Annotated in this window: 23 protein-coding genes (1 of these 23 running past the window's edge); 17 read left to right on the top strand and 6 right to left on the bottom strand. The window is 45.5% G+C overall.

Translation table 11 applies throughout. From position 1 onward, the window contains the following. Nucleotides 1–1,691, bottom strand: the 5' portion of a protein-coding gene (locus NDI42_RS01510; RefSeq protein WP_190455780.1) for a TonB-dependent receptor domain-containing protein. The gene continues 1,129 nt to the left of window position 1, outside the view; 1,691 of the gene's 2,820 nt are visible here — the first part of the coding sequence; it begins with the start codon at nt 1,689–1,691; the stop codon falls past the left edge of the window. A gap of 939 nt (nt 1,692–2,630) precedes the next feature. On the opposite strand from NDI42_RS01510, the gene NDI42_RS01505 reads away from it, so the two are divergent. From NDI42_RS01505 to NDI42_RS01445, 13 genes are all read left to right on the top strand, one after another. Beyond that, the gene (locus tag NDI42_RS01505; protein WP_190455777.1) at nt 2,631–10,286 is read left to right on the top strand and encodes a non-ribosomal peptide synthetase; all 7,656 of its coding nucleotides are present in this window, start codon (nt 2,631–2,633) and stop codon (nt 10,284–10,286) included. After that, nucleotides 10,276–13,425, top strand: coding sequence for a non-ribosomal peptide synthetase (locus NDI42_RS01500; RefSeq protein ID WP_190455774.1), 3,150 nt, complete (start codon nt 10,276–10,278; stop codon nt 13,423–13,425). The genes NDI42_RS01505 and NDI42_RS01500 overlap by 11 nt, the downstream gene beginning before the upstream one ends. A 163-nt stretch (nt 13,426–13,588) precedes the next feature. Further along, a complete protein-coding gene (locus NDI42_RS01495; protein ID WP_242017661.1) occupies nt 13,589–15,025 on the top strand; it encodes a condensation domain-containing protein in 1,437 nt (478 codons plus the stop codon). 133 nt (nt 15,026–15,158) lie between these two features. Further along, nucleotides 15,159–16,409 carry a diaminobutyrate--2-oxoglutarate transaminase gene (gene ectB, locus NDI42_RS01490; protein ID WP_190455768.1) on the top strand — a complete coding sequence of 417 codons (1,251 nt, stop codon included), beginning with the start codon at nt 15,159–15,161 and terminating at the stop codon, nt 16,407–16,409. Nucleotides 16,410–16,590: 181 nt separating this feature from the next. Next, the gene (locus NDI42_RS01485) at nt 16,591–22,116 is read left to right on the top strand and encodes a non-ribosomal peptide synthetase (protein WP_190455766.1); all 5,526 of its coding nucleotides are present in this window, start codon (nt 16,591–16,593) and stop codon (nt 22,114–22,116) included. Next, complete coding sequence (locus NDI42_RS01480) at nt 22,116–23,162, top strand: TauD/TfdA family dioxygenase (protein WP_199311176.1); 1,047 nt, start codon at nt 22,116–22,118, stop codon at nt 23,160–23,162. The genes NDI42_RS01485 and NDI42_RS01480 overlap by 1 nt, the downstream gene beginning before the upstream one ends. Before the next feature lie 4 nt (nt 23,163–23,166). Beyond that, nucleotides 23,167–27,738 carry a non-ribosomal peptide synthetase gene (locus NDI42_RS01475; RefSeq protein ID WP_190455763.1) on the top strand — a complete coding sequence of 1,524 codons (4,572 nt, stop codon included), beginning with the start codon at nt 23,167–23,169 and terminating at the stop codon, nt 27,736–27,738. After that, a complete protein-coding gene (locus NDI42_RS01470) occupies nt 27,735–31,037 on the top strand; it encodes a non-ribosomal peptide synthetase (protein WP_190455758.1) in 3,303 nt (1,100 codons plus the stop codon). Before NDI42_RS01475 ends, NDI42_RS01470 begins: the two co-directional genes overlap by 4 nt. Before the next feature lie 143 nt (nt 31,038–31,180). Beyond that, nucleotides 31,181–32,857: a pyridoxal-dependent aspartate 1-decarboxylase PanP gene (gene panP, locus NDI42_RS01465; RefSeq protein WP_190455755.1), complete on the top strand. Its 1,677-nt coding sequence runs from the start codon at nt 31,181–31,183 to the stop codon at nt 32,855–32,857. Beyond that, nucleotides 32,820–37,589 carry a non-ribosomal peptide synthetase gene (locus tag NDI42_RS01460; RefSeq protein WP_190455753.1) on the top strand — a complete coding sequence of 1,590 codons (4,770 nt, stop codon included), beginning with the start codon at nt 32,820–32,822 and terminating at the stop codon, nt 37,587–37,589. Before panP ends, NDI42_RS01460 begins: the two co-directional genes overlap by 38 nt. Nucleotides 37,590–37,613: 24 nt before the next feature. Further along, complete coding sequence (locus NDI42_RS01455; RefSeq protein WP_190455750.1) at nt 37,614–38,660, top strand: TauD/TfdA family dioxygenase; 1,047 nt, start codon at nt 37,614–37,616, stop codon at nt 38,658–38,660. A gap of 23 nt (nt 38,661–38,683) precedes the next feature. Then, entirely contained in the window at nt 38,684–44,422 is a 5,739-nt protein-coding gene (locus NDI42_RS01450) for a non-ribosomal peptide synthetase (RefSeq protein ID WP_190455745.1), read from the top strand. Nucleotides 44,423–44,786: 364 nt separating this feature from the next. Beyond that, nucleotides 44,787–46,193 carry an aspartate aminotransferase family protein gene (locus NDI42_RS01445; protein ID WP_190455742.1) on the top strand — a complete coding sequence of 469 codons (1,407 nt, stop codon included), beginning with the start codon at nt 44,787–44,789 and terminating at the stop codon, nt 46,191–46,193. A gap of 76 nt (nt 46,194–46,269) precedes the next feature. Here NDI42_RS01445 and NDI42_RS01440 read toward each other — a convergent pair whose 3' ends face one another. Together NDI42_RS01440 and NDI42_RS01435 are read right to left on the bottom strand one after the other, a co-directional pair. After that, on the bottom strand, nt 46,270–48,303 hold the full coding sequence (locus NDI42_RS01440) for an acylase (protein ID WP_242017660.1): 2,034 nt from the start codon (nt 48,301–48,303) through the stop codon (nt 46,270–46,272). A 765-nt stretch (nt 48,304–49,068) separates the two neighbouring features. Beyond that, nucleotides 49,069–50,460, bottom strand: a complete 1,392-nt coding sequence (locus tag NDI42_RS01435; RefSeq protein ID WP_190455737.1) for a carotenoid oxygenase family protein — start codon at nt 50,458–50,460, stop codon at nt 49,069–49,071. 101 nt (nt 50,461–50,561) lie between these two features. On the opposite strand from NDI42_RS01435, the gene NDI42_RS01430 reads away from it, so the two are divergent. The 3 genes from NDI42_RS01430 to NDI42_RS01420 all read left to right on the top strand — a co-directional run bounded on the left by NDI42_RS01430 (nt 50,562) and on the right by NDI42_RS01420 (nt 53,437). Beyond that, nucleotides 50,562–50,693 carry a hypothetical protein gene (locus tag NDI42_RS01430; RefSeq protein ID WP_277876839.1) on the top strand — a complete coding sequence of 44 codons (132 nt, stop codon included), beginning with the start codon at nt 50,562–50,564 and terminating at the stop codon, nt 50,691–50,693. A gap of 230 nt (nt 50,694–50,923) precedes the next feature. Continuing rightward, a complete protein-coding gene (locus tag NDI42_RS01425; RefSeq protein ID WP_190455735.1) occupies nt 50,924–52,678 on the top strand; it encodes a GmrSD restriction endonuclease domain-containing protein in 1,755 nt (584 codons plus the stop codon). 300 nt (nt 52,679–52,978) lie between these two features. Continuing rightward, nucleotides 52,979–53,437, top strand: coding sequence for a YbhB/YbcL family Raf kinase inhibitor-like protein (locus tag NDI42_RS01420; protein WP_190455732.1), 459 nt, complete (start codon nt 52,979–52,981; stop codon nt 53,435–53,437). Between the two features lie 196 nt (nt 53,438–53,633). Here the strand turns inward: NDI42_RS01420 and NDI42_RS01415 are convergent, their stop codons facing one another. Both NDI42_RS01415 and NDI42_RS01410 read right to left on the bottom strand, forming a co-directional pair. Next, nucleotides 53,634–54,263, bottom strand: coding sequence for a hypothetical protein (locus tag NDI42_RS01415; RefSeq protein WP_190455730.1), 630 nt, complete (start codon nt 54,261–54,263; stop codon nt 53,634–53,636). Nucleotides 54,264–54,593: 330 nt separating this feature from the next. After that, a complete protein-coding gene (locus NDI42_RS01410) occupies nt 54,594–54,737 on the bottom strand; it encodes a hypothetical protein (RefSeq protein ID WP_348231356.1) in 144 nt (47 codons plus the stop codon). Nucleotides 54,738–54,977: 240 nt separating this feature from the next. Here NDI42_RS01410 and NDI42_RS01405 point away from each other — a divergent pair, with 240 nt between their 5' ends. Beyond that, nucleotides 54,978–56,084, top strand: a complete 1,107-nt coding sequence (locus tag NDI42_RS01405) for a tetratricopeptide repeat protein (RefSeq protein ID WP_190455727.1) — start codon at nt 54,978–54,980, stop codon at nt 56,082–56,084. A 324-nt stretch (nt 56,085–56,408) separates the two neighbouring features. Here the strand turns inward: NDI42_RS01405 and mnmH are convergent, their stop codons facing one another. Continuing rightward, nucleotides 56,409–57,524, bottom strand: a complete 1,116-nt coding sequence (mnmH, locus tag NDI42_RS01400; protein ID WP_190455724.1) for a tRNA 2-selenouridine(34) synthase MnmH — start codon at nt 57,522–57,524, stop codon at nt 56,409–56,411. Nucleotides 57,525–57,671 lie beyond the last annotated feature (147 nt).

Genomic DNA, 57,671 nt, shown 5'->3' with positions numbered 1-57,671 from the left:
CAAGTATTTTCTCTTCTCGGAAATTGAGTAATGGCATCAAAGAAGCCGTCATCTCGATAATCAAAAGCAATACTAATCTCTGTATTATCTCGATAATATGCTTGAGCCTGAACGTTACTACCTAAAAGATTTTCATTGGTGTAACCCAAGCTAATCACTGTACCTCGTTGTGCCGGATCGTCTGTGCCGATATAATCTTGTTCCCCAACAAAAATGGCGCGGGGTTTTTGCAAGCCGGGGATACTTTCAATGGTTGTGTCTGGGATGTAACTGACTTCTCGGCGATCGCGGGTGTGATTGATCGTAAATTGCAGGCGTTGATTTTCATCAAAGTTCAAACCAACCTTACCCAAGATGCCATAGGTAGTGGTGTCGTCTAGAGTCCCATTATCAGTGGGGATGCGATCGCCTTGAGCATCATAAAAGCCACCTGTCCAATTTCCTGAGACGGAAAGCAGATAATCAAAAATCCCTTCTGTACCAGAAAGTGAGTGTTGGAGATTATAGCCAAAACTATCTTCTTCCAAATTCCCCAAAGCAGCTGACACACCAAATTGAGTTGTAGAAGTTAGCCTTTCTTCGCTTGGTCTTCTGGTAATAATGTTAATCGTGCCACCTGTCGCTTGGCTTCCATAGGTTGCACTCGGCCCGCGAACAACTTCGATGCGTTCAATAGCATCAGGAGCAATGTTTCTGAACTGAACAAGTGTAGAGTTATTGTTTTGCTGGGGAACACCATCAATCAAAATGGAAGCGTTACGACCCCGCAAAGTTTGACCATTTGAACGGTTTTGTTGATTGGGAGGGCCAAATCCGGGAACTAACTTGGCAATAGTCTCCCCTAAGTCCCTCGTCAAGGCTGTCTGGCGCTGGATCTGCTCGCTGGTGATTACGGTGACAGAACGCGGTACATCTTCTAGGGCTTCTTCTGTGCGCGTTACCGTTACGATTAGCCTGTCCGGCAATATTTCGTTACTTCCCGATGTCCCCCCTGGTCGAGAAGCATCCGGTACAGTTCCAGCAGGTGGCGGCGTTCCCGGTTCAGTTACTGGAGTCTCCGTTGAAGGTGTTGTCGGAGTTCCAGTTGTTGGTGCTGTCGGGGTCTCGGTTGAAGGTATTGTCGGAATTCCGGTTGAAGGTGTTGTCGGAGTTCCAGTTGAAGGTGTTGTTGGAGTTCTAGTTGAAGGTGTTGAAGGTGTTGTCGGAGTTCCAGTTGAAGGTGTTGTTGGTGCTGTTGGAGTTCTGGTTGCAGGTGCTGTCCTTCGCGGAGGCACAACAGCTGTCCCTGATGGTGGCGTTAAATTGAAAACTAAATTTTGGTTGCTTTGAGTTAGTTGTGCTGTAGGTATACCATCTGTACCGATAACTTTAATCCGAATACTATTAGCATCTAGTTGCTGTACTGTCACCGATGCAACATCTTCTGTGGGGTTACTGGCACTAAAGCTTTGTCCTGTGGGTAACTTTAGTCGAGTGTTGATGACATCAGTAAAGAACGTGTTGCCATAGCGGCCAGTAAAGCTTTGCGCTTCATTGCCATTGTTAGTTTTGAGGATGACTTGCAAACCATTCGCCGTTTGCTTGAGTTGCACGCCTGTTACTTGTACTGTTTGCGCGATCGCAGAAGTGGCCGCTAACAGGGTAGCGGAGCCTGTCAGCAACAGGCTAGAGAGTAATTTATGTAGTTTCAATCCGGTTTCCTCAACACCAATCGATATAGTCAGGCCATAGTGGATGACCCGGCTACTTATTGAAAGTTATTTGCACTAACTTAGTAAAAATAAAATGACTCTACTACCAATGTCAATGGTTATACAGATTTATTTTATTGAGAATTACTATCAGGCTGAGCTGGGGAACCTGCTCACCTCACCCTCTAGCAGCTTTGAACTACTAAAAGAGCTAAGACTGGTGGACTGGCACTTTTAACGTTCCAATTGTGGGGAGCCAAACAGATAATTTCGCCAAAAAGAAGCCGAAATGAAGCATTAAGGAAGTTTTTCGAGTCTCTCTTTTAAAGACAGTTGGTTAAGAAGTGTTAACTAATCAGATGCGATCGCTCAAATCCGAAAAATGGCTGGGTAACTTTTCCCTGAAGAAGCCGACACCCCCAAAGCGATTGTGGCGCGGCGAATAGAGCCGCGTTTGCCACGAAGGTAAAGAAAATTTATTTACTCTTAAAGTTACTATCTAGCATCTATCAAAAGAAGTAGAACATTTAGAATAGTCAAACTCGATTATATTGAATACAAATGATAAAGATTATCTATTGCTAGTTGCCAAAAGTGGATAAAGTTGTTTACTGTAATTGAGACTTATCGAAAATGAGTCGCAATAAGAGCAAAGAATTCACGGTAAAAAACTATCAAAGACTAGGATTGGCTATGACAGCAGCATCGCGAATCCCTGCGATGCTCACTAGCAAGCTTTCATCGATACAGGGCTACAAAAAACCTAGCGACGCAGTAGCGTCTCCAAAGGAGAATTGCTCCAACAGCGCAATTGTTCAAAAAACGTGAAGCGTCAAGCTAAGCGCTTCACATAAAAAGAGATTTTCTAGGCTTTGAAGAGATTTGGTTTGACTACAGTCGCTGCATCCGGTCAGGGTTGCATAGAGTACCAACAGCAATATGGCTCAAGCTTTTAATAACTTTCCCAGAATCCCCCGCAGCTGTTCAACTTTAGTAGAGTTACTGCGCTACAGAAGTGCTACACAGCCGGAGCAAATAGCTTTTACCTTCCTCCAAGAAGGCGAAACCCAGGAAATTAGCCTAACTTATCGAGACTTGGACGGAAAAGCACGAGCGATCGCATCCCAACTTCAGACTTTGGGTTTAACCGGCGAAAGAGCCTTACTGCTTTACCCACCAGGTTTAGATTATATTGCTGCGTTTTTAGGTTGTTTGTACGCAGGAGTAATTGCTGTTCCCGCTTACCCACCGCGCAACCAACGCAACACCCCCAGAATTTTGTCGGTGTTGACAGATGCTCAAGCCGCGATCGCACTGACGACAACAGCCATCCTCTCCAAAGTACAATCCCTAATTATCAAAACTAACCCAGTCCTCAAGTGGCTCGCTACCGATAACCTAACCCCCGAAATGGAAACCACTTGGCAAGAGCCTTTGATTGAAGGGGATACCTTAGCGTTTTTACAATACACTTCCGGTTCTACTGGAACGCCAAAAGGCGTAATGGTAAGTCATAGCAACTTGCTACACAACGCCACCATGACTTACCAATTCATGGGAAATTCGCCCAGCAGTATATATGTCTCCTGGCTACCTGTTTACCACGACATGGGACTGATCGGCTGCGTACTGCAAGCCCTGTATGGCGGTTTCCCCTGCATTATGATGTCGCCAGCCTCATTCCTCCAGTCTCCTTACCGCTGGCTACAGGTAATTTCCCATTATCGGGCAACCACCAGCGGCGCTCCTAACTTTGCCTACGAACTGTGCATTCAGAAAATTACCCCCGAACAACGGTCAACCCTAGACTTGTCCAGTTGGAGTGTTGCTTTTAACGGTGCTGAACCAATTCGTCAGGAAACTTTAGAGCGTTTTGCTCTCACCTTTGCTGAGTGCGGTTTTCGTCCAGAGTCCTTTTATCCGTGTTACGGAATGGCAGAGGCAACTCTGATGGTTTCTGGTGGTGCTAAGGCGGCGTTACCGATAACGAAAACTGTTCAAAAAACTGCTTTTTTAAGCAACCGTATAATTGACGCTCAACCTGATGACCAGAATTCCCAGCGTCTAGTTAGTTGCGGTCAAACTTTACCAGAACAGCAGATTATTATTGCCAATCCGGAAACCTTAACCAGTTGTTCTGAGGATGAAATTGGCGAAATTTGGGTTTCTGGTCCTAGTATTTGTCACGGCTATTGGAATCGCCCTTTTGAGACAGAGCAAACATTTCGCGCTTATCTTTCAGATACAGGTAAAGGGCCGTTTTTGCGGACTGGGGACTTAGGCTTTTTGCAAAATGGCGAACTATTTGTTACAGGTCGAGCCAAAGATTTAATTATTATCCGGGGTCGCAACCTCTACCCGCAAGACATTGAACTGACAGCAGAACGCAGCCATCCAGCGTTGCGTTTGGGTAGTGGTGCCGCCTTTTCAGTGGAAGGAAAGGGCGAAGAACAGCTGGTAGTCGTCCAAGAGCTGGAGTTTCGCGCTAAACCGAATGTTGAAGAAGTTATTGCCGCAATTCGTCAGGCAATAACTGAAGAACATCAGGTGCAAGTTTATGCAGTAATTTTAATTAAAGCGGGCAGTATTCCCAAAACTTCTAGCGGTAAAATTCAACGTCGCGCCACTCGTGCAGCGTTTTTGGCAGACACCTTGGAGGTTGCAGGAAGCAGCATTTTAAACAGTACCAATCTAGGGGAGGAAATTAGGCTGACCCGTGAAGCTTTAATTGCGATCGCGTCCGAAGAACAAGCATCAACTCTGACAACTTATCTTCAAGAAGTAGTCGCCCAAGTCTTGGGAGTTCCCCCATCCCAAGTCAATCCTCAACAGCCTCTTAGTAGTTTAGGACTCGACTCTTTAAGAGTTTTTGCGCTCAAAAATCGGATTGAGAGCGACCTGGAAGTTATTGTATCTGTATCAGACATCTTTGAAGGTTGCATTACTCAACTGGTAGCGCATATCCTCAGTCAACTGACAGGGGAAGCTTCTCGTGCGTCGCTGCTTTTTCCCATTGAAAAGTCTGCTTCAGGACATCCACTTTCCTTTTCTCAACAACAACTGTGGTTAGTCCATCAGTTGGAACCGAATAACCTCGCTTATAACATTCCTATAGCCATTCACCTCAAAGGTGAGCTGGATGTAACAGCATTAGAACAAAGTTTAAACGAAATTATCCATCGCCACGAAATCTTGCGGACAAATATTAGAGTTGTGGACGGTCAACCCGTGCAAGCGATCGCGCCCACACTTAGCTTAAACTTGCCCAAGATAGACTTGCAATCGCTATCTCAGACTGAACGGGAAACTGAAGCACAACGCCTCAGCCTTGAAGCAGCTAAAATTCCCTTCGACTTGTCACGCGATCGCCTGTTTTCCGCTAAACTTCTGCACCTTACCGAAACAGAATACATCCTAATTCTCACCTTGCACCACATTGTCTCCGACGGTTGGTCAATGGGAGTATTACTCAAAGAACTGATAGAACTTTATACAGCTTTTGCCACTGGAAAAACCTCCCCACTCCCCGAACTTCCGATTCAGTATGTAGATTTTGCTTATTGGCAGCGACAGTCTCTACAAGATGAAATTTTAGCGTCTGGGCTAAACTACTGGACGCAACAATTAGCCGGAAACCTTCCCGTTCTGAATTTGCCCACCGACCGACCCCGACCAGCTATTCAAACCTTCAAAGGCGCACGACAAAAGTTTATCTTGCCCCTTGCCCTTACCGAGGCAATTAAGCTACTAAGTCAGAAGGAAAATGTCACCTTATTTATGACTTTGTTGGCAGCTTTTAAAACGTTGCTACATCGATATACAGGGCAGGAAGATATTATTATAGGTTCGCCGATTGCCAACCGGAATCGGGTTGAGTTTGAACAATTGATTGGCTTTTTTGTCAATACCTTGGTGCTGCGTACTGACCTCGCTGGAAATCCCAGTTTTCGGGAGCTTCTGCGGCGGGTGCGCGAAGTAGCACTGGGCGCTTATGCCCATCAAGATTTATCCTTCGAGCAACTGGTGGAGTCTCTGCACCTAGAGCGGAACCTGAGCCATAATTCTCTGTTTCAGGTAATGTTTATTCTTCAACCTGCTCTAAAGTTAACCGCAGAAATTTCGGGGTTAACTTTGGATATTGAAGAGATTGATAATGAAACAGCAAAATTTGATTTGACCCTATCAATGGAGGAATCGGCATCAGGATTAACCGGGTTTGTAGAGTACAACACTGATTTGTTTGATGTCACTACAATTAGCCGAATGTTAGGGCATTTCCAAACTTTGTTAGAAGGGATAGTTGCAAATCCTGACCAACATCTCTCGGACTTGCCTTTACTAAAGGTAGTTGAACGAGATCAACTGCTAGTGGAGTGGAATCGTACTCAAACTGATTACCCTAAACAATGTATCCACGAACTATTTGAGGCTCAAGTAGAGCGATCGCCTGACACGGTTGCCGTCGTTTGTCAAGACCAGCAATTGACCTATCGAGAGCTAAACCAACGCGCTAATCAACTAGCACACCATTTGCAAAGTTTGGGCGTTAGTACGGAAGTGCAGGTAGGGATATATGTAGAGCGATCGCTTTCTATGGTCGTAGGGCTTTTGGGTATCCTCAAAGCGGGTGGAGCCTATGTACCGCTAGACCCTGCCTATCCACAGGAACGCTTAAATTTCATCTTGCAGGATTGTCAAGTGTCAGTGTTACTGACAACTCAGCATCTAGTCGAACGGCTTCCGCAACATGAGATGCAGGTAGTCTGCATAGACGCATGGGATTACAGCCAACACAGTAAGGAGAATCCAGTCAGCAAGACTACAGCTGACAACTTAGCTTATGTTATCTATACCTCTGGCTCTACCGGAATGCCCAAGGGAGTCCTGGGTTTGCATCGAGGTGCTGTTAATCGCTTTCATTGGATGTGGGAAACCTATCCCTTTATGCCGGGAGAGGTTTGTTGCCAGAAGACATCTTTAAGCTTTGTAGACTCAGTGTGGGAAATTTTCGGCCCCTTACTACAAGGCGTGCGGACGGTGATTATTCCCGACCGAGTTATCAAAGATCCGCAACAATTTATCGAAACCCTGGAACGCGATCGCATTACGCGGATTGTCCTCGTACCCTCCTTGCTGCGTGTGCTATTAGATACCGACAGCAACATTCAATGCTTGCCCAAATTGAAGTTTTGGGTAGTCAGTGGAGAAGCGTTAACTGTCGATTTATGGCAGCGCTTTCGAGAAAATCTGCCAGAGAGCATTCTCTTAAACCTTTACGGCTCCTCAGAAGTGTCTGCTGACGTTACTTGCTGCACAAATCAACAAAGCAGCCTTTCTATTGGTCGCCCCATCGCTAATACACAGGTTTATTTACTAGACACTCATTTACAACCTGTGCCTATTGGAGTTCCCGGCGAACTCTACATCGGCGGTGCCGGATTAGCTAGAGGATACCTGAACCGTCCCGATTTAACAGCTGAAAAATTCATCCTGCATTCCTTCACTGATGAACCCAACACTCGACTGTACAAGACTGGCGATATCGCCCGCTACTTGCCTAATGGTGATATTGAATACATCGGGCGAAGTGACCATCAAGTAAAAATTCGCGGCTTCCGCATCGAGTTGGGAGAAATTGAGGTAGCTCTCAGACAACACCCAATGGTTAAAGAAGCTGTAGTTCTAGTAAAAGAAGATACGGCGGGCGATAAGTACCTGGTAGCTTGTGTTGTCCCGACAGAGGAGACACCGACAATTAGTTGCCTGCGTCGCTTCTTGAAATTGCCAGAATATATGATTCCAGCAACGTTTGCGATGCTGCCGGAACTACCGAGGACACCCAACGGTAAGGTTGATCGTCAGGCGTTGCAAGCACTGGAGACAAGACGGCAACACTCAGATTTTGTCGCTCCGCGCACCTACTTAGAAGAAATAGTCGCCGGAATTTGGGCAAAGATTCTGGGACTGGAACAAGTAGGTATCTATGACAACTTCTTTGAATTAGGCGGACACTCCTTACTAGCTACTCAGGTGGTTTCTCAGTTGCGGCAAGTCTTGGAGATAGAACTACCTGTGCGCTGTTTGTTTGAGTCGCCGACAGTCAGCGAACTCTCCCATCGCATCGAGACGACGATGAAGCTGGGGCAAAAACTGGAGATGCCTATTGAGCGCGTTTCACGGACAATCAATTTGCCCCTATCCTTTGCTCAAGCTAGATTGTGGTTTCTGGAGCAATTGCAGCCTGGTACTGCTGTGCATAACATTCCCGCCGCCGTGCGACTAAGTGGTTCGCTGAATGTAGCGGCGTTGGAGCAGAGTTTTAACGAAATCATCAAGCGTCACGAAGCCTTGCGAACGGTTTTTGTAACGGTGGATGGACAACCATTTCAAGCGATCGCTCCCAGCTTAACCTTAACCCTACCTGTGGTAGACCTGCGGTGGTTGCCAACAATAGAGCAGGACACAGAAGTTCAGCGACTAGCCACCCAAGAGGCGCAGCGCCCCTTTGACCTAACACAGGGAATGTTACTGCGTGGCACTTTATTGCAACTCGATGAGACAGAATATGTGCTGCTATTGACGATGCACCATATTATCTTTGATGCTTGGTCGATTGGAGTGCTGATTCGAGAGTTAGCAGCGTTATACAAAGCTTTCTGTGCAGGCGTTCCCTCACCACTCCCCGACCTGTCAATTCAGTATGCAGACTTTGCCGTTTGGCAGCAGGAGCGATCGCATCTTGAAGTCTTAGAATCTCAGCTTGCTTACTGGAAACAGCAGCTAGCGGGATTGCCCGTGTTGGAGTTACCTAACACGAAGCGACCAGCTTCATTAACTAATCAGGGTGCCACTCATTCCTTCCTGGTCTCCCCTGACCGATCACAAGCGCTCAAGACACTTTCGCGCCAGGAAGGTGTCACCCTATTTATGACCTTGCTGGCAGCATTTGAGGTACTGTTACAGCGTTACACGGGTCTAGAAGATATCGTTGTAGGCACTGATGTTGCTAACCGTAACCGAGCTGAAACAGAACCACTAATTGGTTTTTTTGTCAACTTGCTAGTCTTGCGGACTAATCTAGCTGGCAACCCAAGTTTTCGAGAATTGCTAGGGCGAGTGCGGGAGGTAGCGCTACAAGCATACGCCCATCAGGATCTACCCTTCGCAAAGCTGGTAGAGGCACTGCGACCGGAGCGCAAAGGAAACCACACACCCCTATTTCAAGTATTGTTTGTTCTGCAAAATGCCCCGATGCCAGCCTTAGAGCTTCCAGGCTTAAGCTTGAAACTGTTGGATATCGACAGCGGCACGGCGAAGTTTGATTTGGCTTTGTTTGTGAGCGAAACCGAGCAGGGAATTGTTGGCACTTGGAACTATAGAACCGACCTTTTCGAGAAAAGCGCTATCGCTCGAATGTCAGGTCATTTAGAAACGCTACTAGAGTCCATTGTGGCTCAACCAGATGCCCGAATAAACACCTTAGAAATGCTTAACGTAGTGGAAAGAACTCAACAAGCTGCTTCAAAAAAAGAGCGCAAAGAATCCAAGCTCAAGCAGTTGATGAACATCCAGCCCAAGGCTGTCAGTTTCTTACCGGAGAAATTGATCCAAACAGAGTTTTTAGGTACTGAAGAAACCCTCCCTCTAGTGATCAAGCCAAACGTTGACGATATCGATCTCATCGACTGGGCTAAGAGCAACCGGGAATTCCTAGAAACAAAATTGCTGCATCACGGTGCGATTCTTTTCCGCAACTTCCGCGTCGCTTCTGTGCTTGAATTTGAAAGTTTTGCTCAGGCAATTGCCACATTGTTCGCTGAGTATGGAGACTTACCGCGTGTGGAAGTCAGCGGCAAAGTTTACGGCTCAACACCTTATCCGCCGGAACAAGCTATTTTGTTCCATAACGAAAGTTCCCATCTGCATTACTGGCCCTTGAAAATCTGGTTCTTCTGCGTGCAACCAGCGCAGCAGGGGGGCGAAACGCCAATCGTGGACTGTCGAAAAGTTTACCAGTTGCTTGACCCCAGGCTGCGAGAAAAATTTCAACAAAAGCAACTAATGTATGTTCGCAACTATACCGAGAACTTTGACGTAAGCTGGCAAGAATTCTTTCACACCAACGATAAAGCTGTAGTAGAGGAATATTGCCATCAAGCGGGCATCGCTTTTGAGTGGCTTTCGGGCAATGGTTTGAGAACTCGCCTGGTTCGTCCAGCAGTCGCTAAGCATCCGAAGACGAATGAGTTGGTGTTTTTTAATCAGTTGCAGTTGCACCATGCCTCATGCCTAGATCCAGCAGTCCGGGAATCCTTATTATCCCTGTTCGGAGAAGACCAGTTGCCGCGTCACGTTTATTACGGAGATGGTTCGCCCATTGAAGACTCTGTAATAACAGAAATTCGAGCGGTTTATCAAGAAGCCGCGATCGCTTTCCCTTGGCAACAAGGAGACGTATTGATGCTAGACAATATGCTCGCCGCACACAGTCGCAACCCTTATGTAGGTTCCCGCAAGATTGTAGTGGCATTGGGGGAATTAATGCGTAGCGCAGAAATTAAATACAAAGGAATGGTGAAAGCAAATGCACAGTAAAACCCTCGGCGGCTTTCGGCTTTCTCCTCAACAGAAGCGTCTTTGGTTGTTACAACAAGATAGCGCTGCTTACTGCGCCCTTCTTCTAGAAGGAAATCTGAAAGTAGATGTCTTAAAAACAGCTTTAGAGCAAGTCCTCAATCAACATGAGATTCTGCGGACAACCTTCCACCGCCTACCTGGGATGAAGATTCCAGTTATGGTTGTAGCGGATAGCAGCGTTCCCTTGTGGCGAGAAATTGATTTAAGCGATCAGGAACCCCAGCAGCAGGAAGCCAAAATTACGGCACTTTTTCAAGAAGCGAAACGGGCAAATTTTGACTTAGAGCAAGTTTCATTACACTTGTCTTTATTAAAGCTATCAGCAGACAAGTATATTTTGCTGATCAGTTTGCCTGCACTGTGCGCGGATAGCTGGACGCTTCAGAAGTTGGTTGAGAAAATCAGCTTGGCTTATGCTGGGGATTTTTCAACTGAGGAAGTGCAATATGTCCAATTTTCAGAATGGCAGCATCAATTATTAGAAGAAGAGGATGCGACAGGTAAGGAATATTGGGAACACCAGGATATTTCTAATTTAGACAGGATTAAACTACCTTTTGAGCGCAATCTGAAAAAATCAGAATTTGAAATCGATTGTGTTAGTTTAACACTTGATTCTAAAGCGGTTGCTAAGCTGGAAAAATCTGATATTGCTCTCGATATCTGGTTGCTAGCATCTTGGCAAGTTCTGCTGTGGCGGCTCACCGGAGAGGAAATTATTGTTGGCGCATCGGTGGATGGTAGAGAATTTGAAACACTGCATTCGGTTTTGGGACTATGTACGAAATGGTTGCCAATTAAGAGCTGTTTAGAGGCAGATTTGCGCTTTAAAGAAGTTTTGGAACTGGTAAGCCAAGCAATGCGAGAGGCTTCTGAATGGCAGGAGTATTTTGTCTGGGAACCTTTTGATGGGGTGACTAGCAAGGCGCAATTTGCGGTTGGTTTCGAGTTTGAGCAAAGCGTTTTAAAACGCTTTGGCGCAGGGGTGTCATTTTCGCTGTTGAATTTCTACAGCTGCATTGAGCGGTTCAAAATAAAACTGGTTTGCACTCGCGAAAAGGCAGATTTTTACTATGATTCCAACTTGTTCTCAGCCGAGACAATTCAACGGTTGGTGAAGCAATTTCAGACATTGTTTGCCAGTGCTACGGAGAATCCGGAAGTTGCAATTAGTCAGTTAGAGATTCTACAGCCTAGCGATCGCGCTCAACTTTTAGCCCATAACAACACTCAAACCGATTACCCCGAACAGCAATGTATTCACCAACTGTTTGAAGCCCAAGCCGCACAAACGCCGGATAATATTGCCGTTGTTTTTGAAGATCAACAACTTACCTACCGCGAACTCAATGCTCGTGCCAATAAAATTGCCCATCACCTACAGATGTTGGGAGTGAAACCAGAAGTGGTGGTGGGGCTTTGTTTGGAGCGATCGCTAGATATGGTGGTGGGAATGTTGGGCATCCTCAAAGCAGGCGGAGCCTATCTTCCCCTCGACCCGACTTTACCCCAAGAGCGTCTGGATTTCATGTCGCAAGTCGCTCAGGTTTTATTGACAAAAAGGCAATTTTGTGGTAATAGTTATGAGGGAAAAACAACGGTATGTTTAGATGAAGACTGGGAAGCGGCTCAACAGAGCAATGCCAATCCCACCAGCGAGGCGAACAGTAAAAATTTAGTTTATGTGCTGTTTACCTCTGGCTCGACAGGAAAACCCAAGCCAGTTGCCATCGAACATCAGCAACTCCTCAATTACCTGAGAGGGATTCTAGACAAGCTGAATTTACCGACTGGTGCCAGCTTCGCACTTGTATCGACCTTCGCAGCAGACTTAGGTAACACCGTTATATTTCCCGCCTTGTGTACGGGAGGGTGCCTGCATATAGTGTCCGCAGAACGCGCTACCGACTCAGCCGCGCTAGCAGACTACTTTGGCCGCTATCCAATTGACTGTCTGAAAATTGTTCCTTCCCACCTAGCCGCGCTTTTGGCATCTTCGCACTCAGCGCAAATTTTGCCACAGCGTTTAGTTTTGGGTGGTGAGGCGGTGAGTTGGCAACTAATCGATCAAATTCAGCAACACAAACCTGAGTGCCAGATTCTCAATCACTACGGCCCTACAGAGGCTACTGTCGGCGTACTGACTTATCAGGTAGACAAAGGCGATCGCCATGATTCTGAGACTGTTCCCCTCGGTCGTCCTCTAGCTAACACCCAGGTCTATGTGCTAGATCGGCATCTCCAGCTAGTGCCAGTCGGCGTTTCCGGCGAATTATACATCGGCGGTGCGGGGTTAGCACGGGGTTATCTCAACCGAGAAGATTTGACCGCAGAACGGTTCATATCAAATCCCTTTAGCGACACCGAGGCGCGGCTTTACAAAACTGGCGACCTGGTTCGCTACTTACCGAATGGCAATTTGGAGTTTCTTGGTCGGACTGACGACCAAGTGAAAATTCGAGGCTTCCGCATTGAGTTGGGAGAAATTGAGACACTGCTGAGTCAACACCCATCTGTTCGCCAAGTTGTCATTTTGGCGCGGGAGGATGAACCGGGTGATCGGCGGTTGGTAGCCTATGTAGTTCCGCATCCGGGACAAGTTACCAATACCAATGATTTACGCCACTTCCTGCAACAGAAGCTGCCAGAGTATATGGTGCCATCTGTCGTAATATTGAAGGCTTTGCCACTGACAGCTAATGGCAAAGTAGACCGTGGAGCTTTGCCAGTCCCAGACCAGATCCGGCCTGAGTTGGGATTTGTTGCTCCTGGTACTTCCACAGAGCAAGCGATCGCTAAAATCTGGGCGGAAGTCCTGGGTATCGAACAGGTGGGTATCCACGATAACTTCTTTGAGTTGGGCGGACACTCTCTACTTGCTACCTTAGTTATTTCTAAGTTGCGCCAAGCGTTCCAAGTAGAACTACCTCTGCGCGACTTTTTTGAAATGCCAACTATTGCTGGAGTCGCCAAGAAAATTGAGCAGGCGAAGGACAAAGGTGCCTACCTTAATGAACCAGAAATCGTAGCAGTTTCGCGAACGGCGCACCGGGTGAAGCTTTCTTCTTTGAAAGATGGTGATCCTCTCACCTTGTGACTTACGCACTCAACGCTGGGAAATCAATTTCCCAGCGCAAAGCTCAAGTCAGTGGAAACTGACTGAAAACGCAAAAACAACCCATTTCAATGGGTTTTAGCTTTCAGCCGGAACTTTAGTTCACGGGAAGACAGCTTCAAAGCTCAAGTCAGGTATGGTGACGATGAAAGTAGATTTTTCCTCCGATGTTAATACTTCCGAAGAAGATGTCTTTGTATTTCCGGCCTCTTTTGCCCAGCAGCGGTTGTGGTTTTTCGATCGGTTGGAGCCAGGTAGCCTTCAATACATTAGCCCTGTCGCCATACAACTGACGGGTGCGCTTGACGTGCCAGCGTTAGAGGAAAGTTTAAACGAAATTGTGCGCCGTCATGAAGCCTTGCGAACTACGTTTGTGATGGTTGATGGGCAACCTGTTCAGGTGATTGCGCCAAGTTTGAGGTGGAAACTTCCGGTGGTGTTTGTGCGATCGCGATCGCACAGCGATCGCGATGTTCAGGTGCAAAACGCGATCGCGCAAGAAACCCAACAACCCTTTGACTTGTCCCAAGGGCCTTTACTGCGGACAAAGTTGCTACAGCTGGATGAAGAACAGCACGTATTGCTGCTAACGATACACCACATCATTAGCGATGGTTGGTCTAAGGGTGTGCTGGTTCGCGAAGTAGCAGCACTCTATGAAGCCTTTTCTCAAGGTCGTCCTTCACCGCTTCCCGAACTGCCCATCCAGTACGCTGATTACGCTATCTGGCAGCGGCAAAGGTTGCAGGGACAAGTGCTAGAAGCTCAGATGTCCTACTGGAAGCAACAGTTAAGTGGCAACTTATCCGTACTAGAGTTACCTAGTGATCGCCCGCGACCGACAGTTCAAACTGGTCAAGGTGCCACCCAATCTTTCGGATTACCTACTAACCTCTCTGAGCAACTCAAGACACTTTCGCAGCGAGAAAATGTCACCCTGTTCATGACAATGCTTGCTGCATTCAAAACCTTACTTTACCGTTACACTAGGCAAGATGATATCCTTATCGGCTCCTCGATTGCTAACCGTAACCGAGCTGAATTTGAGGGACTTATTGGATTTTTTGTCAATACTTTGGTGATGCGGACTGACCTATCAGGCAACCCAAGTTTCCGAGAACTTTTGCATCGAGTCCGCAAAGTAGCTTTAGAAGCATACGATCATCAAGATTTGCCTTTTGAGCAATTGGTAGAAAAACTTCAGCCTACACGTAACCTGAGCTATCATCCGCTGTTTCAAGTGTGGTTTTCGTTGAATAATGCCCCGACGCCAGCCTTGCAGCTTTCAGGTCTAAGCGTGAGTTTGTTAGACGTTAAAAGTAATACAGCGCAGTTCGATTTGAGCTTCGACATAATGGAGACGCCACAAGGACTTATCGGGACGGTGGAGTACAGCACTGACCTGTTTGTTCCCGCTACAATTAGCAGCATGTTGGGACATTTTCAAACTTTATTAGAAGGCATTGTTGCCAATCCTAATCAGCGCCTATCAGATTTACCCTTGCTAACAAAATCTGAGCAGCATATTACTTTCATGCTGGAAAAAGAAGCAACTTTTAACTTCGATTTTGCTCTTAACTAATTGTAGGTTGGGTTGAGGAAGGAAACCCAATAATAATCAGTAATTGTACTAACGAAACCCAACATTAACCAGCCTAATTAAGCTTTTGTTATTCCCTCTCACAGCGACCCAATTGCCCAAGGAGAAGAATTATATGAATATCTTTGAAGAACGCGAGTCAAATGTCAGAACTTATTGTAGAAATTTTCCCGATGTTTTCCATAAAGCTGTAGGTTCTACCGTTTATTCGGAATCAGGCGTAGAGTTTATCGACTTTCTTGCTGGTGCTGGCGCTCTTAATTATGGACACAACAATCAATACATAAAACAAAAAGTTATTTCATATTTAGAATCGGATGCGATCGCTCATGGTCTAGACTTACATACAATGGCTAAAAGAGACTTTTTAGAAAAGTTTTCTGAAGCTGTTTTAATACCTAAAGACCTCGATTACAAGATTCAATTTTGTGGCTCTACCGGAACAAATGCTGTTGAAGCCGCTTTAAAACTGGCAAGAAAAGTCAAGCAAAGAACTGGTATATTCTCATTTATGGGAGGATATCACGGCATGACTTTAGGCAGCTTAGCTATTAGTAGCAATAACGGTATTCGCTTAGGGGCAGGAGTAACATCAAACCATGTAACTTTTATGCCGTTCCCCTATGGTTATATGGAAAACTTCGACACCATAGAGTATATGGAAACGGTACTGACTGATGTTAATTCTGGGGTGGAAAAACCAGCAGCAATTATATTTGAAACGGTACAAGCTGAAGGTGGTGTTGTTGTAGCACCAATCGAGTGGATGCAAAGGCTCAGAAATTTGTGCGATCGCCATGATATTTTATTAATTTGTGATGATATTCAAGTCGGCTGCGGTCGCACAGGCCCATTCTTTTCTTTTGAAAGAGCCAATATTGTTCCTGACATAGTAGCTATCTCAAAATCTATCAGTGGTTACGGGTTTCCCATGTCTTTGTTATTGATTAAGCCAGAGTTTGACATTTGGGAACCAGGCGAACATACAGGCACTTTTAGAGGAAATCAATTGGCATTTGTGGGAGCATCGGCGGCTATAGAGTACAGAGAAAGTATTAATCTTGAATACGAGGTCAAACTTAAAGAATCTTTTTTGAATACTTTCCTTAATGAGGAGATAGCTTGCTTAAGTGAAAAAATAGTTATTCGCGGGATCGGCATGATTTGGGGAATCGATCTGTCGGATAGAGGCGCAAGTTTTGCGAAAGCGATCGCGCAGCGTTGCTATGAACTAGGGTTAATCGTTGAAAGGGTGGGAAGAGATGATACGGTAATTAAAATTTTGCCCCCTTTGAATATTGAAATGCCTGTTTTAAGAAAGGGTTGTTCAATTATTAAGCAAGCTTTTTTCGACTGTATTAATTAGCAATCTGATTTTATTGCTGCCTTTTTTAAATAATCCCCTTGGCGTACAGCTAAGCGAAGAAACAATAAAAAATCAAGATGATTTAGGAGGGCTATTTAATGTAATTGGTAGTTGACAAACCTGAGAGAGAATTTCGTAAGGTATCAAGCTGAAAGTTTAATACAGGATATAGACGTAAACAATGACTAAAAATATTAGAAATAGTCCTCTTTCTGAAGACTTGTTTACTCAGAAAATATATTGGTTACACAAGTTATCCGGAGAATTACCGGAAACAACTTTGATTGCGGATTATCTAAGACCAGTACCTTATGGCAAGAAAAACCAATCTATCAGTTTCGAGTTGTCAGAAAATTTATCGGAGGCAATTTTTAAGTTAACTAATCGTTCCTATTTGTCTATCTATTTAGTTCTTTTATCAGCGCTGAAGATATTGCTAAACAGATATACTGGCAATGATGATGTAGTTGTCGGTTCACCTGTTTATAGAATAGGAGATAATGAGGATTTAAATACTTTTGTTACGCTGCGATCGCAGGTAGCAGATAGCCTGACCTTTAAAGATTTTCTTTTACAAGTAAAAGATACTGTTATTGGTGCTTATAGCCATCAAAACTATCCTTTTGATGAATTAGTAGGCTTGTTAAAGCTGCCACGAAGTGAGAATCGATGTTCAATATTTGACATCATCATGTTGCTAGAGAACATTCACAATCAGCCTAGCTTGGAGGAAACGAAAAACGATATTACATTTTCTTTTGTAGTTACTGAGAATCTCTTAAAAGGAAAAATTGAGTATAGTTCGCTTCTTTTCAAAGAGGAAACTATCAATCAAGCGATCGCGCACTATATCAATATTCTTGAAATCGCTCTTGGTGACATAAACATTCCTCTAGCGCAGCTTGATTTTTTGACAGCAGCCGACAAAAAGCAATTATTAGAAGAATTTAATGATAATGCCAAATCTTATCCAGTCACTAAAACAATTCACGCTTTATTTGAAGAACAAGTAGAAAAAACACCGGATCGGATTGCGGTAGTTTTTGAAAACACTCAATTAAAATACTGCGAACTGAACGATCAGGCAAATCAGCTTGCTTTATTTTTGCGTAAACTGGGAATCACAAATGGTAGCTTTGTTGGAATTTTAAAGGAACGAAATCCAAATTATTTAATAGCAATACTCGCTATCTTAAAAGCTGGCGCAGCTTACGTACCCATTGATGTAACTTATCCAGCCGATAGAATCAGATATATGCTATTGAATAGCGAAGTTCAGGTTCTATTAACAGAGGGTTTATCTCTGAATATATTGCCGGAAGTTATATCTGAATGTTCTTGCTTACAATCAATTATTTGCCTAGATGCCATTTCCGATGAGAGCAACCAAAAAATAACCGGAGTAAATTTATATCAGCAAGGCGATTTCCAGCATTTACCGACTGCGATAGATGCTATTAATCGGGGAATCGATGCTGCTTACATGATATATACTTCCGGTTCAACGGGATTTCCTAAAGGTGCAATTATCAGACATGGCGGCGCTATTAATCATATTTATGCCCAATATGATGCTTTAAATCTTACGGAAAACCTTATATTCCTGCAAAGCGCCCCGGCTTCATCGGACATTTCTGTATGGCAATTCTTAGCGCCAATCTTAATTGGTGGGACGACAGTTATTGTAGACACGCAAACAGTCTGCAATCCTGAGAAATTGTTTCATGATATCAAAGATAAAAAAGTTACTATTATTGAAATTGTCCCAGTTGTTTTAAGAAGCTTATTAGAATATATTTCCCAACTGTCAAACGACCAAAGACTGTTACCAGATTTGAAGTGGATGATGGTGACGGGAGAATCTGTTTCGGTAGAGATGGTAAATCAGTGGCTTAGTCTGTATCCCTCAATTAAAGTTGTCAATGCTTACGGCCCTACTGAAGCGGCTGATGATATAACTCAGTTGATAATAGACAAGCCTTTAGAGGAACGAACAGTTTCAATTGGTAAACCCTTAGCTAACTTAAATATCTATATTCTTGACCGCAAAATGCAGTTGTTACCCGTTGGGGTTCCTGGGGAGATTTGCGTATCGGGATTTGGTGTTGGTGTGGGGTATTGGAAAAATGAAAAAAGTACCCAGTTAAGCTTTGTTCCTAATCCTTTTCCAAATACGGCAAAATGTTTGCCTGGTACTAATAAAGATTTAATTTATAAAACAGGAGATTTAGGAAGGTGGCTTCCCGATGGAAATATTGAATTTTTGGGACGTATTGACCACCAAGTAAAGATTCGTGGCTTCCGGATTGAACTTGGAGAAATTGAGGCTCTACTGAGTCAACACCCATCTGTACGAGAAACTGCGATCGCATTCAGGGAAGATGTATCAAACCAAAAGCGTTTGGTAGCTTATGTTGTTCCGAGTCCGGATAACCAAGTGCAAAGCGATCTAGTATCGCAGCTTCGGAGCTTTCTGAAACAGAAGCTACCTGAGTATATGGTGCCATCTGCGTTCGTGCTGTTAGAGACTCTACCGCTGACACCCAGCGGCAAAGTAGACCGTCGAGCTTTGCCAGCACCAGATCAAACGCGGTTAGCACCCCAAGAAACGTTTATGCCTCGCACTCCCGTTGAGGAAATCTTAACTCAGGTTTGGGAGCAGGTTTTGGGTATCGAGCGGGTAGGCATCCATGACAACTTTTTTGAATTAGGCGGCGATTCTCTTCTCAGCATTCAGGTGATTGCCAAAGCTCATCAAGCAGGAGTTCAGCTGACCCCGAAGCAAATGTTTCAGCACCAGACAATTGCAGATTTGGCAACGGTCGCTGACACAACTGGAGCAATTCAGGCAGAACAAGGTTTAGTTGTGGGTTCGCTACCACTTACACCCATTCAACACTGCTTCTTTGAGCAAAATTTACTTGACCCGCACCACTGGAATCAATCTCTGTTGCTAGAAGTGCAGCCAGATGTTGACCCGAAACTCTTAGAACGGGCTGTGCAGCAGTTGTCAATCCATCACGATGCTCTCCGCCTGCGGTTTATACAAACTGAGTCTGGTTGGCAACAAATTAATGCCAATTCTGATGATTTGGTGCCTTTCTCCTATGTGGATTTGTCAGACTTGCCAGCAGAAAAGCAAAAATTCACTCTGGAGGCAGCCGCCACTGAACTACAGAGCAGCTTAAACCTATCGCAAGGGCCTCTGATACGAGCAGCTTTCTTTAAGCTGGGTGAAAAAACAAGTCGCCTGCTGTTAATAATTCACCACCTGGCGGTAGATGGCGTTTCTTGGCGAATTTTAGTTGAGGATTTGCAGACAATCTATCAGCACCACACACAAGCGAATGCCAACGACACAGGAACGCTTGCCTTACCATTGAAAACAACCTCCTTCAAGCAATGGTCGCAACAGTTGCTTGAGTATGCTCGCAGTAAGGCTTTGCTGGAACTGGATTATTGGTTAGCGAAAAAGAGCAAATCGTCACGTCTACCAGTGGACTTTCCTGGGGGGTCTAATACAGTAGGTTCCGCCCGGATTTTATCAGTTTCCCTGAGTGTTGCAGAAACCAAAGCTTTGTTGCAAAAGGTGCCTGCTGCCTATCGCACCCAGATTAATGATGTGTTGTTAACGGCGCTGGTGCAAGCATTTGCAAAGTGGACGGGAGAACAATCGCTACTTGTTAACTTGGAAGGTCACGGACGGGAGGAAATTTTTGACAATGTAGACTTGTCCCGTACTGTGGGCTGGTTTACATCAGTTTTTCCAGTGTTGCTGTTGGGAGATTCTGATCCTGGGGAAGCGTTAAAAGCTATCAAAGAGCAGTTGCGGAGCATTCCCCATCGAGGGATAGACTATGGGATTCTGCGCTATTTGAGCAATGATCCTTTTATAGTCGAATCGCTGCGATCGCTTCCTCAAGCCCAGGTGTGTTTCAATTACTTGGGTCAGTTTGACCAGACGCTTTCATCACCTCTATTTAACTGGTCTTCAGAACCTCGTGGGATAGAACGCAGTTTGCGAGACAATCGCAGCGAACTCTTAGAAATCAACGGTTTTGTGGTTGGCGGTCAGTTGCAACTAGATTGGACTTACAGCCAGAGTGTTCATCACCAATCCACAATTGAGGCTTTGGCGCAAGGGTTTATCGAGGCATTGCGATCGCTTATCGCCCATTGCCAATCTCCGGAAGCTGGAGGCTATACTCCATCTGACTTCCCATTAGCAAAACTGGATCAGCAAACACTTGATGAGTTGTTTGTCCAATCGCAGATAGAGGATATTTACCCTCTTTCGCCTATACAACAGGGGATGCTCTTTCATACCCTTTACGATCCCGACTCTGGAATCTATTGCGAACAGTTTAGCTGCACCCTCAAGGGAAACTTAAATATCTCAGCCTTCAAGCAAGCCTGGGAGCGAGTTGTAGACTTATACCCAGTTCTGCGAACCTCTTTTTACGGAGAAATTGATACACCGCTTCAAGTCGTCCATCGACAAGTGGAATTACCTTGGGAACAGCAAGATTGGCGGGGATCTCTAACCGACCAGGAACGGCTGGAAGCTGTTCTAAAGCGCGATCGTCAAGGCTTCGATTTGTCGCAAGCACCCCTGATGCGCCTAATTTTAATCCAGCTGACCGACAACACCAATCTATTCATCTGGAGCCATCATCACCTATTGCTAGATGGGTGGTCTATGCCCATCGTTTTCAAAGACGCGATCGCATTTTACCAAGCATTCTCTCAGGGACAAGACTTAAATCCCAAACGCCCCCGTCCTTATCGGGACTACATTGCATGGTTACAGCAGCAGGATCTATCCAAAGCTGAGGTATTTTGGCAGCAAATGCTTAAAGGTTTCACAACACCAACTCCCCTAGAAATCAATCCGGTTTCCCAAAAATTGCCCAACTTAGAACAAAGCGAAAATAAACAGCAAATCCAGCTTTCAGAAGCCACCGCCGCCGCCTTACTACTGTTTACCAAACAGCATCAATTAACTCTAAATACCTTAATTCAAGGAACTTGGGCGTTGCTGCTGAACCACTATAGCGGTGCCGAAGATGTAGTTTTTGGTAGCACCGTTTCCGGCCGTCCGCCCAACCTCGCTGGTTCGGAATCAATTGTCGGGGTTTTTATTAATACTCTGCCAGTGCGAGTACAACTGATTCCTGAAGATTCTTTTGTCTCGTTGCTCAAGAAAATTCAGTCCCAGCAAGTTGAAGCCCGTCAATACGAACACACTCCTTTAGTGCAGTTGCACAAATCGAGCGATATGCCAAGGGACTTGCCTCTATTTGAAAGTATTGTTGTCTTCCAAAACTATCCAGTAGATCCATCCTTACGTGAAGGGTTCCGAGAATTTGAATTTGGCAATATTCGCTCTTCCTCCAAAAATAATTATCCTCTGACTGTCAGAGTTCTGTTACCGGACTTGTCGCTGCAAATTTTATACGATTCTTGCCGTTTTGCACCGGACGCCATCGCTCAAATTTTAGAACATTTCCAATTTATGCTACACCGGGTTCTGGAACAACCTGATGCTAATATCTGCGCCCTTAAAGAAGCACTGATAGAAGGCGACAAACAACAACAAATTCTGAAACAAAAAGATTTCCAAGCGGTTCGTCGTCAAAAAATAGGAAATGTCAGGCGCAAGACGATTAGCGTTGCAACTGAACAATTAGAACGGGATAACCACTGATGAAAGAATCTACAAATCTCAACACGATGAAGCCAAGCAATGTCAGGCGAAAAACCCTCAGCATCTCCCCAGAAAAATTAATTCAGATAGAGTGCTTTCAGCCTGAAAATCCTCTACCCTTGGTAATTAAACCAGCGGTAGATGGGTTGAATTTGATTACGTGGGCAACAAATAATCGCTCATGGATCGAGACACAGTTATTAAAACATGGTGGCTTACTGTTTCGGAACTTTGATCTTAAAGAATTACCCGAATTTGAGCAATTTATCCAAGCAATTTCCGGAGAATTACTTGAATATTCCTATCGGTCAACACCCCGAACTCAAGTAAGTGGCAACATATATACGTCAACTGAATATCCTGCCACCCAAGTTATTCCTTTACATAATGAGATGGCTTATTCCCTAGAATGGCCGTTAAAAATTTGGTTCTTCTGCGTCAAATCTGCCGAAGAGAAAGGAGAGACCCCGATTGCCGATAGTCGTAAGGTTTTTGAACGCATTGATAATAAAATTAAAAATAAATTTATTCAGAGAAAAGTGATGTATGTCCGCAATTATGGTGATAAACTAGACCTTGACTGGCAAAATGTTTTTCAAACAACAAATAAAACTGAAGTTGAAAATTATTGCCGGAGTAAGGGAATTGAGTTTGATTGGAAGGGAAATCAGCTAAGAACTCGTCAGGTTTGCCAAGCTGTCGCCACCCATCCCAAAACGGGCGAACTGGTGTGGTTCAATCAAGCTCATTTGTTTCACGTCTCAAGCCTGAATCCAGAAGTTTATCAATCCCTGTTGGCAACATTTAAAGAGGAAGATTTACCTCGTAATGCTTATTACGGTGATGGCTCTCCGATTGAAACTTCTGTTTTAGATGAAATTCGGGAAATTTATCAGCAGGAAACAGTTATATTTCCTTGGCAAGAAGGAGATATATTGATGCTGGATAATATGCTAACGGCTCATGGACGTATGCCGTTTGTTGGCTCCCGAAAAGTAGTAGTAGGGATGGCAGAACCTTTTACTAATCAAAACAGCGGAGCTTAAGGATATGCAAGAATTATCTATAGAGGGGTTTGAGCTTTCCCCGCAGCAAAAAAATTTGTGGTTGTTACAGCAAAACCAGAGTCAGCCTTATCGGGTTCATTGTGCTGTTTTAATAGAAGGAAATCTTAAGATAAAAGTCCTAGAGGCAGCTTTACAAAAGGTTGTAGAAAGACATGAAATACTGCGAACAAGTTTTTGCTGCCTAAGCGGGATGTCAATTGCTTTACAAGTAATAAGCGATCGCAATTTACCCGAAGTTAACAAGTGCGATCTAAAGCAGTTAGAATTTGAGGAACAAGAAGCAAAACTAGAGGTACTTTTTCAAGAAGCAAAAAAGCATCCTTTCGATTTATCTCATGGCTCAAATTTGCAAGTATCTTTAGCAATTCTTTCCCCGGAAAAGCATATCTTACTACTTGGCTTACCAGCTCTTTGTGCAGATAGGATAGCAATTAATAATTTAGTAGGTGAAATTAGCCAATCTTACGCAGCTTGTATCCAGAATAGTCCTTTGGGTGACGAACCTTTGCAATATGCAGATATTGCGGCATGGCAAAATGAGCTGTTTGAAGCTGAAGAGGCAGAAACGGGAAAAGAGTATTGGCGCAATTTGGATTTAAACTTTATCCAAAGTACGCTTCCTAATGAAAAGCCGTTGATATCAGTATTTAAACCAGAGTCTATTTCCTTAAAATTAAATACTGAGATAAAGACAAAAATTGCAGCTTTAGCGAATAAAGAGATATATACTGTTTCTAGCTTTTTACAGGCTTGCTGGCAGATATTACTGTGGCGGATTACGGGTAAATCTGAGATAGGAATTGCTTGTGCTGGCAGAAACCATGAAGAGTTAGAACCTGCAATAGGCTTGCTGGCAAAATATTTGCCAATCCAGGGCTGTTTGCAGGGAGAACTTAAATTTTATGAAGTGTGGCAGCAGCTTAACAAGATAACCTGCGATGCTTTGAAATGGCAAGAATCCTTTAATTGGGAATATCTTGTTAAAAGTAACACCCAAAATAAAGAAACACCGTTTTTCCCCTTTTGCTTTGAATTTGAATCCCAGCCGCCTCAATATTCTGCGGCAGACCTATTATTCTCCATTTACAAGTCTTACACCTGCATCGACCGATTCAAAGTAAAACTCTCTTGCAAAGAGCAGAATGATTCTCTGACAGCAGAATTGCACTATGACGCTAACTTATTCGAGACAGAAGAAATTGAGCGGTTAGCGGCACAATTTCAAACCTTGCTAACCCATGCCATTGAGAATCCAGAAGTAGCGATCGCGCAATTAGAAATCCTCAACAGCAGCCAACGACAGCAACTATTAGTCGAATTTAACAACAACAAAACCGCTCCTTCCCCCTATTCCTGTCTTCACCACTGGTTTGAAGCACAGGCACAGCTTACACCCAACAACATTGCCCTGGTGTTTGAAGATCGGCAACTCACCTATGCCGAACTCAACATTAAAGCCAATCAACTTGCTCATTACCTACAGCGACTCGGAGTTAAACCCGAAATCATCGTCGCCCTGCACCTGGAAAGATCCCCAGAACTGATCATCGGTTTGCTGGGAATTCTCAAAGCAGGCGGAGCATATTTACCTTTAGATCCGGCATTACCCAAAGAAGCCTTAGCCTTGCGAATGCAAGAAGCACAGGCAACCATCCTGTTAACACAACAACACCTTATTGAACTTCAACCGCAAGCGCAAGTAGTATGTCTGGATTGGGATGCGATCGCTAAAGAAGACCACTCCGACCCCATCAGCCATACCACCGCCCAAAACTTAGCCTACGTCATATACACCTCCGGCTCCACTGGCAAGCCCAAAGGAGTTGCTATTGAGCATCGGCAACTCCTCAATTATCTCAACGCCATCCTAGAAAAATTGGTACTGCCAAGTGGTGCCAGCTTCGCCACCGTTTCCACCATCGCCGCCGACCTCGGCAACACAGCCATCTTCCCAGCCCTCTGTACCGGGGGATGCCTGCATATCATCTCTCAGGAACGAGCTACCGACCCAGTAGCACTAGCCCAATACTGCCGCCGCCATCCTATTGACTGTCTCAAGATAGTCCCAACCCACCTAGCAGCCCTGCTAACAACCTCCCATCCAGAGCAAATCCTGCCCCGTCAGTGTTTAATCTTGGGAGGTGAAGCCGTCAGCTGGAATTTGATCTCACAGGTGCGACAACACTCCCCATGTCAGATTCTCAACCACTACGGCCCGACCGAAACCACCGTTGGCGTACTTACCTATTCAGTAAAAAGCTTGCCAACCGAGGCGAGTAGAGCAACCGTTCCCTTAGGTCGTCCCCTAGCCAACACGCAGATTTATTTACTAGACACCCATCAGCAACCCGTGCCGATAGGCGTACCGGGCGAACTCTACATCGGCGGTGATTGCGTAGCCAGAGGCTACCTAAATCAACCCGAACTAACCGCCCAGCGATTTATACCCAACCCCTTTAATCAGCCTTCTCAAGAACGACTATACAAAACTGGTGACTTAGCAAGATACCGACCAGACGGCACCCTAGAATTTTTGGGTCGCCTAGACCGTCAAGTCAAACTGCATGGCTTCCGCATCGAATTAGAGGAAATTGAAGCCGTGCTGAGTCAACATCCAAAAGTGCGCGAAGTTGTCGTACTGGCGCGAGAAGATGAGCCGGATCAGAAACGTCTTGTCGCTTATGTTGTTCCGGATTCCCATACTGCTACCATCAGCGACCTAAGTAACTTTCTAAAGCAGAAATTACCTGAGTATATGGTGCCTTCTGCCTTCGTACTGCTCAAAGCCTTGCCTCTAACACCTAATGGCAAAATAAACCGCAACAACCTGCCAGCGCCGGACGCGACTAAGCCAGAATTTAATCCAGGTTTTTCCGCACCTCGCAATCCCCAGGAAAAGGTGTTGGCGGAAATTTGGGCGCAAATCTTGGGTTTAGAGCAAGTGAGTATTTATGACAACTTCTTTGAGTTAGGCGGGGATTCCATTCTCAGCATTCAGGTAATTGCCAGAGCCAATAAAGCAAACTTGCGGCTGACCCCCAAGCAAATATTTGAACATCCGACAATTGCCCAATTAGCAGCAGTGGCGGATATCGCCCAAACCATCGAAATTGAACAAGGTCTGGTAACGGGGTTTGTTCCTCTTACCCCAATTCAACACTGGTTTTTTGAGCAAAATTTACCCGATTCGCACCACTGGAATCAAGCTATTCTTCTGCAAGTACAGAATTTAGATCCCAACCTATTACAGCAAGTGGTGCAGCACTTGCTGAAACATCACGATGCTCTGCGTCTGCGGTTTATTCCAGAAGCATCGGGTTGGCGAGCTGTTAATACTGATTATCAGCGAGTAGTGCCAGTAACTGTGCTGGATTTATCGACCCTCTCACCCAGCGAACAAACCGCAGCTATTGAAGCTGCTGCTGGGGAACAGCAAGCTAGTCTGAATCTGTCGGCAGGATCGTTGATGGCGGTAACGCTCTTTAACATGGGGCCTTCTAAACCGAGCCGCTTGTTACTGATTATCCACCACTTAGCTGTTGATAGCGTCTCCTGGCGGATTTTGCTGGAAGACTTGCAAACGGCTTATCAACAGGTAAGCCGGAATGAAACGATACAGCTGCCAGCGAAGACAACCTCGTTCAAGCAGTGGGCTGAATGCTTGCAGGAGTATGCACAATCAACGACACTACGAAAAGAGCAAGATTATTGGTTAGCTCCCCGTCAGCGATCGCATTTGCCTGTGGACTTTCCAGGGGGCGCGAATACAGTGGGGTTAGCTCGCACGGTTTCGGTATCGTTGAGTGAGTCCCAGACGCAAGCACTGTTAAAAGAGGTGCCATCGGCGTATCAAACCCAGGTGAATGATGTGTTGCTGACAGCACTGGTGCAGACTTTTGCCGATTGGACTCAACAGCGATCGCTTTTAGTTAATCTTGAAGGTCACGGCCGAGAGGAAATTATCAAGGATGTGGACTTGTCGCGCACGGTCGGCTGGTTCACGACTTTATTCCCGGTGCTATTGGAGTTAGAAGCAGCGCCTGAACCGGGAGAGGCACTCAAAGCTATCAAAGAACAATTGCGCCAGATTCCAAATCGAGGAATTGGCTACGGTGTGCTGCGATATCTCCAGCCAGACACATCAGTAAAAGAGCGATCGCGCCAGCTTCCTCAACCGGAAGTTTGTTTCAACTACCTGGGCCAGTTTGACCCAGCTTTACAACAGTCCTCTTTGTTTAGCTTAGCCCCAGAATCGAGCGGCGCGGCGCGGAGTCCCCAAGGAAAGCGCCCTCACCTACTGGATATCACTGGCTTTGTTGTCAACGGAAAGCTGCAACTAGATTGGACATACAGCGCCGCAACACATAAAGATTCAACTGTGTCAAGCCTAGCGCAAAAATTTCTCACAGCTTGTGCGTCGCTCATTGCTCACTGCCAATCTGCCGAAGCAGGAGGCTACACCCCAACTGACTTCCCAAAAGCCCAACTGAACCAAAAAGACCTGGACAAGTTGCTTGCCAAAATCAACCGCACCAGTGAGAAGAAAGCCAAATGAAAGTAGAAAATCTTCAAGATATTTACGAACTATCACCAGCACAGCAGGGCATACTCTTTCACAGTTTGTATACCCCAGAATCTGGAGTATATTTCCTACAGTTGCACTATAGCTTGCAGGGTTATCTTGATGTTTCTGCTTTCGAGCAGGCATGGCAGAAAGTCATAGCTCGTCACCCCGCCTTGCGTACTAGCTTTCATTGGGAAGACCTGGAAAAGCCATTGCAAGTCGTACATCAACATATTAAAGTGCCGCTGGTGCAGCATGATTTGCAACAGCTTTCTCCCTCAGAACAGCAAGAACATCTTCAAACCTTGCTAGAAATAGATCGTCAAGGCTTCGACCTGTCCGAAGCACCTTTAATGCGCCTGAATTTGCTGCAACTTGGCGAAAAAAGTTACCAATTCATCTGGAGCAAGCACCATCTAATTCTGGATGGATGGTCAACAGCATTGGTACTCAAAGAAGTCGTTGAAATTTACGCAGCCCTTTCTCAAGGACAACAGGAGCCAGATTTGCCCATTAGTAGCTATGGGGACTACATCGCTTGGCTACAGCAGCAAAATTTGTCAAAAGCCGAAGCATTCTGGCGAGAAAAGCTCAAGGGATTTAATCCATTTACAAATCGCTTAGAGTTAGATGTTAGCTCCCGCTTCCAAAAAGACTGCAATCAACAAGTGCTTCAGCTTTCGTCAACTACCACAGCAGCCCTGCAATCCTTGGCACGACAGCATCAGCTAACCCTAAATACCCTAGTTCAGGGAGCATGGGCGTTGCTTCTGAGTCGAAGAAGCGGCGAGAACGACGTAGTTTATGGAGCCACGGTCTCTGGTCGTCCAGCCGACTTAGCAGGAGCCGAGTCTATGGTTGGGCTGTTGATTAATACGCTGCCCGTGCGGGTACAAGTAAAGCCGGATCAGCCTCTGTTGGCTTGGCTCAAGCAACTTCAGGCTCAACTGGTGGAGATGCGTCAATACGAGTACAGCCCCCTGGTAGAGGTGCAAGGGTGGAGCGAAGTGCCACGAGGTCAACCTTTGTTTGAGAGCATTTTAGTGTTTGAGAACTACCCAGTAGATCGAATTTTACAGGAGTGGAAAGTCAATCTAGAAATTCAGAATTTTACTGTCTTTGAAAAAACAAATTATCCCCTAACTGTATTTGCCATCCCAGGTTCAGAGTTGGAGCTGAGGATATTGTACGATTGCTACTGTTTTGATGCCGCCGAGATCATCCGGATGCTAAGTCATTTCCAAACTTTACTCGCAGGCATGGCAACCAATCCCCAACAGCGCTTATGTGACTTACCGCTGTTAACAGAAGCGGAATTACATCAACAGTTAGTTGAGTGGAACAACCAAAAGGTAGATTACCCGAAACAATGTTTGCATCAGCTATTTGAAGCTCAAGTAGAACGCACACCCGATGCCATTGCCGTTGTTTTTGAAGACGAAAAACTGACTTACCGGGAGCTAAATGAGCAGGCTAATAAAATAGCGCACTACCTGCTGCGGCTGGGCGTGGCAACAGAGGAATTAGTTGGCATTAGTGTAGAGCGATCGCTCTATACTATCATCGGCATATTCGGCATTCTCAAGGCTGGAGCAGCTTATGTTCCCTTAGATCCCACCTACCCCAGAGATCGTCTAGCTTTCATGCTCAACGATGCTCAAGTGTCAGTTTTACTAACCCATTCTGCACTCAAAGATCGCTATTCTGACAAAATTCCTTCATCCTGCCGTTCTGTGGTTTGTCTGGATAGCGACTGGGACAGGGACATTGCCCAAGAAAGCTTTCAAAACCCTACTAACCGCGTGACATTTGGCAATCTAGCTTATGTCATTTATACCTCTGGCTCCACTGGAACTCCCAAGGGTGTCCTCGGTCGGCACCAAGGCGCAGTCAATCGCTGTTACTGGGCAGCCTATCCCTTCAACACAGATGATATTTGTTGCCAAAAAACCTCTTTAAACTTTGTAGATTCTGTCTGGGAAATTTTTGCCCCATTACTGCACGGGTTGCGAACAGTAATCATTGCTGATGAAGTTGTAAAAGATCCGTACCAGTTAGTACAAACTCTCTCTGAACAGCAGGTCACGCGCATCGTCTTAGTTCCGTCGTTGCTGCGCGTCATCTTAGACACGTTCGCCGATTTGTCCAGCCGCCTTCCCAAACTGAAGTATTGGGTTAGCAGTGGCGAAGCCCTTAGTGTTGAACTTTGTCAACGCTTTCGCCAGAGGATGCCTCAAAGCCGACTGATCAATCTTTATGGCTCCTCTGAAGTGTCTGCTGATGTTACTTGGTACGACACAACAGAAAACGCGCTAGATTCTTGCGTTCCCATCGGTCGCCCGATTGCCAATACGTGTTGTTTTCTGCTGGATAGCAACTTGCAACTTGTCCCAATAGGCGTACCGGGAGAGCTATACATCGGCGGTGATGGCTTAGCACGCGGCTACCTCAACCAGCCTGAACTGACCGCCGAGAAATTTATTCCTAACCCTTTTAATCAGGCAATCAAAAGTCAAAAGTCAACAGATTCTTCCCTTTTAGTTTCTTCAGACCGCCTTTATAAAACTGGAGACTTGGGGCGTTACCTGCCCACTGGGGATATTGAGTTCCTGGGTCGGCTGGATCATCAGGTGAAGATTCGGGGGTATCGCATCGAAGTCGGCGAAATCGAGGCGTTGTTGGTTCAACACCCAGCAGTTCAGGAAGCGGTAGTTCTGACACGGGAGGATGAGACTGGTGACAAGCGGCTGGTAGCTTATGTTGTCCCTGACAACCAGCTGATCAATTCAAAATCGAGCCAACTGCGCCAATTTCTCAAAGAGAAGCTACCAGAGTACATGGTGCCATCAGCTTTCGTAATGCTTCCTGCCTTGCCGCTAACGCCCAACGGAAAAGTGGATCGCAATTCACTGCCAGCACCAGAAACTTTCTCAGCCCAACGGGAAACAGTTTTTGTAGCCCCGCAAACTCAAACTGAAAAAGAACTTGCCGAAATCTGGAGCGCAGTGCTAGGGGTACAGGCGGGAATTTATGACAATTTCTTCGATTTAGGGGGTCATTCTCTGATAGCAACGCAGTTGTTATCGCGGGTACGAACCAATTTTGGTGTAGATATATCATTGCGAAATTTTTTCGCGTCTTCCACGATTAAGAATTTAGCTGAGATGGTGGAAGAAGCTCTTTTGGTATCAAGCTCCACAGATATCGATGAAATGCTAGACCAATTGGAAGGACTAGAGGAAGACGAAATACAGAAGATTTTAATCGATTGTCAAAATGATGGAAAGTAGCAAGTAGGTTGAGGTAACGAAACCCAACAAACCTAATATTATCGTTGGGTTTTATTACCTAAAATGCCACGCCCCTCAACCTAGATTTTTTCTGTAAGTCTTATAAATTTTGTAGCTTTAGCTTGAAAAGGAAGTGTCTTTAGATGAAAGAAACAATTAAAGTGCCAAGCTTACCAAATGAAAACCTAGCTTCTGAACGCAACCTGGAGCAAGTCGAAAGCCAGTTAATGGAATTATTTTCGATTTCCGAAGATGGAACCCAGACAGAAATAGAAGCCCGAATTACAGCAATCGCGCAAAGTTTTCTGCATACTAAAAACGTCAGCACTGATATTGAGCTGGATTCAATAGTCGAAAAATTTACCGATAGTAAAATTCCGGTCGAGCCATCTGATGTGGGGGATTATATCGATTACTTGACTGAAAGTGTAGTTGCCCATTCAATTCATACATCCTCCCCACGATACATCGGTCACATGACCTCGGCACTGCCCCATTTTGTCCTGCCTTTGGGGAAGCTGATCGCAGCCATGAATCAAAACGTAGTTAAGGTAGAAACTTCAAAAGCTTTTAGCCCTTGCGAACGTCAGGCTTTAGCGATGATGCACCGATTGATTTACAAATTTTCTGATGATTTCTATCATCAACATATTCAAGAAAGCGAGAGTACCTTGGGCGCGATCGCAACTGGCGGGACTCTGGCAAATATAACAGCAATGTGGTGCGCTCGTAACGCTTCATTAGGGTCAAAAGATGATTTTACTGGGGTTGAAAATGAAGGCTTACCAGCGGCTCTAAATTTTTATGGCTACAAGGAAGCGGTAATTATTGGCTCTGCCTTGATGCACTACTCTTTTGAGAAGGCTGCGGGGATGATGGGCATTGGCGATCGCAACTTGATAAAAATCCCTGTAGATCGTAACCATCGGATTGACTTACTCGCTCTACGGCGAACTGTTGCCGAGTGTCGCGCCCGTAACCAACTTATTATCGCCATCGTGGGTATTGCTGGGTGTACGGATTCGGGAGCGGTAGATCCACTTTTAGAGATGGCGGAGATTGCCCAAAACGCAAATGTTCACTTTCATGTAGATGCGGCTTGGGGTGGGCCAGTTCTTTTTTCAAAGCAACACCAACATAAACTAGCTGGCATCGAAAAAGCGGATTCTGTCACCATCGATGGACATAAACAAATGTATCTGCCAATGGGAATTGGTATGGTGTTTTTCCGCAATCCGCAAATGGCAAACGTTATTGAAAAAACAGCCCGCTATACTGTCCGCAAAGGGTCAATTGATTTAGGAAAGCGCACCTTAGAAGGGTCTCGTCCGGGAAACAGTTTATTTCTACAAGCGGCGCTGAATATTATCGGACATCAGGGTTATGAATTTTTGATTGATAGCGGTATCCAGAAAACTCAATACATGGCAAATTTAATTTGTCTGCGACCTGAATTTGAATTGCTGGTAGAGCCAGAAATTAATATTCTTCTATATCGCTACATTCCCGAACCTTGGCGACAGAAAGTTGCTAAAGGTGAGTTAACTGAAGCCGACCAACAATCAATTAATCAATTTAATGAACTGCTTCAGAATGCTCAGCGACAGGCTGGTCATACATTTGTTTCGCGGACAACATTAGATACCACCTGCTACGGGAAAGGTAAATCTATTGTGGCGTTGCGTGCAGTGTTGGCAAATCCACTCACTACTGAAAGTGATATTGATGCAGTTTTAGACGATCAGATAGCGACGGCTGCAAAGCTACCCGTGTTAACAGGATATGACCAGCTGGCGAGGAGTGTTGCTAATGACGACTAACGATCGCTTAGAACGGCTAAAAAATCTCTCGCCAGAGAAACGCGCCTTGGTGCTTAAGGCATTGCGAGAACAAGCTGTGCGAACTGAGGAGTCTAAAGTTATTCCTCGACGCGATCGCCAGCAGCCTGCGGTTCTCTCTTTTTCCCAGCAGCGATTGTGGTTTCTCGATCAGTTGGAGCCGGGACGCTTTACCTATAATATTCCTGCTGCTGTGCTACTCTTGGGTTCGCTGAATATACCTGCATTGGAGCAGAGCTTTAATGAGGCGATCCAGCGTCACGAAGTTTTGCGAACTACGTTTGCAACTCAACAGGGGCAACCGATTCAGGTAATTGCCCCCAGTTTAAAGTTAACTCTACCTGTGGTAGACCTGCGGCATCTCTCGAAGAGTGAGCGAGATGCAGAGATCCAAAGGCAAGCGATACTAGAGGCGCAGCAACCCTTTGATTTAGGGCGCGAACCTTTACTGCGCGGTACTTTGCTCCAGCTGGACGAAGCATATGTGCTGCTGTTTACAATGCACCACATCGTCTCTGATGGCTGGTCAATTGGAGTCCTGATCCGAGAATTAGCGGCACTCTACGAAGCTTATGTTGACGGTCAGCCTTCACCGTTACCCGAACTGCCGATCCAATATGCAGACTTTGCTGTTTGGCAACGGCAATGGCTTCAGGGAGAAGTGCTGAAAACGCAGCTATCCTACTGGAAGCAACAGCTTAGGGGCAATTTGCCAGCCTTGCAGTTACCGACTGACCGACCGCGATCGCCTGTTTCGACTTTTCGGGGTGCCAGCCAATCTTTCGTATTACCAGCGAGTCTTTCTGAGGCACTAAAGGCGCTCTCGCAGCGGGAGAATGTCACCCTATTTATGACTCTGCTGGCAGCGTTTAAAGCTCTCCTGTACCGCTACACGCGACAGGATGACATCCTGGTAGGCACACCAATTGCTAACCGCAACCGAGCGGAAATAGAAGGGTTAATTGGTTTTTTTGTGAATACCTTGGTGATGCGTACTGACATTTCTGGCGCTCCCAGTTTCCGGGAGTTGTTGGGGCGAGTACGGGAGGTAGCTTTAGGAGCGTATGCCCATCAGGACTTGCCTTTTGAGCATTTGGTAGAGGAACTTCAGCCAGAGCGAGACTTGAGCTATCACCCGCTATTTCAAGTGGCGTTTGTGCTACAAAATGCCCCAAAAGAGGTGCTGAAGCTGCCAAACTTGAGCCTCAGCTTTTTAGCGGTGGAAAGCGCGATCGCTAAGTTTGATTTAACGCTAACGATGTCTTTCGCCGAGGAAGGACTGATCGGATCGTTAGAGTACAACACAGACTTATTTGATGCCACAACAATCAAGCGGATGTTGGGGAATTTTCAAACAATGCTTGCAGGTATTGTTGCTAATCCGGAAGCCCGGATTTCGGAATTACCCCTGCTGACTGAAGCTGAACGTCAGCAACGACTGACTAAGAATCAGACTTTGCTAGTTCCGCCTTCGTTGTGTTTACATCAGCTGTTTGAGGCGCAAGTAGAGCGATCGCCCGACGCGATCGCAGTAGTCTTTGAAGACGAGCAGTTAACTTATCGGGAACTGAACCAACGGGCAAACAAAATAGCTCACTACCTCCAGTCTTTGGGAGTCGGTGCAGAGACATTGGTAGGGATATGTGTAGAGCGATCGCTTTACACAGTAGTCGGGCTACTGAGCATTCTCAAAGCTGGTGGCGCGTATGTTCCCTTAGATCCCGCCTATCCAAGCGAGCGTCTAGCCTTCATGCTAGAAGACTCGCAAGTGCCAGTGTTGTTAACTCAGCAGTCGTTGGTAGAAGCTTTACCGACATCTAAAGCTAAAGTAATCTGTTTGGATACATGGGGCATTGCCCAAGAAAGCGACGCTAATCCAGTCACTCAGACGACAACTGACAACCTGGCTTATGTTATCTACACCTCCGGCTCTACAGGACAGCCGAAGGGCGTATTAATCCCGCACGGGAATGTCGTCCGGCTGTTTGACGCGGTGCAGTCGTGGTATCAATTTAGCGATCGCGATGTGTGGACGCTCTTTCACTCCTATGCTTTCGATTTCTCTGTTTGGGAACTTTGGGGCGCTCTGCTTTTTGGTGGGCGGTTGGTGGTAGTCCCTTACTGGGTGAGTCGTTCGCCGGAATTGTTTTATGACTTATTGTGTAAGCAGCAGGTAACTGTCCTTAACCAAACTCCCTCAGCCTTCCGCCAACTAATTCGAGCAGAAGAAGTGGCTAATCCGACACAGGCGTTGTCTTTGCGTTTGGTAATCTTTGGTGGAGAAGCTTTAAACCTCCAAAGCTTGAAGCCTTGGTTTGACCGTCATGGCGACCAGTTTCCTCAGCTAGTCAATATGTACGGCATTACAGAAACCACCGTACACGTAACCTATCGTTTGCTGACAGCTGCCGATCTGAATCTGGTTTCGGGAAGTGTAATTGGTTGTCCAATTCCAGATTTGCAAATCTACATACTCGATAGTCATCAGCAGCCAGTTCCTATCGGAGTTCCGGGCGAGATGTACGTTGGTGGCGCGGGTTTGGCGCGGGGATATCTCAACCGTAGCGATCTGACTTCGGAACGGTTCATCTCCAATCCCTTCAAAATCCACAATCCACAATCGGAACGCCTTTACAAAACTGGCGACTTAGCACGTTATCTAGCCAATGGAGACATTGAATACTTAGGACGAATTGACGACCAAGTAAAAATTCGCGGCTTCCGCATTGAGCTAGGAGAAATTGAGGCGGCGTTGGCTCAACACCCTGCTGTTTCTGAAGGGCTGGTTGTAACGCAAGGCGAAAATTCTGGCGAACAACGTTTGGTAGCTTATGTTGTCCCTTACCCAGAACAAGCGATCGCCATCAGCGAACTGCGTAGCTTTCTAGCTCAATTGCCCAACTACATGATACCCGCCGCCTTCGTACTACTCGAAGCCATACCTCTAACGCCGAATGGTAAGGTAGATCGGCGAGCATTGCCAACCCCCGTCGCCACACCTGAGCGGGATGTCGCCTTTGTCGCTGGGCGCAATTTTGTTGAACAGGTGCTTACCGAAATCTGGGCTGAAGTCCTGGGCGTGCAGTCGGTGGGCATTCATGATAACTTTTTTAACTTGGGGGGCGACTCGATTCGGAGTATCCAAGTTCGCACTCAAGCTCAGAAACAGGGGATAGATTTTTCTATCGAACAGCTATTCCGTTATCAAACGATAGGCGAACTGGCTCAACACGCCAATCGGACAGAATCCAGCTTACCCATATCAGACACAGAACCATTTAGCCTGATTTCCTCAGCAGATCGGTTAAGTTTGCCGGAAAATGTGGAAGATGCCTATCCCCTGGCGATGCTTCAGATGGGGATGCTGTTCCACAGTGCCTATAGCCAGGATTCTACTCTCTTTCATGACATCTTCAGCTTCCACCTGCAAACGCCTCTCGACCTTCAGGTTTTGACGGCGGCTATCGAGCAATTGTTAACCCGTCATCCTGTACTGCGTACTTCTTTCAATCTGACAAACTTCTCCGAACCGCTGCAACTGGTGCATCGGATGGTGGAGATTCCTTTGCAGGTAGAAGACTTGCGCCACCTCTCACCCGCCGAGCAAGAGGAAGCGATCGCTGGTTGGATGGAAGCGGAAAAGAAACAGAATTTTGATTGGAATTGTCCTCCTCTACTGCGTTTTCAGGTTCATCGCCGTGGGGAAGCTACCTTTCAATTTACGCTGAGCTTCCACCATGTGATTCTCGACGGTTGGAGTGTAGCATTGTTACTCACAGAGTTATTTGAGCAATATTTCTTCCTTCTGGGTAAAGAAATTGCGCCACCGTTACCGAACCAAGCGATCGCTTTCCGAAATTTTGTAGCTTTGCAGAAAAATGCGCTTCGGTCGGAGGAATGTAAACGGTATTGGATTCAAAAACTCAGTGACAGCACAAAGACAACATTACCTCGCACTTCTGTTTCCCAAACAAATACAGAGGCGGTTCGCGTACTAGAGATTCCAGTCAGCGCAGAGATTTCCCAAAAGCTCAAGCAGCTGACTCAGGTTGCTGCTGTTCCACTCAAAAGCGTTTTGGTAGCCGCACACCTGAGAGCGATCGCCACTTTAAGCGGTCAATCGGACATTTTAACAATACTTTCAGCAAATGGTCGCCCAGACAGCGGTAGCGATCGCTCTCTAGGACTTTTCCTCACTCCTTTGCCATTTCGGATGAAACTTTCCGGAGGTACTTGGCTTGACCTGATTCGCGAAGCTTTTGCAGCTGAGCGCGAATTATTACCTTTCCGATGGTATCCAATGGCTCAAATTCAGAAAGATTTAGGAAAACAGCAACTCTTTGAAACTTGTTTTAACTTCACTCATTTCCATGTTTATGAGCGTCTGAAATCATTCACCGATTTGCAGGTTTTAGATGATATACACTTTGAAATGACCGATTTCGCCTTATTAGCTGATTTTGGTTTGAATGTTACTACATCTCAAATCAAACTTTTCTTAAAGTGCCACACCTCTGAATTATCCCAGCAGCAAATCGAAGAGATTGGTCATACCTATTTCCAAACTCTTACCACTTTAGCCAACGAGCCAACTGAATCTTACCAAGCGCACAGCGAACAAAAAGAACCATCTTTGTTGCTCAAACAAGAGCAAATAGAATCAACCAGCTTACAAAAGCTAAAAAACGCCAAAAGAAAAGCAATCCGCGGTTAAAAATCTTCCGGAGCGTAATAGATTATGAAAAAAATAGATTCCCAAATTCCCTTTAATAAAAGGTCGATTACTCGCAAACCCTTCAACCTCTCCCAAAATGAGTTAATTGAAACCGAGTATCTACTCCCTGGTAAAAGCATTCCTCTACTTGTAAAACCAGCCGTCCCAGGTGTCAATTTATTAGATTGGGCTACAAGTAACCAGGAAACGGTTAAAACCCTGTTACTAAACTACAGAGCCTTACTTTTTCGGAATTTTAATATAAATTCAACGGATTTGTTTAACCAGTTTATCAAAACCACTTCCACCGGAGAACTGCTGGAATATCGCGATCGCTCATCGCCACGCCATGAAATCAGCGGCAAAATCTATACTTCAACTGATTACCCCGCCGAACAAAGCATCTTTTTACACAACGAAGGAACCTATTGGCTAACTTGGCCTCTAAAAATATATTTTGGCTGTCTTATAGCTCCGCAGCAGGGAGGAGAAACCCCTATTGCTGACTGTCGAAATATTTTTCAGCGCATCAATCCAAAAATTAGAGAGCATTTTATCGAAAAAAAAGTTTTGTATGTCCGAAACTATAATGATGGATTTGGATTAAGTTGGCAGACAGTTTTTCAAACTGAAGATAAAACTGTGGTAGAGGAATATTGCCGTCGTAATGGGATTGAATTTGAGTGGAAAAGTGGTGATCGTCTCAGGACTCGCCAAGTCCGGCAAGCTGTTGCCAAACATCCTCAAACCGGAGAGAATATCTGGTTTAATCATGCTACTTTTTTCCATGTTTCTACACTAGAACCAACGATGCGTGAAACATTGTTGGCGGAGTTTAAAGAAGAAGACCTTCCCAATAATACTTACTACGGTGATGGCTCTCCAATTGAAATATCTGTATTAGATGAACTTCGCGAAGCTTATCTGCAAGAGAGGGTGATTTTTCCCTGGCAAGAAGGCGACGTATTGATGTTGGATAATATGTCAGTCGCTCATAGTCGTACACCTTTTGTAGGTTCGCGCAAGGTTGTAGTGGGAATGGCTGAACCGTTTACTAATTCAGAAATATAGGGTACACAAAAGGAGTTAAAGAGATGCAAAGCGTAGACACAAAAATGCCAGATGAAATCGTGGAAGGTTATCGGCTTTCCCCTCAGCAAGCTCATCTATGGTCATTACAGCAAATTGACTCTAGCATACCTTATCGTGTCCAATGTACCTTATTGCACCACGGGCTGGATAAAAACATCTTAAAAAGTGCCTTACAAGAGGTAGTAAATCGACATGAAATTCTCCGCACGAATTTCCGCTCTCTATCCGGGATGGCTCTTCCTTTCCAGGTAATTACTCATGGTGTTACACCCTCAATCAATTACTACGATTTAAGCGGTTTCCCTCCCGTTACACAAGATGAGAAAGTTGAGGCGCTTTTTAATGAAACGCTACGTTCTCCGTTAAATTTTGAAAAAGATTTCCTTTTACATCTATCTCTGATTTCCCTATCGTCAAACAAGTATATATTGCTGGTAAGCTTACCAGCTATGCTTGCAGATAAGGCGACATTGAGAAATTTAGTACGGGAAATCAATGATGCCTATGTAGCTTGTTTGCGTGGCGAAAAATTCTCAGATGAACCACTGCAATATGCAGATATTGCTGAATGGCAGAATGAGTTACTAGAGGGAGAAGGAGAGTTAGAAAAAGCATATTGGCATCAAAAAGATTTATCAGGCTTGTCAAATTTAAAGCTTAGTTATGAGAATGAAATTTCTGAAAATACAGAATTTCAGCCGCAAGTTTTGACAGCAGCTATTCCTCCAAATTTGATAGCAGCTATAGAAACCTTAGTGGGGAATGATACTTCGGTTTCAGAATTTTTATTGGCTTGCTGGCAAGTTCTCCTGTGGCGTTTGATTGACTATCCAGATATTACCGTCGGGACAGCATATGAAGGGCGGAAATATGAGGATTTACAGCAAGCACTAGGGTTGTTTGCTAAATATTTACCCATTCAAACTCATTTGTCAGAAAATTTACCTTTCAGCCAAGTTTTAGAACTGGTTGATAATTCTGTCAATGAAGGCTACAAATGGCAAGAATATTTTACTTGGCAACAACGGGTAAATCATTTAGATACAGCTTTTTTCCCGTTTACTTTTGAGTTTGAAGAATTTGAGCGAGAGCCAAACCAGAATAAAGTATTTACAATTAACAAAGAGTATGTCTGTATAGAACGATTCAAAATCAAACTTTCTTGTATTCTTAGGGACGGCTTAATTGCAGAATTCTACTACGATAGCAACTTATTCGCTCTAGAAGATATCAAACGCTTATCAGAGCAATTTGTGAAATTGTTAGAAAGCGTTACTAACAACCCTAACGCATCGATAGCACAGTTAGAAATCTTAAGCGATCGCGAACTACAGCAACTTTTGGCTGACTTCAACAATACCCAAACTGATTACTCACAAAACCAGTGCATCCACCAGCTTTTTGAAACCCAAGTAAATCAAACACCAGACAATATTGCAGTTGTGTTTGATACTCAAGAATTAACCTATCGCCAACTGAATCAGCGGGCGAATAAATTAGCTCATTACCTACAGAAACAAGGCGTAGAACCAGAGGTCTTAGTAGGAATCTGTGTAGAGCGATCACTAGAAATGATTGTCGGGATTTTGGGCATCCTCAAAGCTGGCGGAGCCTACATACCCCTCGACCCAGCTTATCCCCAAGAGCGTCTAGCCTTCATGTTAGAGGATGCTCAGGTATCAGTGCTGTTGACTCAACAGCGGTTACTTGAATTACCCAAACATCAAGCTAGTGTAATTTGCTTAGATGCAGATTGGGAAAATATTGCCTTAGAAAGCGACGAAAATCTTACCCATGAAGCCAAGTCCGATAACTTAGCTTATGTTATTTATACCTCCGGTTCCACAGGCAAACCGAAAGGAGTAGCGATCGCGCATCAAAATTTAGTTCACTCAACCAGTGCGCGTTTAGCTTACTATCGGGAACCATGCGATCGCTTCTTGCTGCTTTCATCATTTGCCTTTGATAGTTCAATCGCGGGTATATTCTGGAGTATTACTCAAGGAGGAATGCTCGTTCTTCCCCAGGAAGGTGTACAACGGGATCTGTCACAAATCCTCGGCTTAATTAGTCAACATCATATTTCCCATTTCTTAAGTCTGCCATCTCTTTACGCTCTCCTGTTAGAACAAGCTCAATCAGAACAGCTTGTTTCACTGCGTACTGTCATCGTCGCCGGCGAACTTTGTCCAAAAGAATTAGTTTCCCGTCACCTAGAACAGCTTCCAAAAACATCCTTGTTTAACGAATATGGCCCAACCGAAGGCACAGTTTGGAGCAGCGTCTACCATTGCCAGTCACCAGAATTAATTCGTCTTCCCATCGGTCGTCCTATTACCAACACGCAGATTTATCTACTAAACTCCGATCTTCGTCCCGTACCAATTGGCGTACCGGGAGAAATATATATCGGCGGCGCTGGCTTAGCTCGCGGCTACTTAAATCGCCCCGAACTAACTGCCCAAAAATTTATCAACAACCCCTTTAAAGCTGATACACGCCTTTACAAAACTGGCGATTTGGCGCGTTTCTTGCCAGATGGGAACCTGGAATTTTTGGGACGAATTGACCACCAAGTGAAAATTCGGGGTTTCCGGATAGAACTGGAAGAAATCGAGGCGGTGTTAAAACAATACCCAGGTGTGCGGGAAACTGTAGTTGTGGCGCGAGAAGATGTAGTAAGCGATCGCCGTATAGTCGCTTATTTCGTCCCGTCCCCAGAATCGACATTCACAATTAGCAACCTGCGCCACTTCCTGCAAGAAAAGCTGCCGGAATACATGATCCCATCAGCTTTTGTGCGGCTGTTGGCTTTGCCACTGCTGCCCAACGGCAAAGTAAACCGCCAGGAATTGCCAGCCCCGAATTCCACTAGCGAACAACTCCTAGAATATACGGCCGCTAAAACCCCGGTTGAAAAGCTGCTAGCTGGCATCTGGGCGCAAATCCTGCGCGTTGAGAGAGTGGGCATCCACGACAACTTTTTCGATTTAGGCGGCGATTCTATCCTCAATATTCAGGTAATCGCCAAAGCCAACAAAGCCGGACTGACTCTAACTCCCAAGCAGCTTTTCGAGGCTCCGACAATTGCCCAATTAGCTGCTCTTGCTGGCACTACCCATACTATCCAGGCAGAACAGGGGATGGTAATTGGACAGGTGCCTCTGACCCCCATTCAGCACTGGTTTTTTGAAGACAATCCCCTCGATCCGCACCACAGTAACCAAGCTGTCTTGTTAAAAGTGCCGCCCGATTTAGACCCACAGCTTTTGCAAATAGTCGTGCAGCACTTGCTTAGACATCACGACGCACTGCGTCTGCGTTTTATTCAAGAAGGCGACGCTCGTCAACAAGTCAATGCTAGTTTCAATGAGGTAGTACCATTTACCTGCCTGGATTTGTCGGCGCACTCCCCCGATGCACAAAAAGCCGCCTTAGAATCCGCCGCCGCCGAAGTACAAACTAGCTTGAACCTATCAGAAGGGCCTTTGGTCAGAGTTGTCTTTTTTACCTTAGGTAACAACCAGCCGAATCGCCTGTTGATTGTCATCCACCACTTAGCTGTTGATGGTGTCTCCTGGCGGATTTTACTAGAGGATCTTCAGACAGCTTACGAGCAAATTAGCCGGGGTGAGACGATCCAACTGCCACCCAAAACAACTTCTTTCCAGCAGTGGGCGCAACGATTGCAGGAATACGCCCACTCATCAGAACTCCAGCAAGAGGAGAATTATTGGTTGACCCAGCTACGGAAACCAGTTTGTCCTCTACCAGTGGATTTTTCTGGAGGTGCCAACACTGTAGCGTCAGTTAGCACAGTGTCCGTAACCCTCTCTCAAGAAGAAACTCAAGCTTTGTTGCAGCAGGTACCAGCAGCTTATGGAACTCAGATCAATGATGTGTTGCTCACAGCGCTGGTGCAAGCCTTCGGACAGTGGACAGGGGATTCGTTATTAGTGGATTTGGAAGGTCACGGGCGCGAAGAAATTTTCGACGATGTAAACTTGTCGCGTACAGTCGGCTGGTTTACTACCATCTTCCCAGTGCGGTTGAGCTTAGAGGAAGCTTCTAACCCTGGAGATGCTTTGCAGGCTATCAAAAAGCAACTGCGTACTATCCCAAATCGGGGTCTTGGCTATGGCGTGCTGCGCTATCTAAGCAAAAATCTGGAAAAGCCTTTGCAGTTGCAAATGCCTCAAGCGGAAGTGATTTTCAACTACTTAGGTCAATCCGATCAAGTATTTCAATCATCGCTGTTGGCTCTAGCCGAGGAATCCAGCGGTCTTGTCCGCAGTCCAAGAGGGCATCGGCGTTACCTGTTAGATATCAATGGGATTGTTGTAGGAGGTCAGCTGCGGCTGAATTGGACGTACAGCGAGGCCGTTCATCGCCGGGTGACAATTGAGAGTTTAGCAGAAGATTTTCAGGAGAGATTGCGATCGCTAATCACCCACTGTCAGACTATGCGATCGCCAGTCTACACCCCTTCTGACTCACAACCAAAGCTAAGTCCCCTGGAAACGCCCCTTCCGGCAAACCTCACCACTAGCAAGGAAATTACTATTGAACAGTTACTTGCTGATGCCATCCTAGATTCCTCCATCCGCCCCAGTACTTCACCTGTTAAAGATTTAACTGATCCAACTTGTATCTTTTTAACGGGAGCAACGGGCTTTTTGGGAGCTTTTCTACTTTATGAACTGCTACAACAAACCCAAGCAGACATTTATTGTCTAGTTCGTTCTCCTAATATCGAATCCGCCAAAAAGAGACTGCAAAGCAACCTGGAATCCTATTTAATTTGGAATGAATCTCTCAGCTCTAGAATCATTCCCGTCTTAGGAGATTTATCCCAACCCTTGTTAGGTCTTTCCCACGAGCAATTTCAACTTTTGGCAAATAAAATCGATGTGATTTATCACAATGGGGCGGCAATAAATCTTGTTTATCCCTACTCAATGCTCAAAACACCTAATGTTTTGGGGACGCAGGAAATCTTGAGATTGGCTTGTCAAACCAAAGTGAAGCCAGTGCATTATGTTTCAACCCTCGCTACTCTATTATCAGCCGACAATGATGTACCAAAGAGTGGCTATGCTCAGAGTAAATGGGTTGCGGAACAGTTGATAATGAGTGCGCGATCGCAAGGTCTTCCCGCCTCTATTTACAGAATTGGTAGTGTATCAGGACACAGCCAAACTGGTGCTTGTAATCCAAACGATCATCTGTGCAGAACCATCAAAGGCTATATTCAACTCAAAAGCGCGCCCGCCGAAAATGGAATATTAAGGACGGCTCCAGTTGATTATGTGAGCCAAGCCATTCTGCATCTATCGCAGCAAAAGAACTTACTTGGTGAAGACTTCCATTTATCAAGTCCACACCCAATCCTAATCAGCGATATTTTCAAGTGGCTGAGTTCATTTGGCTATTCAATTCAGCAAATTTCCTATGCAGAATGGCAAACCAAACTCTCAAATTATGCCGAACATTCTCAGGATAATGCAGTCTCTTCGCTCATACCTTTATTTGAGCAAAGCTTATCTAATCGTGCCAGTAAAGCGGAGTCCTCAACACCAAAATCAAATTCTGTGGAAGATACCAATTTCCAGAATACCCTTGATAAACTTGCCAGCGCTTCAATCTGTTGTCCACCAGTAGATGACAAATTCCTTCATACCTACTTCTCATACCTGATTCAAATCGGCTTTTTAGATGCGCCGCAGCCGAGCGAAATTTAGCGTTAATTATTCGAGGATGTCTGAAAAGTCATAATCGAGACGCTGAGACGGTCTTAATCCCCCTTTTCAAGGGGGACTAAGACTTAATTCTCCCCCCTTGAAAAAGGAGCTGGGGGTATCAAACTAACTTTTGACACTTCTGGGACATCCTCTTAGGTCAGGTATTGTCCACCTAGCCTTGTCAAGGTAAGGAAAAAAGGGAAAATATGCCTTAACCTCTGCATTTTACCTTCGTGTCCTTTGCACCTTCGCGGTTTAAAATCCCGAACACGCGAAGAAAATTATCAGATTTCACTTAACCCCTTGGCAAGACTAACAACGCTTACCCTAACCCTAAAATAAAACAAAAAAGGAGATAAGTTTGATGATCTCTCAAGAAACAAATTTACAACAGAAATATTTACAAGCCTTTATAACTCGCTACAACCAGCGCACAAAAACATCAAAACAGATGGCGCAAACTTATCGCCCAACCCTGGCTGATAGTAAAATTTATACAGGATTCCATAATCTTTTTAAAGAAATGGTTTATCCGATTGTAGCCAAGCGTTCTCAAGGCTCTAAAACTTGGGATGTCGATGGCAACGAATATATAGACTTAATGATGGGATTTGGCGTAAATCTCTTTGGTCATAATCCTCCTTTTATTAAAGAAGCACTGCAAGAGCAACTTGATAAAGGCATACAACTAGGCCCACAATCAGAGTTTGCTGGTGAAGTAGCTGAGTTAATCTGTGAACTAACGGGGATGGAGCGGGTAGCATTTAGTAATACAGGCACAGAAGCTGTGATGACAGCAATCCGCTTGGCAAGAGCAGTAAGAAATCGCCACAAAATTGTAATTTTTTCAGGTTCTTATCACGGTCATTTTGATGGCACATTAGTTAAAGCTCAAACAGAAAACGGGAATTTACAGGCATTACCCCTTGCTCCGGGAATACCACCAAATATGGTGGAAGATGTTTTGGTTTTAGAATATGGAAATCCTGAATCACTTGAAGTAATAAAAGCTCATCAAGAAGAAATAGCAGCTGTTCTAGTTGTACCTGTGCAAACTAGCCGCCCTGACTTCCAGCCTAAAACGTTTCTCATGGAACTGAGAGAACTCACAAAAGAATCAGGGATGGTATTAATATTTGATGAAATGGTAACTGGTTTTCGCATTCATCCGGGTGGCGTACAGGCATGGTTTGGCATTGAAGCAGACATAGCCACTTATGGGAAAATTGTCGGTGGCGGTATGCCAATTGGAATTATTGCTGGAAAAGCTGTCTACATGGATGCAATTGATGGTGGTATGTGGAATTATGGCGATTTATCTTACCCCCAAGCGAAGACAACATTTTTTGCAGGCACCTTCTGCAAGCATCCATTAGCTATGGCTGCGGCACGGGCCGTTCTTAAGTATTTAAAAACTCAGGGGCCTGCCCTTCAACAGCAGTTGAATCAACGTACATCCCAATTTATCGAAGCATTAAATACTTATTTTGAAGAAGATAAAGTACCTGTCCGAATGGTGAACTTTGGTTCGCTTTTCGGCTCCGCTTCTTCAAGAAATTCTGTAGCTGCTGAAAATCCTGCTGCCTCAACAAGTATGGATTTGTTACGCTATCACCTGCTTGACAGGGGGATACTTCTGTTGGGAGGAGGTGGGTACTTATCTACAGCACATACAGATGAAGATATTGCTTACATAATTCAGGCTGTTAAAGATAGTGTCAAGGAACTGCGAGAAGGGGGATTTTTACCAGATCCAGCTAAGATTTCATAAAAACGCGATCGCTTCCATTAATTACTCCCTGACGGCTACAAAATAAATAATCTTGTAGCCGTCAGGGAGTAGCCACTTAGAACACTTCGCGCTTTTCCAGATGGGCCACGATATCCTGACGCGATCGCCAAACCGGACGCAACTGTTTTCGAGCGAACATCTGCAACTGCTCGCCCAGATGCGGCGAACCCGGCTGGGTTGCATTACCGTAGCTTGTAAGTGCCATCGCTCTTACTGGGTTAGAAAACTCGATTGCAGCAACATAGGAATCGCCATCGAAAGCTAAAAATCGCTCATCTGACGCCGGAGCAAAATTGAGAACGCGGAAAATCCCAAGACTTCCCGGCCCACCATTGGCAGCAAGATCCACATTATTAGACCGCAGCCGGAAGACATCACCCCAAGGTACATCAAGCGCCTTATAAGCCGCCTCCACCTTCGCCGCAGCGGTAGAAAGCGCCTTAGCTGCGCGAGGAGGATCTGCCAAACCGTCTGGCGTGGTGCGTGGGGAATTCTGGTTCCAAGGGGTGCTAAATGCGCTGTCGAAGTCCATCTCTTCAGCCCAGAAGGAAAAGAGTACGGCACCCCGGCTATCTGCATTTGCTGATGCGTCCCAAGCCTCCAGTACATCGGCGGCTCGACGCGCTAATTCATCCCCATGCTTCCGTGCAGCGGGAATCAGGTCATCCAGAAGACGATCTGCCAGTTCCATGCGCGTTGAGTGTTTGTACTTAATCATTTCCTCGAAAGAAATCTTTTTATCCTCATCCAACATCCTCGCGGAACGTTGCGCTCGGAAAGACATAAACTGCGGTGCCATATAGGGCGGGAAATCTGCTGGATTTAGCGCCGCTGGGAAAGTCGTTGTCCAGGGTGGATCGTTTGCATTTTGTAACCAGCCGCTAGGCGGGTCAACTACTCGCGGTAAATCGGTATAAGGGTGAGCTTTTGTCCACAAGGTTGTAGATGTGTCACCAGGGATTATGCCTTCCCAGTATTTAAAGTCTCCCTGAGAGCGGATTGGCACTTGACCGTTGAACAGGTGCATGATGTGTCCCTGGCGGTCTGCATACATTACCGTGAACATCGGAATTTGCAAGCGCTTTAGGGCAGTCTCAAACTCAGACAGCTTGGTTGCACGCGCCATATCCCACCACTGCTCTAATGCACCCGGTTGTTCAAGTCCCACAACCCGCAACGCTAGGGCTTTTCCATCCTTTTGCTCTACAACAGGCCCGTGTATCGAACGTTGCACTACAAGTGGTATGGAGCGCAGTGTGCCATTATCCTGTTTCACCTTCAATATTTTCTTTTCTGTCTCAAAGGCTTGAACCTTGCCATCAAAGAGGTAGCCGTCGTCTTTGAGCTGCAATTCGTAAGCATCCCATCCATCATGGGTGTTTACTGTGTGAGTCCATCCCAGGTTGTTGTTGAATGCGATCGCTAATACCGGAAGTCCGACAAGTGTCGCCCCATAAGCATCAATTCCAGGCGCGGTAATCTGGGCTTCATACCAAACAAATAAATCTGACCAAGGGAGGTGCGGGTTTGCCAGTAGCATCGCGTTCCCGCTTGCAGAACGTGCTGGTGCGATCGCCCAACCATTAGAACCGATGGGGTTAATGCGATCGCTAGTTTCTTTTACACTCTTTGGATTCACAATAAATGTGAAATTCATCACGCGCTGCTCGTGAGCAATTATATCGACTGGTCGAACTGGCAGCACCATCTCAACTTCATCATCAATCAGCTCAGGATGTTTCAAAGCATAGGCATTTATCCCAGCAGCAAAGGCATCTAAATAACTCCGAAAAGCTGGATTTTGCGCTTCATACCACTTGCTGGCACGCTCAGGAATCCCCATTGTTTGTACCCATCGATCTGATTCTAGGTACTCTTTTCCCCAGTATTCTGCACCCTGTCCGCGTGCCTGACCGTAGAGGCGTAAAATCAGGTTGCCATGACTTTGCATCTGCGCCCAACCAAAGGACTGAAATGCACTTTTCGCATCCTTGCCGTAAATATGCGGTACGCCGTACGTGTCCCAGAGTATTTCAGTTGAGGAAGGCGATGAGCTATTACTTTGACTCCCCACAAGTAAAACCAGCATGAACCCAAATATCAACGGTAGAAGTCGGAATGATTTCCCTTTCAAACCCCTGACTTTATAGCCTATACCACCCTTGAAAAACCCATCAAGAAAACGCCAACGACTTCTTAGAAAACCCCACTTTAAAAGAGATTTAAACATCACCTTTTCGACAAATTAATAATGTATAGACAACAGAGTTTCATTTCTTGGAAATTTGATTGTGTCTTAACAACTGGTTTTACCTGATTATTTTCGCAACTTCCCTCTTGATGTCTTTTCACTTTATTGACCATACATATGTTGAATCCAATACAGACCTAATGATTCAGCTCCCTCCCTGGAATAGGCAAGGGAAAATTAGCCCCTCCCCTTGCAGGGGAGGGGTTGGGGAGAGGTCATGTACTGCATCCAAACGAGAATTGCTATATTGCCCGATGTCTACCGCTCTGGTACAGCCTCAATGTTCTGAAGGCCAAGGCAGCCTCCTATCTCCGCTAATGAGAAATCTTATCATTATTGGCGAAAGATATATGCCAAATGTTCTCATTTGTGAATAAACTACAGATGTGCTAACCGAGTCATCAGCCTGTCAACGCACAGTCTATTTCTTACCCTCGGCTTCTGAGTCGCGTTGCGGTAGGAGCGATTTACTGTTGCCTTTGCTGGTCGCTCCATCTATGACGCAAATAACATGGTAGGACATGGCAATGCCATGTCCTACGTGGAAAAACCCAACAAATGCCTATGTTTTGTTGGGTTTCACATTCTGGGGACTAACTTACGCTAACTAGCCAACTGTTCTTCAGAAATCCATGCACCGTGGAAGCCGTAAGGGACGCGCTGAGGAATGAGAACCCGCGCCACTGGTTGAGATGTCACATCTTGGGCATTCACGACTACCAGTTCAGAAGTGTCTGCTTCCCGATCGTGAACGAAGGTGACAAGCCAACCGTCATCTTCAGCAGTAGCATTAGGACGGGGAACAAATACCGCCTCACCGCCATAGCGTCCGCGTCCGAATTTGTGAGTTTCGGACTTACCACTGCTGAAGTCATACTTGATAACACCTTCAAACAGAGGCATGGGATTATTTGCTATCTTTCCGGTATAACCGTATTGCATCGGTCGTCCCATAAGCTGTTCGTTCAGACGGGGAAAATCTGATGGCGCATCATCCAGCATTTCCTCTTTTACCGTACCCGTGCTAAGGTTAAAGCGCCATTGGTACAAACGACCAGCGTCTCCCTCATTTTCACCGGGTGTCATATCAGTCGTTAAGACAGTGGTGGAACTCATGCGACAAGCGACAAGCACGACTTCATCCTCTTCCTCGTAAGCGTTGAGGGTATGGAAGACGTAGCAGGGAGGACTTTCAAACCAGCGGATGTTGCTATTATCGCCATGACGGGGGACAATACCGAAACGACTAGGGCGATCGCGCTCAAACATCAACCCTGGTTTACCCTGCTGCATCCGTTGTGGGCTGAAGGTTAGCGGCAGATCCATAAAAATCGTGTAGTGTTCGGTGATGGCAAAATCGTGCATCATCACTCCCATCGGCAAGTCGATGGGAACTGTTCGCAATAACTTACCACCTGCTGAAACGACGCTGTATTTCAGGTATGGTGGAGCAAAGGAGTAGCCAAAGAACATCATTTCGCCAGTTTCGGCATCTACTTTGGGATGGGCGGTGAAGGCAGAAGCCAGTTTGCCATCGTAAGTGTAAGCACCTGATGTCTCTAAGCTGGGAACCTTAATAACGTGAGGTTCACCGCCTTCCCAAAGCGCCAGCAGTCGCCCATCATGCCACACTAGAGCGGTGTTAGCAGTATTTTTAGGAAAATTGTAGGGATTGTTGCCTCGCGACGGTTCCATCATCCCCGTCCAAATCGCCTTACCAGCCTCGCGTTCAATATTAAATCCCCGCGTCCGGATGTAACGGTTGCGATATTCAGCTTTAGCGTTGTTGATTCGCACTCCGTGCAACATCCCATCCCCATCAAACCAGTGATAGCTACCGATAGGTGGAAACTGCGGATTTGGGCCATTTCGCACGAACATCCCGGATAAATCGGGGGGTAGTTCGCCGATTACTTTCAGGTTATCTGCTGCTATTTCTTCCCGTACTGGCGCAAAGTTACCTTCTAGATAGAGATTGACTGCTGTTGTGGTCATGCGTTGTGCTGAGTCAGTTGTCTTTTCTATATTTTGATTGTGCCAATGCGATCGCGTCTCGCACTATGGTTGTGGAAACACGCCCCTGAAGTGGTTGGGGTATGTTAGCACTTAGAGGTGAATGCGATCGCATCCATCTCTACATGGATCAAAGCAAATCACTGTGTCCCGAACAATCTGTGCTGCGATTATTGCCTATCATCCAGTTGCGAAATATTCTCCTATCGGGGTAGATGATAGCTGCTGCGGTATCGTTTGGTAGTTGTTGTACCATACTGCTGCGTTTAAAGCTTGGAGCTTAGTGTTTTAATTGTAGCGATCGCACGCTTCGCTAATGCCAATCGATCAACCTCTATCTGAGTGCTTTGTTAACTTTTTGTCACTGTTAGCTGGAGCTTCCTCTTGGGAATACTTTAAATAGAGCTTTCTGATTAGCTCTGCTGCAATCACTACTAGAAACGATATGCCACCAGTTAAGAACTTTGATAGCAAGAGTATCCCATTACTTGACATGTTACGAAGCACTAAAGAAGGAAAAGCTCAACTGCCAGACTTTCAGCGTAGCTGGGTTTGGAACGATGACCAGGTATGCAGCTTGTTAGCCAGCATTTCACTTTCTTACCCAATTGGAGCAGTGATGATGCTCGAAACAGGTAATCCTGATGTGCGATTCCAACCTCGCCCAATTGAAGGAGTGACACTCGATAATCCGACAGAACCAAGGGAACTAATTCTAGATGGACAGCAGCGCTTGACCTCGCTTTTTCAGACATTGCTATCAGGAAAACCAGTCAAGACAAAAGATACACGGGGTAAAGTAATTTACCGATGGTATTACATTGATATTGCCAAAGCGCTCGACCCAAATATTGACCGTGAGGAAGCTATTGTTAGCGTTCCAGAGGACAAGAGCATCCGCAATTTTCGTAAAGAAATTGTGGCGGATTACTCAACTTCTGAAAAAGAGTACCAGAATGAAATGTTCCCGATTTCGCAAATTTTTTACTCCTCCGATTGGATGGCAAGTTATAACGAATACTGGGACTACCAAAAGGAAAAATTCAAGCTTTTCAATAAATTTAATAATGACATTGTGAAGCAGTTTGAGCATTACGATGTACCAGTTATTTTGCTACACAAGGAAACGCCTAGAGAGGCAGTATGTCAAGTTTTTGAAAAAATGAATACAGGTGGTGTATCTCTTACCGTTTTTGAGCTAGTCACAGCAACTTTTGCAGCCGATATGTTCAACCTCCGAGAAGATTGGGCAACACGAGAGAAGGCACTGAAGATCCATCAGGTACTAAGAGATATTGAAAACACTGATTTTTTACAGGCGGTGACGTTACTTGCTACTCTTGAAAAATCCTCAGTAAGCTGTAAGCGCAAGGATATTCTAAGCCTGACTTTGGAGCAATACAAGGAATGGGCTGATTTAGTTACTCTAGGGTTTGAGCAAGCGGCAAAATTCCTCCACACGCAAAAGATATTTAGCGATCGCGATCTGCCTTATCAAACTCAGCTTACAGCCCTTGCAGCTATTTTTGCAGCACTTGGCGATCGCACTATTGGCGCGGGAGCAATTGCAAAATTAGCTAATTGGTATTGGTGTGGAGTTTTTGGAGAACTCTACAATAGTGCCATTGAAAGTCGTTTAGCAAAAGATGTACCACAAGTGCGGGACTGGATTAATGGTTGTGGTGCTGAACCTGACACGATCAGAGATGCTAACTTTGCTCCTGACCGCCTTTTAAGTCTCTATACTCGCAGAAGTGCTGCTTATAAAGGCTTATCTGCTTTGTTGTTGAGGGATGGTGGTTGCGACTTCTTTACAAGTTATCCCATCGACACTCTGATGGAGTTTAATGAATCTATTGATATCCATCACATTTTTCCGAAACACTGGTGCCAGAAAAACGGCATTGCATCTGAGGTCTACGACTGCGCGATCAACAAAACCCCACTTTCAGCCAAAACTAATAAGATGATTGGAGGTAAAGCACCAAGCATTTACTTAACCGATATTGAGAAGAAATCCGACATCTTAGAAGACAATCTGAATGAGATTTTGCGATCGCACGTTGTAGATCCAGCTAGTTTACGCACAGATAATTTTGATGCCTTCTTCCAAGCTAGAAAAAATGCACTTTTAGATCGGATTGAGAAGGCAATGGGTAAGCCGATTCTGCGGGAGGCGGCTAAAGAGATAGAGAATTAGAATTTGAGTGCGAACAGGACATAGCGCGATCGCGATCGCGCTATGGTTGGGGAAAACAGCCAGCTAAAGCTGTTGGGGGACGAAAGCCGTACCCTGAAGAATCTCTGAGTGCGATTATTGTTCTTTGCACAACGGCAAAATATTAAGCGTGCTTAATCCCAAAGGACGACGCATCTTTCAGCGACAAAGCGCTAATCTACTTGGATTAGCAGGGTTGACTAACAGGGAGTTGCAATTTTACCAATTTAGCTATCTTCGCCAGTTACCCCTACCAATCGTCAAAAACTCGCAGTAGAGACGATGAAACTTAAAAGTACAGCTTTTTCTGCCGATGGTTTAATACCGTCTAAATACACCTGCGACGGCGCAGATATTTCTCCTCCTCTGAGTTGGACTACCCCACCAACAGGTACTGAAAGTCTTGCTTTAATTGTTGATGACCCTGATGCGCCAGGGGGAATTTTTGTTCATTGGGTTCTCTACGATTTGCCACCAGAAATTCTCCAACTACCCGAAGCTGTCCCCACTGAAGCCAACGTGAAATATGGCGGCTCTCAAGGAAAAAATGATTTTGGTAATTTAGGTTATGGTGGCCCTTGTCCTCCCAGCGGTACGCATCGCTACTTTTTCAGACTCTATGCTTTAAATCGCGTTTTAGATTTGGCATCGGGTGTAACTAAAAGCCAGTTGGAAGCGGCAATGGATGGTCATATTCTCGCCGCCGCCGAACTAATGGGATGCTATAGCCGCCAGCGATAACTAACTGAAAACAAGCTCAAAGTTTTAGGTAGGGCGATTAGTATAAAAAAAACATTTTATGTCCTCTCCCTGGAGCAGGGAGAGGTTGCTTTGCAGGTAATTAACCGGGAAATTATATACAAAAAAAAGCACTTTTTTAAAGTGCTTTCAAAAGTGCCAAAAACAAGCTTAAGGATTTGATTTTTTACTCAAATTCCTATGTATAAGTGCGAGGGGTACGCGCACCAATAGAAGAACCAATCAATGATGCTGCTAAACCTAATAGAGAACCAATTGTAAACGACCAACCTGCTTTAGCTGTGTTGCCAGCAATGTTACGAGCTTGCTGAGCAGTTACATTCACATTAGGTGCATTGTTAGGTATATCAACTCCGCCTGGTTGTTGTACTTGATTAACAATTTCTCCAGCGTTTGACCCCAGGATGCCGAACGCACCTGTTACTCCACTAGCCAATAACCATGAACTTAATGCCAAAGTAGTAGCCCAAAGAATAGCTCCATTAAGCATAGCTGTGTTGCGGTTCATCGGGCCGCTGGCACGAGCTGCTACCCAACTACCAATCAACAATGAAAGGAATAAAGATATAATCGACCAGATTCCCACTGCTTGACCAACATCAGGTGCATTAGTTCTAGGTGCGCCTGAACCTGCAATGCTAGTAGCACCAATTGCAATTCCTATGCCGCTAAGAATCAGTTGAGTAGCCAAAGCTGTGACAATACCCGCAATAATTGGGCCCCATCTTACACGGTCATGGTACTCAACAATTTGATTGCCTACAGGAGCCTGGACAGCAACTCTATCTTCCCGATTTGCGTATGACATAACTGATTTATCTCCCTTGCCCTTTTAAAGTTACTTATTCTTGCTCTTCACCCGTTGAGTTTAATTTAAAGCGTTATTTTATTTGCTGCATCTGCCAGTCGGAAGAAGTATTAGGTCTATCGTTAGAAATAACAATTTTATAGGCTATATCTATCCCTAGAAACAAGCGTTATTAAATGTCTATATCTCTTAAGAAATAACTTTTTTATTGAGTGGGAAATTTGTTAACTATAGATAATAAAATTGCCTGAGCTTTACAGCACTTCCTGTGGCGGGAATGAGCAACAAATTACCGGAGTTTTAATAAATGTATCCGGATGGGGTAAAATGTTAAGCCGGGCAGGGGACTAAATCCCGTTGCGGGTAAGCGCTACGATTGTGTGCGGCGGGATTGAAATCAATTGCAATTACGGCATCGGCTCCCCTTCTTAAAAGAGGCGTAGGACGAATTACCAGGACAAGCGATCGCGTCAAAGCTGTTCCGGTTCAAACACACAGCGAATAACCAAGAGTGCGATCGCGCTGTTGTCTCCCGAATACCAGCACAAAATCCCAGATGCTTGAATGACATCAGTTATTGTTACAATCATTTACTGTCCTCAAAAAACCTTCTTTGGTAAATTTGGGACAGAGATCCAGATTTTGCCATTATGGGTTCAATGCGATCGCATTCGTAGCACTGAGCAATAGTAGAAACTTAAGATAAGATTGACCGTGCAAAAACAGACCATCATAGCAGCCAGTTCCTTGTTGTTGGCAGGAATCGCCACTGTACACCCCCCAGTCGTTCACGCTTCTGAAGCGATGAACTCACTTCGTGTAAAAAGCAACCAACAGGTGAATAACCTGCTGCGCCAAGGGCGTAAGTTGGTGGATGCAAGAGAGATCGCCAAAGCATTGAAAGTTTATCAACAAGCCGCCGAACTGGATAAGAACAATCCCCGGATTTTTTCTGCTATCGGCTACTTAGAGGCGCTTCAGGGAAATTATAGCCAAGCAGCTAACGCTTATCTACAGGCTGTCACCCTCGAACCTAAAAATGCTGATTTCCAATATGCACTGGGCTACAGTCTAGGGCAGTTAGGAGACAATGCTGGTGCTGCTGCTGCTTACGCGCGTGCTACTGGGCTGGACAGTAAAAATCTCAATGCTTATCTGGGGTTGGGAGTAGTGCTACAGCGTTTAGGAGATTATAACCGGGCGATGCAAGCCTATCAAGGCGCGATCGCGCTCGACCCGCAAAATCTGGAAGCACACAAGTTTATTGGCTCCACCCTGATGAAGCAAGGGCGTTCCAAAGAAGCTGTGCAGGCTCTCCAGCGAGCTGTGGCGCTGGCTCCCAACGATACCAGCTTGCAGTTAAGTTTGGCAAGCGCTTACTTGAAGCAAGGCAACACTGCGGCTGGAGTTGCGGCCTTACAACGAATAGCGCAGATGGAACCGCGCAATCCTCAAATAAATCTCCAAATTGGCAAACTTTTACAAGAACAGAATAATCTCAATGGTGCTTTAGAAGCTTATCAACGAGCGGCTTCTTTGCAACCAGATTTAGTGGAAGCACAGGCTGGAGTGGCTGATGTTTTGATGAAGCAGCAGGATTTTCTGATGGCGATTGTCGCCTATCGGCGGCTGATTGAAATCTCGCCGCAGAATGCACAAGCTTACTATAATCTGGGAACAGCACTCAAAAAGCGCGATCGCATTCAAGACGCGATCGCTGCCTTTGAGCAAGCCCGCGATCTCTTCCGTCGTCAGGGACACAAGGAAGACTCTCAGAGAGCGGATTCCGCCCTCCGAGAACTGAAAAAAGAGCGAAGCTGAGGTTATACAATTAACTTTTTCTGACCAATGGCTAACTAACAATTAAGAACTTGTTAAAAGTCTGCACTGATTGAAATTTCTTCGGATAACTTAGACAGCAAGATACCTCCTAAGTGCTTCCTCAGCTCCACTGGTGTCACAAAGTAGAACATCAGCTGGGGCTTCTGTATTTTGGAATTTGGGCTATCAGTTGAAGGGGTTGGCAGGACTTACGCAGTTAATTAGTGAAGGCCTGATTCTGTCGTAGGGGCATGGCATTGCCATGCCCCTACAGCGTGTTGACGTGCGTAAGCCCTAGGTTGGTTACTGCACAAAATTCAAACCTCAAAACTCTTTCAGCAATGCGGTAACACTAGCATCGGACAAATCTGGCAGAGAAAGCACCCGCTCTATTTTGGGGAAACAGCGGTGAATAGCATGGTTATAACTGGGGTCGTAGTGACACACTAACAAGTCTCCTACCAAATTTTCCCCTTGCTGAGCATCAATGAGCCTGTACCACTCCTTGATTTTTTCCCCTCCATAGCGCGATTTCAGCTTTTCTAGTTTCCCCTTCACAACTTCTGGGTGAGCAATCAATTGGGGATATTCCTGCAATAGCCACTGAATTCTGGCATTTAAAGGTAGCTCAATTTCCACACCACTAGATTGTTGCATCTGTTGCCACAAAGATTTGGGCAAATAAACGCGCCCAATTTTGTTACTTTCCGCTTCCACCCATACTGGCAAGTTGGGGTCAAAGCTTTGCAATTCGTGCAGCAGCAGCGATTCAAAGTGTTTTTGCGATGGCTGGGATTGGGGGCTGGGGGCTGGGGATTGGGGATTGGGGATTGGGGATTGGGGGGACAACGCTTTTTTTTCCTTGTCTTCGCCTCTCCCACTCTCCCACTCTTCACCCAGCAGGGAACCGCGATGGTTAGCCAAACCTTCCAAATCCAGCACTTGAACGCCAAGGGCCTCCAAGTGGCGCAGGATGTGGGTTTTGCCGCTCCCAGTCATTCCCGCTAACACCCGGTAGGTAAATTTTTCTGGTAGATGTTCTAGTTGTTCGCGCACATAGGCGCGGTAGGTTTTGTAGCCACCTTCGATGATGGTGACTTGCCAACCTATTTGGCTCACGACCATCGCTAAACTATTAGAACGCTGTCCGCCACGCCAGCAGTAGATGAGGGGATGGTAGTCTTTTTCTTTGTCTGCAAAGTAAGTGGTGAGGTGCTGGGCGATGTTCTGGGCGACTAGGGCGGCTCCCAATTTCCGGGCGGTGAAAGGACATTGTTTGTAGAGTGTTCCTACTTTGGCGCGTTCTTCGTCATTCAAGACGGGCAGGTTAATGGCACCTATAATACGATCTTCGGTGAATTCGCTTTGTGAGCGGACATCAATAATGTCGCTATAGGTTTCTGTAAAAGGCAGCTTAGTATAATTAGGCGATCGCAACATTGAAATTTGGGAATGGGGAATGGGGAATAGGGAATATAGCGTTTCCTAGTCTGCTGAGGTACAGTAACAGCAGTGTGTAAACCAATTTTGGATGTCCTTCAAGGAGAGCTTATTAAATGCTTCCTCTATGGCTTTGGCTAAGTCAGG

It is taken from the genome of Funiculus sociatus GB2-C1 (genome assembly GCF_039962115.1).
Lineage (GTDB): Bacteria > Cyanobacteriota > Cyanobacteriia > Cyanobacteriales > FACHB-T130 > Funiculus > Funiculus sociatus.
This window is presented reverse-complemented; position numbering and strand designations above follow the sequence as displayed.

Bases quoted from the DNA above. Each gene is read 5' to 3' on its own strand.
- NDI42_RS01505 (WP_190455777.1), top strand. From the start codon at position 2,631: ATGGCTCAAGCTTTTAATAACTTTCCCAGAATCCCCCGCAGCTGTTCA.
- NDI42_RS01500 (WP_190455774.1), top strand. From the start codon at position 10,276: ATGCACAGTAAAACCCTCGGCGGCTTTCGGCTTTCTCCTCAACAGAAG.
- NDI42_RS01495 (WP_242017661.1), top strand. From the start codon at position 13,589: ATGAAAGTAGATTTTTCCTCCGATGTTAATACTTCCGAAGAAGATGTC.
- ectB (WP_190455768.1), top strand. From the start codon at position 15,159: ATGAATATCTTTGAAGAACGCGAGTCAAATGTCAGAACTTATTGTAGA.
- NDI42_RS01485 (WP_190455766.1), top strand. From the start codon at position 16,591: ATGACTAAAAATATTAGAAATAGTCCTCTTTCTGAAGACTTGTTTACT.
- NDI42_RS01480 (WP_199311176.1), top strand. From the start codon at position 22,116: ATGAAAGAATCTACAAATCTCAACACGATGAAGCCAAGCAATGTCAGG.
- NDI42_RS01475 (WP_190455763.1), top strand. From the start codon at position 23,167: ATGCAAGAATTATCTATAGAGGGGTTTGAGCTTTCCCCGCAGCAAAAA.
- NDI42_RS01470 (WP_190455758.1), top strand. From the start codon at position 27,735: ATGAAAGTAGAAAATCTTCAAGATATTTACGAACTATCACCAGCACAG.
- panP (WP_190455755.1), top strand. From the start codon at position 31,181: ATGAAAGAAACAATTAAAGTGCCAAGCTTACCAAATGAAAACCTAGCT.
- NDI42_RS01460 (WP_190455753.1), top strand. From the start codon at position 32,820: ATGACCAGCTGGCGAGGAGTGTTGCTAATGACGACTAACGATCGCTTA.
- NDI42_RS01455 (WP_190455750.1), top strand. From the start codon at position 37,614: ATGAAAAAAATAGATTCCCAAATTCCCTTTAATAAAAGGTCGATTACT.
- NDI42_RS01450 (WP_190455745.1), top strand. From the start codon at position 38,684: ATGCAAAGCGTAGACACAAAAATGCCAGATGAAATCGTGGAAGGTTAT.
- NDI42_RS01445 (WP_190455742.1), top strand. From the start codon at position 44,787: ATGATCTCTCAAGAAACAAATTTACAACAGAAATATTTACAAGCCTTT.
- NDI42_RS01440 (WP_242017660.1), bottom strand. From the start codon at position 48,303: ATGCTGGTTTTACTTGTGGGGAGTCAAAGTAATAGCTCATCGCCTTCC.
- NDI42_RS01435 (WP_190455737.1), bottom strand. From the start codon at position 50,460: ATGACCACAACAGCAGTCAATCTCTATCTAGAAGGTAACTTTGCGCCA.
- NDI42_RS01430 (WP_277876839.1), top strand. From the start codon at position 50,562: ATGTTAGCACTTAGAGGTGAATGCGATCGCATCCATCTCTACATGGAT.
- NDI42_RS01425 (WP_190455735.1), top strand. From the start codon at position 50,924: ATGCCACCAGTTAAGAACTTTGATAGCAAGAGTATCCCATTACTTGAC.
- NDI42_RS01420 (WP_190455732.1), top strand. From the start codon at position 52,979: ATGAAACTTAAAAGTACAGCTTTTTCTGCCGATGGTTTAATACCGTCT.
- NDI42_RS01415 (WP_190455730.1), bottom strand. From the start codon at position 54,263: ATGTCATACGCAAATCGGGAAGATAGAGTTGCTGTCCAGGCTCCTGTA.
- mnmH (WP_190455724.1), bottom strand. From the start codon at position 57,524: ATGTTGCGATCGCCTAATTATACTAAGCTGCCTTTTACAGAAACCTAT.